This is a genomic window from Allobosea sp. NPDC055332 (genome assembly GCF_053645455.1).
Genome location: NZ_JBSHMO010000005.1, coordinates 1 through 53103, shown reverse-complemented (window position 1 = coordinate 53103; position 53103 = coordinate 1). Strand labels below are relative to the sequence as shown.

The window sequence follows — 53103 nt, the reverse complement described above, 5'->3', positions numbered from 1 at the left end:
TGCCTGGATGCCCTGCGCCTCGGTCAGCGAGAGCGCCAGACTCTGCAGGTAGTTGTTGCGCAGGACGAGCAGGCCGACCTCGTCGGTCATCTGCGCCAACAGGGCATTGCGCTTCTTCTCGGGCAGGCGCCCGTCGCGGACGGGGTCCGCGAGCGCGATCTTGATGTTGACCTCGACGTCGGAGGTGTTGACGCCGGCCGAGTTGTCGATCGCGTCGGTGTTGAGCCGCACGCCGTTGCGGGCCGCCTCGATGCGGCCGCGCTGGGTCGCGCCGAGATTGGCGCCCTCACCGATCACCTTGGCGCGCAGATCGGAGCCGGTGACGCGGATCGCGTCATTGGCGCGGTCGCCGACCTGCGCGTCGGTCTCGTCGCTGGCGCGGATATAGGTGCCGATGCCGCCAAACCAGAGCAGGTCGACCGGCGCCTTCAGGATTGCGGTCATCAGCTCGGCCGGAGTGACCTGGGCCTTGTCGAAAGCGAGGGCCTGCTGGGCCTCGGGCGAGAGCGGAATGCTCTTGGCCTGGCGCGAGAAGATGCCGCCACCCTTGGAGATCAGCGACTTGTCGTAGTCGGCCCAGGAGGAGCGCGGCAGGGCGAAGATGCGCTGGCGCTCGGCCAGGCTCTTGGCCGCATCCGGATCGGGATCGAGGAAGATGTCGCGATGGTCGAAGGCGGCGATGAGCTTGATCGCCGGCGAGAGCAGCATGCCGTTGCCGAAGACGTCGCCCGACATGTCGCCGACGCCGGCGACGGTGAAGGGCGTCGTCTGGATGTCGACGTCGATCTCGCGGAAATGGCGCTTCACCGCCTCCCAGGCGCCGCGCGCGGTGATACCCATGCCCTTGTGGTCGTAGCCCTGCGAGCCGCCGGAGGCGAAGGCGTCGCCGAGCCAGTGATGCTTCTCGGCCGAAAGCGCATTGGCAGTGTCGGAGAAGGTCGCGGTGCCCTTGTCGGCGGCGACGACGAGATAGGGATCGTCGCCGTCATGACGGACGGTGTCCGCGGGCGGCACGATTTTCTCGCCATCGAGATTGTCGGTGAGCTCGAGCAAGGTGCGCACGAAGATTCGGTAGCTCTCGGTGCCCTCGGCGAGCCAGGCTTGGCGGTCGCTCGCCGGCGGCAATTGCTTGGGCACGAAGCCGCCCTTGGCGCCGACCGGGACAATGACCGCGTTCTTGACCTGCTGGGCCTTGACCAGGCCGAGCACCTCGGTGCGGAAGTCCTGCGGCCGGTCGGACCAGCGCAGGCCACCGCGTGCGACCTTGCCGAAGCGCATATGGACGCCCTCGACCCGCGGCGAATAGACGAAGATCTCGTAGAGCGGGCGCGGCAACGGCATGCCGTCGACCTGGCCGGAGGCAAACTTGAACGAGATCGTGCTGCGCGGATGTCCGTCCGGGCCGATCTGGAAGAAGTTGGTGCGCAGCGCTGCGTCGATCAGATTGACGAAGCGGCGCAGGATGCGGTCCTCGTCGAGGCTGGTGACGTCGGCGAGCGCGGCTTCGATGCGCTCGCGCTCCGCCTTCACCTGCTCAGCCCGCTTCTTCTCGGAGAGGCGGGGATCGAATTTGGCGATGAAGAGCTTCACCAGCCCGGTGGCGATGCCGGAATGGCGGGTCAGTGCGTCGGCGATGTAGTCCTGCGCATAGGGGGCGCCGACCTGGCGCAGATAGCGTCCGAGCGCCCGCAGCAGCGCAGCCTCACGCCAGGCGAGGCCGGCGGCGAGCACGAGTTGGTCGAAGCGGTCGGATTCGGTGAGGCCGCGGAACTGCGCCATCAGCGCCGCCTCGATCGTCGGATCGAGGTTCTCGATGTCGATCTCGCCGCCGCTGGCGCGCTCCAGCGTCATGTCGTGCAGCCAGACGCGGGTGTCGGCGCTGCCGCCGCCGTTCTGTTGCGGCGTGATGTTGAAGGTGCGCTCGTTGACGACGCGGAAGCCCATGTTCTCCAGCATCGGCACGCGCTCGGAGAGCGAGATCGCGGCGCCGCGCGAGAACAGCTTGAGGTTGGCCCGGGTCGGCCCGTCGCCCTCGCGGCGGTAAAGGTTGACCGCGCGCGGGCGCTCGTCAGACAGCTTCTGCAGCATGTCGACGTCGATCAGCGCGTCCTCTGCGGAATAGCGCTCGCGATAGGCGGCGCCGAAGGCTTCGGCATAGCGCTCGGCGAGGGAGCGTGCGGCGGGGCCGGCCTTCTGCGCATCGAGCGCGTCCTTCAGCCCGTCGCTCCAGGTGCGGACGATCGCGGCGATGCCGGCTTCCAGCGTGTTGCGGTCGACCTTGGGCGTGCGGCCCTCGTCGCGGCCGATGATGTAGTGCGTGCGGGAGAGCGGGCCTTCCGGATAGGCCGGATAGGCGGCCGAGAGGCGGCCCTGGTAGACACGGGCCAGGAACTCCCCGACGCGGCGGCGCACCGTGGTGTCGTAGCGGTCCTTCGGGATGAAGACGAGCGCCGACACGAAGCGGTCGAACTCGTCGGCGCGGGCGAGCGCGCGGATGCGCGGCCGCTCGGTCAACTGCATGATGTCGAGGGCGAAGCGCTCCAGCGTCTCGACGTCGATCTGGAAGAGCTCGTCGCGCGGGAAGGCGTCGAGCACGTTGTAGAGGGCGCGGCCGGAATAGCTCGACGGGTCGAAGCCGGTGCTCTTGAGCACGCGCGCGACCTTGAGGCGCAGATAGGGAATGGCGCGGGCGCTGCCGGTATAGGCGTTCGAGGTGAGCAGGCCGACGATGCGCAGTTCACCGTCGAGCCGGCCGTCGGCGGTGAAGAGCTTCACGCCGACATAGTCGAGATGGACGCGGCGGTGGACGCGGCTCTTGACGTTGGCCTTGGTGATGATCAGCGCCTGCGGCTTGGCCAGGAAAGCGCGAATCTCGGGCGTCATCACCACGAGCTCGCGGTTCTTGCGCAGCACCCGGACATCCGGGTCGCGCAGGATGCCGAGGCCGGAGGAATCGACCGGGTCGGCGGCGGTGTCGCCGCCGGCGAAGCGATAGGCGCGTACGCCGAGCAAGGTGAAATTGTCGCTGGCGATCCATTCGAGGAAATTGAGCGCCTCGGCGACCTCGTCCTCCGGCAGCGGCGGCGGGTTGGCACGGTAGGACTGGATCACCTCGGTGATGCGCCCGCGCATTGCGGCCCAGTCGTCGACGGCGAGGCCGACATCGACATAGACGCGGGCGAGGCCAGCCGCGAGGCGGTCGCGCGCTTCGGCCGTGTCGATCCGGTCGAGATGGATGTGGATCAGGCTTTCGCGGCGCGTGCCTTCGACGGCGCGTCCGGACGCCTCGCCGGCGAGCGACTGGAAGGTGCCATCGTCCTTGCGCACCACGGCGAGGATGGGGTGGGCGACCAGGCGCGGCTCGTAGCCTTGCTCGGTCAGCTCGGCGAGGGTCGAATCGAGCAGGAACGGCTTGTTGTCGTTGACGACCTCGAGGATCGTGATCTGGCGTTCGCGCCCATCCTCCTTCACCGCTTCGTCGCGGAAGCGCAGATTGGGCTCACCGGGTTTGCGCGACCCGCTGAGATGGGCGTAGGCGGCGTCAGCGGCGCGGGCGAGTAGCTCCGGCGGCAGGGCGACGAGGTCCTCGGCGACGGTGCGGCCATAGAGCAGCTTGGGGAATTCCGCGGGCATCGCCGAACCGAGCTCGTGGGCAGCGGCCTCGATCGCGGTGACTGCTGCAGCCGTGGCATTCGCTTCGCGCTTGGCCATAGTCTTCTTCCCCCTGCTATTTTGCCGAGCGATGACATAGCTCACCGGCCGCTGCAACTTTCGTCGGATGCCGGCAGCCAGATTGCACCAATATGGCGCGGAGACGGCAAGTCGTGTCCGATCCGCGCGGATATCAGCGCGAGGAGTGCAGAGATGACGAAGAAGCATGACAAAGCGATGGTGGGTGAGCAGCCTGCGAAGCAGGACGCGCCGCCGGCCGTGATGGCACTCGCGCTGCCGCAGGCTGAACTTTCGCAGGAGATGCAGGCCTATTTCGCCAAATGCGAGGAGAAGCTCGGCTATGTCCCGAACGTGCTCACCGCCTATGCGCATGACGATGCCAAGCTCCAGGCCTTCGCCGCCTTCTACAACGATCTGATGCTGGCGCCGTCCGGCCTCTCGAAGCTGGAGCGCGAGATGATCGCGGTCGCGGTCTCCAGCGTGAACCGCTGCTATTACTGCCTGACGGCGCATGGCCAGGCGGTGCGCCAGCTCTCCGGCGATGCCGTGCTCGGCGAGATGATGGTGATGAACTATCGCGCCGCGCAGCTCTCGCCGCGCCACCGCGCCATGCTCGATTTCTCGGTGAAGCTGACGGAAGAGCCGCACAAGATCGAGGAGGAGGACCGGGAAGGCCTGCGCAAGGTCGGATTCGGCGAGCGCGACATCTGGGACATCGGGGCCGTGGCGGCCTTCTACAACATGTCGAACCGGATCGCTTCGGCCGTCGATATGCGGCCCAATGCCGAGTATCACGGCGCTTCGCGATAGAGATCCGGACAAAGAAAACGGCCGGCGGAAACCGCCAGCCGTGAGTTGGCCTCGACTCGTTGGCCCGGCCCGCCGCAGCGCCGGAGGGGCTGGGGGGCTGACGTGTCCGGAACCGGGCAAGCCGGGCCGCCGAGGCAACGAATCGGAGTTGAACGCCGCAACGGGGCGCTCGCTTGGCGCAAGCGCGGCAAAATCATGGCAATCGTGCCGAGGTTGGCGATGGCGGCGGGATCGTCATCAATCTGTCTTGCTGCGCCCTTGCCAGCGCCGGGGGGCGGGCGCATCATCCCTTGCCGGATAATCGCCGGTAAACGAACAGGAGGCGCGATGAGCGAAAGCGAAACTCCGCCAGGTCAGCGAGCGGGCGCGGTCGTCGCCTTTCCGGCTGCCGCGCCCTCCTCGGTGACCTTCGACCGGCGCGAGCTGAACGAGCTGTTCAATCTCTATGGCCGCATGGTCGCGGCCGGCGAGTGGCGCGATTACGCCATCGATTTCCTACGCGACAAGGCGCAGTTCTCGGTGTTTCGGCGCACGGCCGAGGTGCCGCTCTACCGGATCGTCAAGGACCCGTCGCTGGCGCGGCGCCAGGGCGCTTATTCGGTGGTGACCGCGACCGGGCTGATCCTGAAGCGCGGTGCCGAGCTCGGGCGGGTGCTCAAGGTGCTCGACAAGCGGCTGAGCGTGGTGAACTGACGTCGCTCGACGGGCGCTGCCCAAACGAAAAGCCCCGGCCGTGAGGCCGGGGCTTCGTGTTTCTCAGGCTGTCGCCCGAATCACTCCTGCTTGGAGCCGAAGAGCGAGAGCAGCATCTGGAACATGTTGACGAAGTTCAGGTAGAGCGACAGGGCGCCGTTCACCGAGAGTTTCGCGGCCGACTCGGAGTCCATGTCCGAGTACAGGTACATTTCCTTCAGGCGCTGCGTATCCCAGGCGGTCAGGCCGGCGAAGACCAGCACGCCGATCACCGAGATGGCGAAGGACAGAGCGCTCGAGGCCAGGAAGATGTTCACGACCGAAGCGATCACCAGGCCGATCAGGCCCATGATCAGGAACGAGCCGATGCCCGACAGCGACTTCTTCGTGGTGTAGCCGAACAGGCTGAGGCCAGCGAAGGAGGCCGCGGTGATGAAGAACACCTTGGCGATCGATTCACCGGTGAAGACCACGAAGATCGACGACAGTGAGATGCCCATCACCGCCGCGAAGGCGAAGAACATGGCGCGCGCGGTCGAGGAGCTCATGCTCTCGGCTTTGAACGAGAAGAAGAAGATGAAGGCCAGCGGAGCCAGCATCACCACCCACTTCAGCGGGGAAAGGTAGAGCGCCTGGCCGAGCGGCGTCAGCGCGGTGACCTTGCCCGAAGGCGAGTAGCCGGCGATCGCCAGCATCGAGATGCCGATCGCCATCAGGCCGGTGATGGCCAGGCCGATGCTCATGTTGTTGTAGACGCCGAGCATGAACGAGCGCAGGCCCTGGTCCACCTCGACGGCGCTGGTCTGCTGGGCGCGGCCGGCGCCCCAGACCTGAGCGTTGCGGTCGAAATCGCTCATGGAGAGAGTTCCCCTTGAAACTGTGCCGGGCGGACATCGCCCTTGCGAGGCCCACCGTCGCGCACCATCGTGGCGACAGTGCGAAATATGAGGGGGATCACGCGGCCTTACAAGAGGCAAGCATGGTTAGCGTCGCTGCCGGCATAGAAATTCGCCGGCCAGTCGATGCAACATTACCGTCTGTCCATGTTTATGCCGCGCTGCGATGAGTCAGAACTCATAAATTCCTCAGATGAGAAGCAGGCGCTTTCGATAGTATCTGCAGGGTTCCGATCAATCCGAACACGACCGTGACCACGACAGCTGCAGTCGCTGCGATGACAGCGCCTGTCGGATCGGGAACGAAATCTATCTTCATCACTTGCGTGACGACACCCCAGCCCGCCACGGCACCTGCCAGCAGCCCGAACAGGGCTGAAACGACGCCGATGCCTGCGTATTCGAGGACGTACGACGAAAGTATGAAGCGACGGGTGGCGCCGAGCGTCTTCAGGATCATCGCGTCATAGAGCCGCGCCCGCTGCCCGGCCGCCAGAGCGCCTGCCAGGACCAGCAGGCTGGCGCTGATGGCGAGGCCGGAAGCGCCGCGAATCGCGCCGGCGAGCTGGCCGACGATGGTGTTGACCGCCTCCAGCGCGTCCTTGACCCGGACCGCTGTCACTGCCGGAAAGGCGATGGCGAGCTGGCGCATCAGGGCAGGATCGCCGGTCGCGGGCGTCGCGCCGTTGTCGGTCACGGTGGCAAGGTTGGTGTGCGGCGCACCGGCGAAGGTGTTCGGCGAGAACACCATGACGAAGTTGATCCCGAGCGAACGCCATTCGATGTCGCGGAAATTGGCGATGCGCGCGGTGATGTTGCGGCCGAGCACGTTGACGGTGAGCCTGTCGCCGAGCTTGAGGCCGAGACCCTCGATGGCGCGGGCGTCGAAGGAGACCAGCGGTTCGCCGCGATAGTTCTCCGGCCACCACTCGCCCGAGGCGAGCCTGGAGGCCTCGGGCATGGCGGCGGAATAGGTGATGCCGCGATCACCCTCCAGTACCCAGGCCATCTGCTCGCTCGCCTTGATCTGCTCGGCGGGGACGTCGTTCACGCTGACGATGCGCCCGCGCATCATCGGCACGCGCTCGACATGCGCGCCAGGGCGCTGCTCGGCGAGGAAGCGGTCGAACTCCGCTGCCTGGGCATTGGGAATGTCGAGGAAGAAGAAGCTCGGAGCCTTCTGCGGCAGCGACTGGGTCAATTGCCGCCGCAGGCTGACGTCGATGAAGGCGAGCGTCGAGAGCAGTGCGACGCCAAGGCCGAGCGACAGCACCAGCGAAGGCGTTAACGCGCCGGGTCGATAGATATTGGCGAGCGCCAGGCGCAGCGCCGGCTGGCGTGGGCGCCCGGCGCGACGGGCCAGCGCCATCAGACCCCAGGCGATCAGGCGCAGCAGCAGGAAGACAGCGCCGGCGGCGCCGATATAGATCAGCGCGATGCGCCGGTCATAGGCGAAGACGAGCGCGACGCCGACGAGGCCGGCGAGCGCGGCGAGGAAAATCGCCCGGTAGGTCCAGCGTGGCTGGCGCCGATCGGGCTCGATCTGATCGCGGAACAGGGCCGAGACCGGCACGTCATGGGCGCGGCCAAGCGGGATGATGGCGAAGACCAGCGCGGTCAGCAGGCCGTAGAGTGCGGCCGTGGCGAGCTCGGCAGGGGCGAGCGTCGGCTCGAAAGGCAGCGGCACGATGTCGGCGAGCGCATAGCCCAGCGCGAAGGGCGCGGCGGCGCCGAGCGCCAGCCCGATTGCGATGCCGAAGGCGGCGACGAGCATGACCTCGGTCAGGTGGATGGCGACGACGCGGCCGCCGGTGGCGCCGATTGCCTTCAGCGTGGCGAAGTCGAGCCGCTTGGCCTCGACGAAGCGACGCACCGCATTGGCGACGCCGACGCCGCCGACCAGCAAAGCGGTCAGGCCGACCAGGGTGAGGAATTGGGTGAAGCGCTCGATATTGCGCTGGAAGTTGGGCGCGGCATTGGCGCGCGAGCGGATCTCCCAGCCGGCATTGGGCTGTTCGCGGGCGGCGCTGGCCAGGAGTGCGTCGAGCGCGGCGTCGGTGCTGGCGCCGTCCGGCAGGATGACGCGGGCGGTCCAGCGCACCAGGCTGCCGGGCTGGAGCAGGCCGGAAGCCCGTAATGCCTCCTGCGAGAGGATCAGGCGCGGGCCGAAGCCGACCCCGGCAGCAATCTTGTCGGGCTCTGAGGCGAGACTGGCGCGGAGTTGCACCCGGGCCGAGCCGATCAGCACGGTGTCGCCGGGCTTGAGGTCGAGCCGGCCGAACAGGACGGGATCGGCGATGCCGCCATAGGCGCCGTCGCGCAGCGCGAGGAGATCGGCGGCCGGCTGGGCCGGATCGGTGCGCAATTCGCCGATGCTGGGATAGGAGCCGTCGACCGCCTTGACCTCGACGAGGGCGGCGCCCTTCTCGCCGGCATTGGCCATGCTGCGCAGGGTCGCGATGGTCGAGACGCTGCCATGTCGGGCGAGGAAGGCGCGTTCCTCCGCGGTCGGCTCGCGATGGATCAGGCTGAAGGCGGCGTCGCCGCCGAGAATCCGCCGCCCCTCGCGGCCGAGGCCTTCGCTCAGGCCACGCGACGAAGAGGAGACCGCGGCGATCGCCATGACGCCAAGTGCCAGGCAAGCGATGAAGACACCGAAGCCACGCAGGCCACCGCGCAGATCGCGCCAGGCGAGACGCAAGGCCAGCTTCAGGCCGACGGGGCGGCGTGTCGGAGCGGAGGGGGAAGCGGATGGTTTGACGGGCGCGTGCATCTCAGATCGCCAGCGCCTCGGTCCCAGCCTCGGTCTCGATGCGGCCGGCGCGCAGCCGCACGGTGCGATCGCAGCTCGCGGCGAGCGAGAGATCGTGAGTGACGAGGACGAGAGTGGCACCGCGCTCGCGCCGGAGCGCGAAGATCAGGTCGACGATCGAGCGGCCGGTGCTCTCGTCGAGATTACCGGTCGGCTCGTCGGCGACGAGAATCGCTGGATCGGGCGCGACCGCACGGGCGATGGCGACGCGCTGCTGCTCGCCGCCGGAGAGCTGGGCCGGGTAGTGGTCCATGCGTTCGCCGAGCCCGACATTGCGCAATTCGGCCGCGGCGCGCTCGAAGGCATCGTCGACGCCGGCGAGCTCCAGCGGCAGCGCGACGTTCTCGCGCGCCGTCATGGTCGGCACGAGGTGGAAAGACTGGAAGACGATGCCGATATGCCGGCCGCGGAAGAGGGCGAGCGCATCCTCGCCGAGCACGCCGAGATCCTGGCCGGCGACCTTCACCAGACCGGAATCGGGTCGCTCCAGTCCGGCCATGGTCATCAGCAGGGTCGACTTGCCGGAGCCGGACGGGCCGACGAGGCCGGTGGCCTGGCCTTGCGGGATGGTCAGCGAGACGCCCTTGAGGATATGGACGCGGGCGGCGCCACGCCCCAGACTGAGCTCGACATTGTCGAGTTCGATAACCGCCGGGGTTCCTTCGCTCACCGCCATGTTTCCGCTTTCATCCCATCCGATGCCGTCGCTTCGACTGCCATTCCAAGCCGAAGGGACCAGAACCGCCATGCGTCGCGCCGCCAACCGATATGGGCGCTTACTGCCGCGAATCCAGCTGTCGCCGCGCATTTGGGCGGCGATGCTGCTCGTCTTCGCCAGCCTGGGTTCCTTTTCTATGAACAGCTCCGCCATCGCCCAGACCAAACCGCTCAAGCTGGTCGCGCTCGGCGACAGCCTGACCGCTGGCTACAACCTGCCGGGAAATGCGGCATTTCCGACGGTGCTGGAGAAGATGCTGCGCGACAAGGGGATTTCGGTCGAGATCGCCAATGCCGGCGTCTCCGGCGATACCTCGCAGGGCGGGCTGGAGCGGCTCGACTGGTCGGTGCCGGATGGGACCGACGGCGTCATCGTCGAGCTCGGCGCCAATGACGCCCTGCGCGGCGTCGATCCGGCGCTGACCGAGAAGTCGCTTGACGCGATCGTGACCGGGCTGAAGGCGCGCGGCATCCCGGTCCTGCTCGCCGGCATGTATGCGCCGCGCAGCAACGGCCCGGACTATGTCGCACGTTTCGACGCGATCTATCCGAAGCTTGCCGAGAAACATGGGCTCATCCTCTATCCCTTCTTTCTGGACGGGATCGCCGGGGACCGGGTATTGAACCAGCCCGACATGCTGCATCCGAAGGCTGAGGGCGTGCGCGTTATCGCGCAGCGCATCCTGCCGACGGTGGAGCGATTCCTTTCCTCCCTGCGCCCGCGCTCCTGAGCGGGGCGCATCCTGCCATCACCTCAGTCATGCGCGGCGCGTTTCGGTGCGTCCGCCATCGGAGCCTTTCGCCATGGACTACCGCCGTCTCGGCCGCACCGACCTCAAGGTCTCGGCGATCTGCCTGGGTACGATGACCTTCGGCCAGCAGAACACGGAAGCCGAGGGCCATGAGCAGATGGACTATGCGCTCGACCAGGGCGTGACCTTCTTCGACACGGCCGAGCTCTATTCGATTCCGCCCAAGGCCGAGACGCAAGGGTCGACTGAGCGGATCATCGGGACCTGGTTCAAGGCCCGCGGCAATCGCGACAAGGTGATCCTCGCCTCCAAGGTCGTCGGCCGCTCGGCCAATGACTGGTTCCGCGACGACAAGGGCCCGACCCGCGTCAATCGCAGGCAGATCGAGGAGGCCGTCGACAAGAGCCTGAAGCGGCTGCAGACCGATTATATCGATCTCTACCAGATCCATTTCCCCGACCGGCCGATGCAGTGGGGCTCGAACCCGTCGCGCTTCCACCAGGCAGCGTTCGAGCAGGCGCAGGACGAGACGCCGTTCGCCGAGCAGCTCGACGCCTTCGCGGCGATCGTCAAGGCCGGCAAGATCCGCCATCTCGGCCTCTCCAATGAGAGCGCCTGGGGCACGATGAATTTCCTCGCCGAGACCAAGGGGACTGATCGGCCGCGCGTGCAGTCGATCCAGAACGCCTACAACCTGCTGAACCGGACCTTCGAGACGGCGCTGGCGGAGATCGCCATGCGTGAGCAGGTCGGGTTGCTCGCCTACTCGCCGCTGGCCCAGGGCTATCTCTCCGGCAAATATCTCGACGGCGCGCGGCCGGCGGGAGCGCGCACCACGCTGTTCGATCGGGCCCAGCGCTACCAGACGCCAGGCTCGGAACTGGCGATCAAGGCCTATATCGCGCTCGCCCAAGAGGCTGGTCTCGATCCCGTGCAGATGGCGCTGGCTTTCGTGACTTCGCGCTGCTTCCTCACCTCGAACATCATCGGGGCGACCAGCATGGACCAGCTCCGGACGGCGATCGGCTCGGCTTCGGTCGCGATCTCGCCCGAGCTCGGGGCGAAGATCGACGCCATCCATCAGCGAGTCGGCAACCCCTGCCCATGAGCAGGAAGCAGAGCCGGCTTGTGAACAGCGGCGGACGGTGCGAGGCTGCCGTCTCGCCAGAGTCACAAATACTTGGCACTGATTCGCCATGCCCCGGCTATTCACTGCCCTGGAAATTCCCGCTGAGGTCGCCTCGAGCCTGACGCTGCATCGCGGCGGGTTGATCGGCGCCCGCTGGATCGAACCCGCCGACTACCACGTCACCTTGCGTTTCCTCGGCGATGTCGACCGGCGCACGGCCCATGATGTCGACAGCTTCCTGCACGATGTCGGCGGCGAGCCGCTGACGATCACGCTCGACCAGCTCGGCAGCTTCGGTGGCGATCGGCCGCGCGCGGTTTTTGCGCGCGTCCAGCCCTCGCAGAAGCTCAACGAGCTGCAGGCCGAGCTGGAACGCTTGATGCGGCGGCTCGGGCTGCCGGCTGAATCACGCAAGTTCACGCCGCATGTGACGCTGGCGCGATTGCGCGATGCCTCGCCGGCCGATGTCGCGCATTATCTCGCCTTGCATCCGATCGTGCGGCCAATCAGCTTCACGGCGCGGCGCTTCGCGCTGATGTCCTCCCGTGATTCGATCGGCGGCGGCCCCTATGTACTGGAGGCAGCCTATCCGCTCGGGTTGTCCTACCCGAATCGGCCCAGCGGCGCGATTTCGCAGCGCAGGTGAAGGAAGCGACGACATGGGACATGAGCGTCCGAAGCGCCTGAGCCCGGAGGCCCGCAAGGAAGCGCTGTCGGTTCTGACGGGCTGGACACTGGTCGAGGGGCGCGAGGCTATGAGCAAGCGCTTCGTCTTCCGCGATTTCAACGAGGCCTTTGGCTGGATGAGCCGGGTGGCGCTCCTGGCCGAGAAGCTCGATCATCACCCGGAATGGTCGAATGTCTACAAGACGGTCGAGGTGACGCTGTCGACGCATGACGCAGGCGGCCTGACCGAGCTCGACGTCAGGCTGGCGCGTGCCATGGACGCGATGGCGAGCTAGCCTGGCGCTGCGAGCCGCCGGACCCAGCTGGCCGGCAGGCGCTTGGCGATGGCCTTTAGCGTCGGTCGCAGATGCGGCAGCGCAAAGTCGCAGGCAAGCTGTCCGCGCCAGCTCAGCGGCACGGTGAAATCGCACACCGGCACGGCCCCGTCGGCGTGCTCGCGCTTGTACGGGTCGGCCGGCGCCAGAAGATCGAAGATCGAATTGCCGCGCGCCCTGGCTCCGGCGAAGGCATGGTGGACCAGCACGCGACCCAGGCCCTCTCGTTCGAAAGCGGGATCGCTGGCGATGACGTGGCCGAAGCTGCGGCCCTTGCAGTCGAAGGACAGGTCGATCCCGATCGGGCGGCCGTCGCAGGCGATGACGGACAAGCGCAGGCCCGTCTCGTCCTTCGGGTCGGCGGCGAGGGCGGCGAAGAAGCGAGCGAAGCGCGGATCCACGACGGCGGGCGCGATGATGCCATGCTGCACGAGCGCGTCGCGTTTCATGGCAATGGCCTGGTCGGCCAGCGCACGCGCCTCCTCGCCCGGCACGTGGCTGATGAAGCCGACCTCGCCACGCTCGGCGAGGCGGCGTAGACGACGACGGTAGCTGGAACGGTCACGCGGAGGATAGGCCAGGCTCGGTCCATCCGGCGCGACCCGCAAGGCGAGATCAGCGAACAGGGCTTCTTGACTCACCACCGGAGTGGACACAGCGAGCCTGTTGCAATGCGCGAGCGCGCCGTCTGTCCTGACAAGGCGCAATTCGACAAGATCGATGCCGAGCCGGCGCAGTGCCTCCCAGCCACGCTCGAGCCAGTATTCGCGCCGCGGACCGGGCTCGACCAGGACGTCACCGAACTGCGCGACCGGCGTACCCATCAAACGCGCCAGCTCGAGGCCGAGGCGGCGCCGGCGCTCCAGGGGCCAGAGCATGACCAGGCGGCCGGCCTCGCGGCCGACAACGAGGCAAAGGCGATCATCGGCAACGAGATAATGGTCGCACCAGTGCCGCAGGAAGGCGTGGCGCTGGAAGAGCTGGTGCGGCAGGCCGGCGCGGGCAAACAGCCCATCCCATTCCGGCTTGAGGGCCAGAAAGGCGTCGCGGCCGGTGAGAATCTCGACGGCAAAGCCGGTCGCTGCCCTGCCATCGGGCGAGGGCGATCCTTCGGCGACCGCCTGCACGGGCTTGGCGCGCATCCTCAACCCTGGCCGCGAAGATGGTCGATCAGGCGCCGTCCGCCTGCCAGGCGGAACTTCGCGAGATAGGGCACGAGCAGAAGTGGATGACGCGCCGCAAAGGGGGCGTCGTGCTCGACCATATGGCGGATGGCGAGGACGGGCAGCGGCGCCCGCAAGGGCCGGAAGTCGCGATTCCACAACCCCGGCGCCTCCGAACCTTCGTACATCAGCCCGACCATCCGGCTGCGCGCGAGCGAATAGAATTTGTGCCGCTTCTGCACCCGCTGCAGCATCGCGATGCCACGCTCATCGGCGCAGTTCGGGAAGCCGACGATGACGGTGCGGAAATGCGCCATGCCGGGCTTGGACACAATGGCGTCGAGCGCGCCGAAACTGCCGCGGATCAGAGCGAAGGCGCGCTCCTCCTCCTCCGGGTTCGCCGAGCAGATTGCGAGCCTTGCCGTGTCGATGCGTGCGGCCTGGCGGGTGAAGGGGCAGACGGCGCCGGTGCGGCCGAGATCGGGGTGCTCGCGCATCAGATAGGCCTCGACCCAGCCCAGCAGTGTGGCGAGCGCCGCGTTGGCTGCGGGGTCAGCGGCGATATCGGCGCGCGCCTGCGCAAAGCTCAGCAGCGCATCGCGCGCTTGTGCCGTTCTCGCCACCCTGTCCAGCATGAAACGCCCCACGCTCGCTGCAACCGGGGATAGCAGGCGCGCCTTAGGGAATGGTTGACGAGGTCTTGTCGCAGGTAGCGGCGGCGTTAGGGTTTAGGAAAGCTTATCATCGGCAGTCCAACCGCAGGCCGCGAGCGCTGCCTGCATATGGGGCGGTGGCGGGGCGCTCACTCTCACCGGCTCGCGCTTCGGATTGAGCGGGATCGCAATCCCCTGCGCATGCAGATGAAGGCCGGTGCTGGCATCACGTGGCGCCGAGCCGTAGATTTCATCGCCCAGGATCGGCCCGAAGCTCGAGGCACAATGCACGCGCAATTGATGCGTGCGTCCGGTGAGTGGTTCGAGCGCGAGCCAGGCGATGACAGCGCCATCGCGCCGGCCGCGGCCGAGCACACGATAGCGTGTCTGCGAGGGCAGACCTTCCGGGTCCGGTTTCATCCACCAGCCGCGCTCGGGTGAGCGCTTCGCCAGGGCTAAGTCGATCAACCCCTCGTCATCGGCCGGCCCGCCCTCGACCACGGCCCAATAGGTCTTGTCGATGCGGCCATCGCGAAAGAGCTGGTTGAGCTGCGCCATGGCACGCGGATGGCGGCCCAGCACGAGGCAGCCGGAGGTGTCCTTGTCGAGCCGGTGCGCGGCCTCCGGCCGCCGCGGCAGACCGAAGCGCAGAGCATCGAGATGGTCGGTCAGCACCGGGATGATGCGGCCTTTCGCCGCCGGGCCACGATGGACGGGAAGCCCCGCCGGCTTGTCGATCACGAGCATCATCGCGTCGCGATGCAGCAGCGCGAAGGGCAGATCGTCCTGCGAAAGGGCTGGTCGCTCGGGGCTCGTCATGGCATTGCGCTAAACCAAGACTTCACCGCCATGCAACCCGAAGCTCGCCGCTCGCAGCGGCAGGACGCGCGATGAGCGAGACCGAACCGAAGAAACGCGGCTTCTTCTCGAAGCTTTTCGGACTGGATCAGCCGGAGCAGGCGCAGCCGCCGGAGCCCGCACCTGCGCCCGCGCCGGAACCGCTGGCCGAGCCCGTTGCCGAGGTCGCTCTCGAGGTCGAGCCCGAGACGCCGCTCGCGCCCGAGATCCTGCTGGGTGAGGATGCCCCCCTGCCGATCACGGTGCCGGAGCCTGTGACGGAACCGGTGCAGCCCAGGCGCAGCTGGTGGCGCCGGCTGCGCGACGGGCTCTCGCGCACCTCGTCGGCGCTCACCACCGGCATCAGCGACCTCTTCACCAAGCGCAAGCTCGACGCGGCGACGCTGGAGGATCTGGAGGACATCCTGATCCAGGCCGATCTCGGCCTTGCGACCTCGGCCAGGATCGCCAAGGCGGTCGGCGACGGGCGCTATGACAAGCAGATCGAGCCCGAAGAGGTGAAGGCGATCCTGGCGCGCGAAGTCGAGGCGATCCTGACCCCGGTCGCCACGCCGCTTGCGATCGACGCCACGAAAAAACCGTTCGTGGTCCTGATGGTCGGGGTCAATGGCTCGGGCAAGACGACGACGATCGGCAAGCTCGCGGCCAAGTTCCGGGCCGAGGGCAAGTCGGTGATGTTGGCAGCGGGCGATACCTTCCGTGCCGCGGCGATCGAGCAGCTCAAAGTCTGGGGTGAACGGACGGGTGCTGAGGTCGTCGCCGGCCAGCAGGGGGCCGATGCGGCCGGGCTGGCCTTCGAGGCGCTGCAGAAGGCGAAAGCCGCGGGCACTGACGTGCTGCTGATCGACACGGCCGGGCGGCTGCAGAACAAGACGGGGCTGATGGACGAACTGGCCAAGGTGGTGCGGGTGATCCGCAAGCTGGATCCGCAGACGCCGCATGCGGCGCTGCTCGTGCTCGACGCCACCGTCGGCCAGAATGCGGTCAGCCAGGTCGAAGCCTTCCGCGAGACGGCCGGCGTCACCGGCCTGGTAATGACCAAGCTCGACGGCACGGCGCGCGGTGGCATTCTCGTGGCCCTGGCTGCCCAGTTTGGCCTGCCCGTACATTTCATAGGCGTCGGTGAGAGCGTCGACGATCTCGAACCGTTCTCGGCACGGGATTTCGCCCGCGCCGTTGCAGGACTGGGAGAAGCGGCATGAACGGCGCGGCGGGCAATCCGACCGAGACCAAGCCGATCAATCCGCTGGTCAAGCTCGCGCTCGAGTTCGGGCCGCTGGCGATCTTCTTCTTCGTCAATTCCTATGGCGATCGCTGGTTCGGCGTCGCCGAGGACCGGCGCATCTTCGTCGCCACCGGCGTCTTCATCACGGCCTCGCTGATCGCGCTGGTGCTGTCGAAGCTCGTGATGAACCATCTGCCGCGTATGGCGATCGTCAACGCCGTGGTGGTGACGGTCTTCGGCGGGCTGACGCTGGCGCTCGACGATGCCTTCTTCATCAAGGTCAAGCCGACGATCGTGAACACGCTGTTCGGCTGCATCCTGCTCGGCGGGCTCTATTTCGGCCGCTCGCTGCTGGCGCTGGTGCTCGACAGCGTGCTGCAGCTCGACGAGGAGGGCTGGCGCCGGCTGACGCTGCGCTGGGGCCTGTTCTTCTTCGTGCTCGCGGCCCTGAACGAGGTGGTCTGGCGCACCCAGACGCAGGATTTCTGGGTCGCCTTCAAGGTCTGGGGCGTGATGCCGCTGACCATGATCTTCGCGCTCGCCCAGACGCCACTGATCCTCAAGCACGAGATCAAGCGGCCGGAAGTGACGGAGTAGCCGTCTCAGGCCAGCCCGCCGCCATCGACGCCGATGGTCTGGCCGTTGACATAGGACGCCGCCGGGCTTGCCAGCCAGAGCACGAGCTCGGCGACCTCCTCCGGCCGGCCGATGCGCTTCGCCGGATAGGCGGTTGCGAGCTGCTCGTTCGTTACCTTCCAGTCGCGCCGCACACGCTCCAGCATCGCGGTCTCGATCGGACCGGGCGCGATCGCGTTAATGCGGACGTCGAGCCCGTATTCCTGCGCTGCCGCTTTGGTCATGTGGATCACCGCCGCTTTGGAAGCGCCGTAGCCGACGATGTTCGGGAAGGCGTGGCGGCCGCCGATCGAGGCCATGTTGACGATCGCGCCCTTGCTTGCGACCAGATGCGGCAGCGCGTGCTTCATGGCGAGGAAGACGCCGCGCAGATTGGTGGCGATCAGATCGTCGAAGCCATCCGTCGCGGTCTCGGCGATCGGCGCAGGTGGCTTGTCGGCGCCGGCATTGTTGAAGGCGATGTCGAGCCGGCCATAGCGGGCGATCACCGCATCGACAAAGGCTTTCACCTGCGCCTCATCGCGGACATCGGCCCGGAGATAGAAGGCGTCGCCGCCTTTGGCGCGAATGCCGGCCTCCACCTCTCGGCCAAGCGCTTCGCGCCGGCCGCAGAAGGCGACCCTGGCACCTTGCGCGGCAAAGAGCTCGGCGGTGACACGGCCGATGCCGGAGGTGGCGCCGGTGATCAGCACCACCTTGCCGGCAAAGGCGCCGGACGGAGCCGGCTGGGCACGGGCGGTGGCGATCAGGCCGATGCCGAGGCTGGCGGCCATGGCGGTGCGGATGAAGGTGCGGCGATCGTTGCTTGCATTGGTCATGGCGGTCTCCCTGCTGAGGCTGTTGAGCCGGTGCGGGAACCCTAACCAAGGGCGATCCTTACGATAATCCGCTGTATTCTGAACGAATCTTTCAGTATTGCTACACAATGCAACGCGGCGATCTCGACGGGCTCGTGGCCCTTCTGACCGTGGCGGAGAAGCGCTCCTTCACCGCGGCGGCGGCAGCGCTCGGCGTCACGCCCTCGGCCGTCAGCCAGAGTGTGCGGGCACTCGAACAGCGGGCCGGCGTCGCGTTGCTGGCGCGCACCACCCGTGACGTTGCTCCCACCGAGGCGGGTCGACGCTTCCTGGAGCGGGCGCGGCCGGCAGTCGACGATATCCTCGGCGCGTTCCGGGAGGCGGCGAGCCTGGGTGACCGACCGAGCGGCCTGCTCCGGCTCAACATCCCGCGCGTGGCGCTGCCGAGCCTGATCGAGCCGATCCTGGCCGAGTTCTGCACGCGCTATCCGGAGGTTCAGGTCGAGATCCATGTCGACGACCGGCTCGCCAACATCGTCGCCGAGGGCTTTGACGCGGGCATCCGCATTGGCGAATTGGTCGAGGCCGATATGGTTGCGGTGCCGCTGAGCACGCCGTTCAAGCTCGCGGTGGTCGGCTCACCCGACTATTTCGAGAGGTATGGCCGGCCGCAGCGCCCGGAGGAGCTGAAGCGGCACGCCTGCATCAATTTTCGCCAGAGCGACCGCAGCCTCTACCGCTGGGAGTTCGAGGAGGGCGGGCGTGAGTTTGCGCTCGCCGTCGACGGGCCGATCATTGCCAACGAAGCCAATGTGATGATCTCGGCCGCGGTGATGGGGCTTGGCCTCGCCTATATGCTCGATCCCGTCGCCGAGCCGCTCTGCCGGCGCGGCTTGCTCGAGCGCGTGCTCGAGCCGTTCTGCCCGCAGACACCGGGCTTCTTCCTGTATTTTCCCTCACGCCACCAGGTCCTGCCGAAGCTGCGAGCCTTCATCGACTTCGCCAGGACGAGATGCGATAGGAAGCTGGCTATTTCGGCGCCAGCCGGATCGCGCCGTCCAGGCGGATCGCGGTGCCGTTCAGCATGTCGTTCTCGACGATGCTCTTGACCAGCGCCGCATATTCCGAGGCCCGGCCGAGGCGCGAGGGATGCGGCACCGAGACGGCGAGCGAGGCGCGGGCTTCGTCCGGCAGGCCGGCGAACATCGGCGTTTCGAACAGGCCGGGCATGATCGTGACGATGCGGATGCCGACCCCCGCGAGATCGCGCGCGATCGGCAAGGTCAGGCCGACGACGCCGGCCTTGGAGGCGGCATAGGCGGCTTGGCCGATCTGGCCGTCCTCGGCGGCGACCGACGCCGTGCAGACGAAGACGCCGCGGCCGCCATCCTCGGTGATCGGATCGAGCGCCGCGAGCGCCACCGCCGATTTGGCGATCAGGCGGAAGGTGCCGGTCAGGTTGATCGCGACCGCCTTCTCGAAGGTGGCGAGGTCATGGGCGACGAGCTCGCCGGTGTCGCGCTTCTTCGAGACGACGCGGCGGCCGGGCGCGATGCCGGCGCAGTTGACGACGATGCGGGCGACACCATGGACGGCGCGGGCCTTTTCCAGAGCCGCGTCGACCGAGGCCTCGCTGGTGACGTCGCAGGCGCAGAACAGCCCGCCGATCTCCTGGGCGACTTGTTCGCCGCGCTCGGCATTGAGGTCGAACAGAGCGACCTTGGCGCCATGGCTGGCGAGCATGCGTGCCGCGCCCTCGCCGAGGCCGGAGGCGCCGCCGGTGACGATGGCGGCGATGGAGGAGTCGAGCTTCATGGCGTCCCTCGCGTCTTCTGATAGTGCTGCATGGGGTTTAGAGGCGCGATGCCCGGCATCCAAGAGGGTTCGACGTGCGATTCTGAGTCGATCCCTTGTGCAGCCCTTCATGCGGGGCCACATTTTTGCGTCGATGGCGGGCTAGAGATCTGGCGCGCCAAGGGAGAGAGGAATGAGCGACAGCTTCGGTTTCGGACAGCGTTTCACCCCCGATGAGATGGCGTCGATCCGCAGGAGCCTGCGTGACGAGGCGCGCTTTGGGGCCGAGTTCATCGCCCGGCTGAAGCGGGTGGCGAAGCGCATCCCCTTTGCGGAGGACCTGCTCGCGGCCTGGGTTTGCACGCGCGATCCCTCGACGCCGCGGCGTGTCAAGCTGACGCTGCTGGCGGCGCTCGGCTATTTCGTGCTGCCGCTCGACGCGATCCCGGACGTGATGCCGCTGCTCGGCTTCACCGACGATGCCGCGGTGATCGCCGCTGCGCTCGCCGCCGTCGCCGGCTCGATCACGCCACAGCACCGCCAGAAGGCCAAGGAGATGCTGACCGATCTCTGATCGGTCAGGGCACCAGCACGACCTTGCCCTGGACCTTGCGCCCGGCGATCAGCGCGAGGGCTTCCGCCGCCCGCTCCAGGGGATAAGCGCCATGGACATGGGCCCGGATCTTCCCGGCTGCGGCCCAGGCGAGCAGGCGCTCCATATTGGCGCGATGGCCGGCCGAATCGCGCCGGACGAAATCGCCCCAGAACACGCCGCGCAGGTCGCAGCCCTTCAGCAGCAGGAGGTTGAGGGGGATCCTAGGGATCTCGCCGCCGGCGAAGCCGACGACGAGATAACGCCCGCCCCAGCCCATCGCGCGCAGCGCCGGCTCGGCGAGTTCGCCACCGACCGTGTCGTAGAGCGCGTCGAGGCCATTGGGAGAAAGACGCCGCAGGCCGGCGCGAAGGTCGGCGGCGGCATAATCCAGCCCCTCCTGTGCGCCATGCTCGCGGGCGAGCGCGAGCTTCTCCGGCGAGGAAGCGCAGGCGATCACGCGCGCGCCGAGCAGGGCGCCGATCTCGACGGCGGCCAAACCAGCACCGCCGGCGGCGCCGAGGATAGCGAGTGTTTCACCCGGCCGGATGTCGCCGCGCTGGATCAGCCCGTGCAACGCCGTGCCATAGGTGACGAAGAGGCCGGCGGCCTGATGATCGTCGAGCCTGTCGGGAATCCGGATCGCTGCCTCGGTAGGAACGATGACGATCTCGCGGGCTGCGCCATGGCCGAGCCAGGCGGCGACGCGCTCGCCGACCCGCCATTGCGTGACCCCCTGGCCGACGGCGCTGACCACGCCGGCGCATTCGGCCGAGGGCGAGAAGGGCAGCGGCGGCTTCACCTGGTAGCGGCCCTGGATCACCAGGGTGTCGAAGAAGTTGAGCGCCGCGGCTTTGACCCGGATCGCGATCTCGCCCGGCCCGGGCTTGGGCTCGGCCAGGTCGCGGATCACCAGATTCTCCGCTGGCCCGAGGGCTTCGCACAGCAGCGCCTTCATCGATCCTCCATCCCTCGTTCGCTCGGTTCCTTCGCAGCTGCACAAGGCTGGCACAGGCGTAAGCCGAACGGAACCGGGTTGGCACTCTCTCTAAACTATTGAAGGAGAAGGCGTCATCGGCTCGGCGCGCCCGCAGCAGCCATTCGCAATTTCGCCAGGATCGTGACATTCTATCCGTCGCGCTGCGATATTCCGGATCGCCGATCCCGCGCATTCTCCATTCGGCGTTAAGGTTTTTGTTGGTTACTGGCGATCCATGATTCGCATTCCGGCTCTCTCTTCCGCCCGTCATTCGCTCCAGGCCGCTGCCCTGCTCGGCCTGGCGGCTCTGACCTTTGCGGCCGTTCCGGCGCAGGCCCAGCGCGCTCCAGCTGCCAAGCCGGCGCCGGCGAAGCCCGCCGCTGCCGGTGGGCAGGGCCAGGCGCTCCTGCTCGAAACCGCCGGCAAATGGCAGGCCTTCTCCTCGCAGCAGGGCCGCTCCAAGATCTGCTACGCCCTGTCCAAGGCCGAAACCCGCGTTCCGGCCAATCTCAAGGATGTCGAGGGCCTGCTGTTCATCTCCAGCCGGCCGGGCGAGGGCGTGCGCAACGAGATCAGCCTCGTCATGAATTTCGACCTCAAGGAAGATGTCGAGCATCAGGCGATCATCGGCAATGACCGCTTCGCGCTGGTCGCCAAGGGCCAGAATGTCTGGCTGAAGAACCCGGCCGAGGAAGGCCGCATGCTCGATGCGTTGCGCAAGGGCTCAGGGCTCGAGATCAAGGGCACCTCGAAGCGCGGCAACGCGACCAGCGACAAGTATTCGCTCGCTGGCATCTCGCAGATCGTCAAGCGGGCCGAGGACGCCTGCAAATAGGCTGATTTCGCGATAGGCCGCTCTCGTGCTATGAGGCGGCCAATTCCGGGCGAGATCGCCCGTTGCGAGCCGAGTTCCGATGAATCTCTCTGTTGCTGAAGCCGCCTCTCCGGCGGCCGAACCTGTTATGCGGCGGCCTTCTCTGGCCGGGCGCACGCGCGCCGGCCTTGCCGAGGCGCTGGCCGAGATCGGCGTTCCCGAGAAGGAGCGGCGCATGCGCGTCGGCCAGCTCTGGAACTGGATCTACCATTACGGCGTCCGCGACTTCCAGGAAATGACGACGATCGGCAAGGGCCTGCGCGCTCAGCTCGCCGAGCATTTCACGCTCGACCTGCCGGAGGTCACCGCCGAGCAGGTCTCCAGCGACGGCACCCGCAAATGGCTGCTGCGCATGGCGCCAACCGGTCCGCGCGACCGCGGCGCCGAGATCGAATGCGTCTACATTCCCGAGGTCGATCGCGGCACGCTCTGCGTCTCCAGCCAGGTCGGCTGCACGCTGACCTGTACCTTCTGCCACACCGGCACGCAGCGGCTCGTGCGCAACCTCACCACCGAGGAGATCGTCACGCAGTTGATGGTGGCGCGTGACCGGCTCGGCGACTTCCCGAACCGCAGCGCGCCTGATGGCGCCTTCGTTCCCAATGATGGCGGGCGCTTCGTCTCGAACATCGTCTTCATGGGCATGGGCGAGCCGCTCTATAACTTCGACGGCGTCCGCGATGCGATCGGCGTGATTACCGACGATCAGGGACTGTCGCTCGGCCGCCGGCGCATCACCGTCTCGACCTCGGGCGTGGTGCCGCAGATCGGTCCTCTCGGCGACGAGATGGGCACGATGCTGGCGATCTCGCTGCATGCGGTGCGCGACGATCTGCGCAACGAATTGGTGCCGCTCAACAAGAAGTACCCGATCAAGGATCTGCTCGACGCCTGCCGGAACTATCCCGGCCTGTCGAACGCCAAGCGGATCACCTTCGAGTACGTGATGCTGAAGGGCGTCAACGACAGCGATGCCGAGGCGCGCGAGCTGGTGCGCCTGCTCAAGGGCATCCCGGCCAAGATCAACCTGATCCCGTTCAACCCCTGGCCCGGCACGCGCTATGAATGCTCGGACTGGGAGCGGATCGAGCGCTTCTCCGAGATCGTGTTCAAGGCCGGCTATGCCTCGCCGGTGCGCACGCCGCGCGGACGCGACATCCTTGCCGCCTGCGGCCAGCTCAAGAGCGAGACCGAGAAGCTCTCCGCTCGCGCCCGGCTGATGCTGGAGCAGGGCGAAGTCGACGCCGCGACGGCCGCGCACTGACATGCTGCGCTGGCTGCTGCTGATCCCGTTCGCGCTGCTGTTTGCGATCGGCTCGGGCCTGGTCGCGTTGCTGATCGCCGGCGTCGCCTCGCCAGATCTCGGCCTGCTGATCGGCGGCGGCTTCGATCGCTTGTTGTCGGCGCTGTTCGCCCAGGCCGAACGCGGCTTCGATCCCGGCCCGACCGCCGAGGCGGCGTTCGCGCTGCTCGGCCGGCTCGGCTTCGCCATCCTGATCTTGCCGGTGGTGCTGGTCGCGGTTGCGTCAGAGCTCTTCCGTCTGCGCAGTGGTTTGATCCAGAGCGGCCTCACCGGCCTGCTGGCGGCGCTGCTACCGCTCGCCATGCTCGGCATGGCCAGGACGCCGAGTGCCGGCGAAATGCAGGTCGTGTCGGCGCTTTTCCTGGTCGGGGCCGCGACCGGCTTCGTCTACTGGCTGATTGCCGGGCGCGGGGCGGGCGGCGAAAACGCCGAGCGCCCCGATCTGCCGCAGCAGGGCTGACTTAGAGCCCGAGCGCCTTGCGCAGCTCCGTGCGGGCCGCGGCATATTCGGTGCGGAAGTCCGGCTGCTCCATGATCCTGATGGCGATGACGCTGCCCGCGATGCGGCCGGCCTCGATGTCGGCGCGGAAATGGATGCCGCCGACGATGCGGTTCTCGCCATAGGCCCAGGCGCGGGCCATGATCTCCGCTCGCTTCTCCGGCACCATGTTCGACAGCACGATGCCCATCAGCGTGCCGACCGTGGTATGGCCGGACGGGTAGGCGCCCGAATTCGACAGCTTCACCACCGGCTTCACCAGCGGGCTGTACTGGTGCGGGCGCGGGCGCTTCCAGCTGTCCTTGGCGGGGTCGACGACGGCGCCTTCGGTCGCGACGACGCGGTCGAAGAAGGCCGAGAAGGCCGGCAACGCCTCCGGCTTGAAGGCCGGGCCCATCACATCCGAGAAGCGCCAGACATCCTCGACCACATCGGCCTGCGCCTGCGCTTCCATCTGCGGAGTGCGGGTGACCTGGATGGTCAGCACCTCGGCGAGTTCGGCCCTGGTCTGCGCGGAATCATTGGCTGGCGGCGGCTTCAGCACGGTCAGGAGGTCGATGGTCTCGGCGGTAGCGAAGGGCTTGCCCTCGCCGGCCCAGGCCGGGGCGACGAGAAGCAGCGCTGCGGCCAGCAGGGCGGAGGCGGTGATGCGCATGGTGGCGATCCCTAGGGGCGGGGCCGGCACCCAGCGCCTGCCTTGTGACAGGCTGATGAACCCTCAATCGCCGATCGCCACGCCCTCGCGCCGGCCGTCAGCGCCGCCGAGATAGCCTTCCGGCGTCTTGACGATCGCCTGGATACCCGAGGTCATCTCGATCAGCCTGATCTCATGGCCTTTGGCTTCCAATGCGGCCTTCCACGGTTCGGCTTCCGTGCCCTTTTCCAGCTCTGTCGGGCCGTTGCGATTGCCGAAATTGGCGAGGTCGACGGCGCGCTGCGGGTCCATCTTCCAATCGAGCAGGGCGACCAGCGTCTTGGCGACATAGCCGATGATCTGGCTGCCACCGGGCGAGCCGGTGACGGCGTAGAGTCGGCCGAAGGCGTCGAAGACGATGGTCGGCGCCATCGATGAGCGCGGGCGCTTGCCGGGCTCGACCCGATTGGCGACCGGCTTGCCGTCCTCCGATGGCGCAAACGAGAAGTCGGTCAACTCGTTGTTGAGCAGGAAGCCGCCCTTGGTCATCAGGCGTGAGCCGAAGCCGTCCTCGATCGTCGTGGTCATCGAGACGGCGTTGCCCTGGCTGTCGATCACCGAGATATGGCTGGTGCCGTTCTCGATGCCATCCGAGGGCGCGAGCAGGAGGGCGCGCTTGTTCGGGGGGGTGCCGGCGCTGGCCTTGCCCATGGCCTTGTCCGGGCCGATCAGCCTGGCCCGTTCGCGAACATAATCCTCGTCGACCAGGCCAAGGGTCGGCACGCTGACGAAGGCGGGGTCGCCGAGATAGAGCGCCCGGTCGGCGAAGGCGAGCTTGTTGGCTTCAGTGAACCAATGCGCTGCCTCGGCTCCGGGGCCGAGGCGGGCAATGTCCTTGGTTTCGAGCATGCCGAGGATTTGCTGGACGGCGACGGCGCCTGAGCTCGGCGGGCCCATGCCGCAGAGCGTATAGGCGCGATAGCGGCCACAGACCGGCGCGCGCTCCTCGACCTTGTAGGCAGCGAGGTCGGCGAGCGTGATGTCGCCGGGATTGTCCTTGTGGCCGGTCACAGTCGCGACGATGTCCTGCGCGATCTCGCCCTCATAGAAGGCGTCGGCGCCGCGCCCGGCGATGGCGCGCAGAGTGGCAGCGAAGGCCGGGTTCTTCAGGACGGCGCCGACCGGTTTCGGCTTGCCGTCAGCCTCGTAGAAATAGGCGGCGGCGCGGGCGTCCTTGCCGAGGTTCTTCTCCAGCGCGAGCAGGCCGTTGAGGCGCGGCGAGATCGCAAAGCCATCCTCGGCCAGCTTGATCGCCGGGGCGAAGACCTCGGCCCAGGGCAGCTTGCCCCAGCGCTTGTGGGCCTCTTCGAGCAGCCGGACCGTGCCGGGCACGCCGACCGAGCGGCCGCCGACCACGGCGTCGACGAATTTCATCGGCTTGCCGTCGGCGCCGAGGAAGCGCTCGGGTTTGGCCGCCTTCGGCGCGGTCTCGCGGCCGTCGAGCGTGGTCAGCTGGCGGCCGGCCTCGTCCCAGTAGACGAAGAAGGCGCCGCCGCCGATGCCGGAACTCTGCGGCTCGACCAGGTTGAGCACGAGCTGGATCGCGATCGCGGCGTCGGTCGCGCTGCCGCCAGCGCGCAGGATCTCGCGGCCGGCGGCGGCGGCGAGCGGGTTGGCCGCGGCTGCCATGTAGCGCTGCGCCGTACCGAGCGTCTTGGCGATGCGTCCGGTTGCGGCCTCGGGAGCCGGCGCCACGGTCTGAGCCGGGGCTGCGGTCGCGGCAGCAAGCCAAAGGCTGAGAATCAGGACCGAGCGGGTACCGAATGCGGACGATGTCAGCGGCATGATCCACTCCTCTTCATTGGCTGCGAGACTAGCGTGCTTGCCGGCTTGCGCGCCATGCTTGTGGCGTTGGTTTGATCTGTCTCGCGGCGCGGCTATGGTCGAAGCCTGATTTGTTCTGCCAAGTTTGTCCTGCCAAGCCGAAGGGGTTCGTCATGGTGCTCGCGCAGTCTCCGGCCTTTCGCCGGCCCCTCGTCATGCTGCTGGTCGGGCTGTGCGGCCTCGTGTTGGCGGGCTGCGGCTACAACAATGTGCCGACGCTGGAGGAGAAGGCCAAGGGGGCCTGGGGTGAGGTGCAGAACCAGTACCAACGCCGCGCCGACCTGATCCCCAATCTGGTCGAGACCGTGAAGGGCTATGCCCAGCAGGAGCGTGAGGTCCTGACCCAGGTGATCGAGGCGCGGGCCAAGGCGACGCAGGTCAAGGTCGACGCCTCTACCATCACCGATCCCGCCAAGTTCAAGGAATACCAGGACGCGCAGAACCAGCTCAGCGGCGCGCTCGGGCGCCTGCTGGTGACGGTCGAGCGCTATCCCGAGCTCAAGTCGAACCAGAACTTCCTGGCTTTGCAGTCGCAGCTGGAAGGCACCGAGAACCGGGTTGCGGTTGCCCGGCGCGACTACATCCAGGCGGTGCAGGCCTTCAACACAGAGATCCGGACCTTTCCAGGCGTGATCTGGGCGCGCTTGTTCTGGGGTGCCAAGCCGATGGAGAGCTTCTCGGCGACGGCGGGAGCGGAGCGGCCGCCGGCAGTGAAGTTCTGATTGCAACTCTTCGATGGACTCTGCCGTTCGTGGACAAGCGCAGGGAACCCCTCTCCTGGATGGGAGAGGGGCAGGGGTGAGGGACTGCGGTTCCCGGATGAGGAGCACTGGCGTGGCTGTGCCTTCTGCGGAAACGGCAGGCCCTCATCCGGCGCTCTGCGCCACCTTCTCCCATCCGGGAGAAGGAAAGAGGCCTGCTCGCCCAGTCGTTGCGGCATGGCTTTCGCTGATCCTCTGCCTCTTCTTCCCTGCCTTCGCCGCAGCCGCCGAGCCGAACTATCCCGCCCTCACCGGCCGCATCGTCGACAATGCGAGCCTGCTCAATGCCGAGGCCTCCGCCCGCATCGAGCAGAAGCTGAAAGCGCATGAGGAGAAGACCAGCGACCAGGTCGTGGTGGCGACGCTGCCCTCGCTGCAGGGCTATCCGATCGAGGATTTCGCCAATGGCCTGTTCCGGGCCTGGAAGCTCGGTGACAAGGCCAAGAACAACGGCGTGCTGCTCATCGTCGCGCCGAATGAGCGCAAGGTGCGCATCGAGGTCGGCTACGGGCTCGAAGGTGCGCTGACCGACGCGCTCTCCAAGGTGATCATCACCACGGCGGTCGCGCCCAAGTTCAAGAACGGCGATCTCGCGGGGGGCATCGAGGGCGGCGTCGACGCGATCCTGTCGATCCTGACCGGCGATGCCGAGGAGTGGCAGCGGCGTGCCCAGATCCGCAGCGACGAATCATCCTGGGTCGAGACCGCCGCGGTGATTTTCGTCATGATCATGGTGTTCATCCTGATCGTGAGCTTCATGCGGGAGCTCGGCCGCTCCTCCGGCGGGGCGCGCCGGCATAGGACGCGGGACGGGCGCTGGATCGTGCTGCCGCCCTCCGGCGGCTCGGGCTGGAGTGGCGGCTCCTCCTCTGGTGGCTGGAGTTCGGGCTGGGGTTCAGGGTCGAGCTCGGGCGGGTTCTCGGGCAGCGGTGGCTCGTCCGGCGGCGGTGGGGCTTCGGGGGATTGGTGAGATGCTGAATTCCGATGATCGCGACGCCATCGCTGAAGCGGTGCGCGAGGCCGAGCGGCAGACCTCCGGCGAGATCGTCGTCGTCGTCGATCGCGCCGCCGGCAGCTATGTCGCGGTGCCGCTGGTGCTGGCCTTGGCGCTTTCGCTGGTCGTGCCCTGGCCGTTGCTGCTCATCACGAAGCTGAGCGCGGCGAGCATCTTTCTCGCTCAGTTGATCGCGGCGGCGCTGCTGCTGGCGACCCTGCTCTGGTATGGCCGGGGCGGGCGTTTCGTGCCGGGCTTCGTCAAGCGGCGGCAGGCGCATGAGACGGCATTGCGCGAATTCACCGCGCGCGGGCTGACGCTGACGCGCGGCCGCACCGGCGTGCTGCTCTATATCGCCGTGCAGGAGCGCTATGCCGAGGTTGTTGCCGATGCCGGCATCTCGGCCAAGGTCGACGGCGAGGCCTGGCAAAGAATCGTCGAACCTCTTCTTGCCGCAGCGGCGCAAGACGCCCTGCGCGAAGGCTTGATCGCGGCCGTGCGTGATGTTGGCGCCGTGCTCGCCGCCCATGCACCGCCAGCTGTCGACGATGTCGACGAGCTGCCCAACAAGGTGGTGATCCTTTAGAGGCCGGCTACTTTGATCGTTTACTTGGCCGGGCCGCGGGCGGCGCCGAGGATCGCGCTCTGGCGGGCGTAGGGATCGCCCTGGACCAGCACGACATAGGAATCGGCCTTCGGGTTGCGCACGGTATCCAGCGGCACTGTCAGCGTCGCAGCTGCCCCATTCCATTCGCCGATGCGATTGATGCCGCGCACGACATTGGCATAGGTCACGGTCTTGCCGCTGTTCTCGCCGCGCTCGATCGGTACCGTGGCCGTGCGGCTGACCTGCAGCAGCAGGACCACAGCCGGCTTCTCGCCGGTGAACGTGGCGGTGCCCAAGCTGACACGCAGCGCGCCATCTGCCTCGGCAAGGTCAATCTTGACCGGGAAACCGTCCTTGCCCTGGTCCTTGACGAGCTTGTCGATGCCGCCCTTGTCGGAGCCGACGATATGGGCGGTGCCGTTGACCACAGCCTGGGGCGTGTAGATCTGACCGTCGCCGCGCGCCTTGGCGTAAAGCTTCTGGCGCTTGCTGAAGACCTCCTGGCCGAGCGTGTCCTTCCAGCCGAGATAGTCCCAATAGGTAACCGGCAAGGTCAGCGTGATCAGGCGGGGGTCCTTGGCGAGCTCGGTGAAGAGCGCATCCGCGGCCGGACAGGACGAGCAGCCCTGGCTGGTGAAGAGCTCGACCACTGCCTGCGGCCGGTACGCAGGCTGCTGGGCATGCGCCGGCAGCCCTGCGAGGAGCAGGAAAGCAGTGGCGGCAGCGATGTTGCTGATGTGGCGGACCATCATTCGAACTCGACGCCTGTATAGAAGCAGGCGGTTACCAAAAGCGCCACTATCGGATCAATTGGAAATCACGTTGCCTTGAAAACCGGCGGTTGCGGCGCCTGCTCGCGAAAACGTGCCAGGGCCTCGGCGCTGATCAGGTTCGGGCGCCAGCGCCGGTGCATCCAGAGCCATTGCTCGGGATGTTCGCGGACCCAGCCCTCGACGACCGCGGTCATCATCGCCATGGCGCCGGTGACATCGATCTCGCCATTGGCGTCGCGCGGCAGATCGAGCGGTGGCGTCAGTTCGATGCGGAAACGCCGGTTCGGCAGGCGGATGACGCGCACGCCATGCACCGGGCATTCGAAGCGGCGGGCGAACTTGCCGAGGATTGGGTTGGTCAGCGCCGGCCGCCCGAGGAAAGGCACGACCACGCCGCGGGTGAAATGCTGGTCGATCAGCATGCCGAGATGGCCGCCATTCTCGAGCACGCCCTGCATGGCGAAGGCGGCGCCCTGCTTGGCGGCGGCGAGCCCGCCCATGGCGCCGGAGCGGATCTCGTGGACGACGGCGGCGATCGCCGGATCGTTGGGGGCGCGGAAGACCGCGGTGGTGTCGAGATCGTAGGTGGCGGCGCAAATCGCCGGCAGTTCCCAGTTGGCGAGATGGGTCGAGAAGATCAGGCCCGGCCTGTCGTCGTCCTTCAGCGCGATGAAGTGCTCGATGCCGACGACCTCGATCCGGCCATTGGGGTCGGGGTTGTGATAGTCATAGTCGAACAGCGTCTTGAGATGGGCGTATTCGGCGACGGTGCGGCCGAGATTCTCCCAGCCACCACGGACGAGGCGCCTGGCCTCCGCATCCGCGATCCCGGGGAAGGCGGCGCGGACATTGGTGTAGGCGACGCGGTTGACCGGGATCAGCGGGCTGACGCTGCGCAGGAGCCAGCCGCCGAGATCGGAGGCCCGCTCCGGCCCGAGCGCGCGCAGGAAGGCGAAGACCGCGCGGATCAGCCCGATCATCAGCGCGGCGCCGATGCGCGTCGCGAATTGCTTCAGCTGCCTCAAGGTCCCAGCCCGGTCCGCCGGCGCAGCGTCCGGGAAGGAGCTCGCCATCGCGGCGCGACTTGCGGGATTGCGACCGGCGCGTCAAGTCGCGCCGGCTCAGAGCAAGTGGCTCAGAGCGTGACGATGACCTTGCCGAAGACCTTGCGGCCCTCGATCCGCGCGAGGCCCTGCTCGAACTGCGCGAGCGGGAAGACCGAATCGATCACCGGCTTCATGCCGGCTGCCATCTTCTCCAGCGACTGCGCGATATTCTCGATCCGGCAGCCGAAAGAGCCGGTGATCCGATACTGCTGCTGGAATAGCTGCATCAGATTCATTGTCGTCGAGGCGCCTGAGGTGGCGCCGCAGGTGACGAGCCGGCCGCCGCGCTTCAGGCAGAGCAGCGAGCCGTTCCAGGTGTCGGCGCCGACATGCTCGAAGACGACGTCGACGCCCTTGCGCTTGGTCAGGCGCCGGACCTCGCCCTCGAAGCGCTCGGTCTTGTAGTTGACGACGAAATCGGCGCCGAGCGCCTTGGCCTTCTCGCCCTTCTCGTCGTCGCCAACGGTGGTGTAGACGGTGCAACCGATCGCCTTGGCCATCAGGATCGCCGCCGTGCCGATGCCGGAGCCGCCGGCATGGACCAGCACCGACTCGCCGGGCTCGAGCTTGGCATTGTCGAACAGCATGTGCTGGACCGTGCCGAAGCCGATAGGCGCGCAGGCGGCCTCCTCGAAGGAGACGCCGTTCGGCGCCTTGATGACGAGGCGCTCGGGCCGGTTGATCAATTCGCGGGCGAAGCCGTCGATATGGAAGCCCATGATCCCGGCTACATTCTCGCAGAGATTGTCACGGCCCTCGCGGCAGGCCTTGCAATGGCCGCAGGTCTCGGCGCCGTACATGGTCACCGTATCGCCCTCGCGGAAGCGCGAGACGCCCTCGCCGATCGCGACGACCTCGCCGGCTGCCTCGACGCCGGCCGCCTGCGGCATCTTGCGCTTGGCGAAGGCCATGCCGCGGAAGCCCCAGAGGTCGAGATAGTTCAGGCCGACGGCGCGCACGCGAATCTGGACCTCGCCCGGAGCGGGGGGGGGCGGCGGCTCGATCTGTTCGAGGCGGAGGTCGCGGTCGCCATGGAGCTGGAGCGAGAGCATCGGTCTTCGTCTTTCAGAGCTGGTCCGGCCATTGCCGGGAGGCATGCAGGACCGCGAGGATTTCGACGCGCCCGTCGCGGACGCGGTAGGGAAGGATATAGCTGGTGCCGGCTACCACGAGTTCGCGGGTTTCTTCTACCCGCCCGGCCCTGCCGCTATGCGGATAATCGACGAGTTGAGCTGCTGCGGATCGGAGCCTGCGAACAAGCGCGAGCGCTGCCGTCGGGCTGAGATCAGCGACATAAAGGGCGATATCGCGGAGGTCTGCCTTGGCTCGTGTAGTCCAGACCAGCTTCATTTGGCGGAGTCGATACGAGCCTGTATCTCGGCCTCGATCGCATCGAGCTCATCCTCCGTGGCGAATTCGCCGCGATCGGCCTGGGCGATGCCCTCCTTGATGCGGGCAATCTGCCAGGCATTGAGCTCGACATAGTTCTCGATCGCCTTGGCGGCGAGCCAGTTGCGCGAGCGGTCGGTGTCGGCTGCCAGCGCATCGAGCTTGGCGAGCGTCTCATCGTCGAGGCGGATGGTGAAGGCGGCCGTCATGACGGTTCACTCCGGTTCACAGTGAATATAGGCGGTTCGCAGCGCAGCGCCAAGCGCTGTGCGTTTACCATGTTTCACGTGAAGCGTTGGAGCGCGCTCTTAGCGATGCACGCCGAGATGGGCGGTCAGGCCGCCATCGATCGGCAGGACCGTGCCGGTGATGTAGGCCGCCGGTGGGCTCAACAGGAAGGCGGCAAGGCCCGCGACCTCCTCGGGTTTCGCAAAGCGGCCTGCCGGGATCTGGCCTTCCATCTTGTCACGATAGGCGGCGTAGGGCGCCATCATGTCGGTGTCGACGAAGCCCGGCGCGATCACGTTGACGGTGACGCCGCGCTTGCCGGTTTCGACCGCGAGCGTCTTGGCATAGGAGATCAGCGCGCCCTTGGACGCCGCATAGGCGGCGTTGCCGGGGTTGCCGCGCAGGGCCGCGACCGAGCCGATCGCGACGATGCGGCCGGCCTTGGCACGGATCATGCCGCGCATCAGGCTTTTGGCGAGACGGGTGAAGGCCCAGAAATTGACCTGCATCGCTGCTTCGGCCTTGTCCTGCACCAGCATGGCGGCGAGCGTGTCATAGGGCTGGCCGGCGTTGTGGACGAGGCCGAACCAGGCCTCGCCCTCGCATTGCTCGCAGAAGGCGTCGAGCGCCGTCTTGTCGGAGAGGTCGAGCGGCAAAGCGCGCACGCTGCGGCCGGGCGCGGCCTCGGCGATCTCGGCAGCGAGCGCCTGCGCCTGCTCGCCGGAAGAGCGATAGGTGAAGTCGACATCGTGGCCAGCAGCCACGAGTGCCCGCACGATCGCGGCGCCGACGCCCTTGGCGCCGCCGGTGACGAGAACCTTGGTCATGCTGCTGCTGGTCCGGCGGTCAGGACGAGGCAGGTATTCTGGCCGCCGAAGCCGAAGGAGTTCGACAGGACAGTGCGGACCTCGGCGTCACGGGCCTGGTTGGGGACGACGTCGAGACCGATCGCCGGATCGGGCGTGTTGTAATTGATCGTCGGCGGGATGCGGCCATTGGCGATCGTCATCAGCGAGATCACTGCTTCTACCGCGCCGGCTGCGGTCAGCGTATGGCCGAGCATCGACTTGTTCGAGGAGATCGGCAGGCTCGCCATGCGCTCGCCGAAGACGGCGGAGCAGCTCATCGCCTCCATCTTGTCGTTCTCGGGGGTCGAGGTGCCGTGCGCGTTGATGTAGTCGACATCGTCCGGCGTCAGGCCGGCGTCGGCGAGGGCGTCCTGCATGGCGAGGATCGCCGGCTTGCCGTCCGGGCTGGAGCGGGTACGGTGGAAGCCGTCACCGCGCTCGCCGCAGCCGGCGACGATGCCGAGGATGGTGGCGCCGCGCGCCAGGGCATGGTCGTAATCCTCCAGCACCAGCGCGCCGGCGCCCTCGCCCATGACGAAACCGTCGCGGTTCTTCGAGAACGGCTTGGCGGCGCCTTCCGGCGGATCGTTCTGGGTCGAGAGGGCCGAGAGCAGCGAGAAGCGGATCAGCGCCTCGGCATGGACCGAGCCATCGGTGCCGATGCAGAGCGCGGATTCCGTCTCGCCGCGGCGGATCGCCTCGACACCCATCTGGATAGCGGTCGCGCCCGACGAACAGGCGGTCGACAGCGAGATCGGCGAGCCCTTGGTGCCGAACTTCTCGGCGATGTGCTCGGCAACGCCGCCGAACAGGAAGAGCTCGTGCATCCCCTGGTGCTTGTGACGGGCGGCGACGCGCAGCAGGGCATCATAATCGGTTTCGTCCGCGGCGGCCTGCGCCAGCTCCTGCTTCTGCGGCCACTCCATCTCGACCGGCGGAACGGCCATGAAGAGTTCGCCCGGGAAATTGCCGGCCTCGCCGAGTCCGCTCTGCGCGACCGCCTCTTCGGCGGCGAGCGTGGCGAGCTTCTCGGAGAGCTGCGGCGCGGCGAAGGAGCCGTCGAACAGGAAATCGACGGTTGCGGCGATGGTGGTGCGCAGGCCGTCGGTCGGGAAGCGCTCGATCCGGTGGATGCCGGAGCGCCCCGCGGTCAGGGCCTCCCAGTTGGCGTCCTTGCCCTGGCCGAGCGAGGTGACGATGCCGAGGCCGGTGACGGCGACGATCGGCCGGCCCTGGCTGTCGCGATGGCTTGCGCTCATGACGCCTCTCCTCAAGCCTTGACCAGACGGGCGGCGCCTTCGCCGCGCCAATGCGCTGCGCCGGTGACGATCGCCTCATTCGCCGCGCCGGTCGAGAGCGCGGACGCGGCGAGCGCGACCGAGACCGGGAAAGCGGCTTCGACAGAATGGCCGACGAGGTCGCCGGTGGCGACCCGGCGCGCCTTGGGAGCGGCCTTCGCGATCGCGGCGGCCTCTTCCTCGGTTATCCCTGCACAGCCGGTCGCGGCCGAGATCGCGAGCACGTCGGATGCCAACGGACCGAAACCGGCGAGCAGTTCGTCGAGCGCCTTGGCGACAGATCCGGGCTGGCGGCGGCTGCGATGCGCGGCCGCGTGGCTGAGGCGGGCATGCGCCCCGGCGCCGCGCGCCGCGGCGCGCTCGGCCGATTCGAGCACGAGGAAAGCGCCGGCGCTGCCGGTGATCATGCCGGGGGCGTCGCTGCGGGCGAAGACCGAAGCGAAATCGGCAGAGCGCAGGAAGCCGCCGAGTTCGAACAGCAGCAGCATATCGCGGCGCTCGGCATTATAGGCGCCGCCGACGAGGATGATGTCGGCCTGACCGGCTGCGATCCGGGCCTGGGCGGTGCGGATGGCGTCGACACCGGCCTGCTCCTCGCCCATCAGCGTGCGCGAGGCGCCGGTGATGCCGTGGACGATGCCGATATTGCCGGCGAGCAGGTTGGAGAGTTGGGCCAGGAACAAGGTTGGTCTGAGATCGCCCATCAGCCGCTCATTGAGGAACGCACCCGGCTGGTTGGCGTTGCGCAGGCCGGCCAGCACGGCGGCGTCGACGGCATGGTCACGCTCGCCGCCGCCGGCGGCGACGATCACCTGGAGCTGGCTCTTGGCCTCGGCATCGTCCTTCAGCCCGGCATCGTCGAGGGCAAGGCCGGCGGCATAGACGCCGAGGCGCTGCCAGGGCTCCATCTGGCGCTGGTCGGACTTCTTCGGGATCTGCCGGTCGAGCTCGAGTGGCTTCAGCGGGTGCAGCGGATAGGGCGCGAAGCTCTGGGTATCGACGACGAGTGCGGCATTCGTAGCGAGCGCCTGCGCATGTGTCTCGATACCTTCGCCCAGGCTGGAGGCGAGGCCGATGCCGGTGATGACGACGTCGCGGGCCATGTCAGGCTGCCTCCGGGGAGAGGCCGATGGCAGCGATGCGGCTCTGCATCAGGGTGCGCATATCGGCGGGGAAAGGCATCAGGCGGAAGCGCAGTTCGGCATCGCAGATCGGCTTGCCGCCGATCGTGATCTTCGCTTTGGTCGCGGCGTAGCCGGAGCCCTCGATCACCAGTTCGGCACTGATTTCGAGTTCGGCATTCGGCTCGACGAAGGTGCGGAAGCGCGCCTTGTCGACCGTCATCAGGAAAGGCATCTGCGTCAGGCCGTTCAGCCCGAGCAGCAGATAGCCGGAGGCCTGCGCCATGGTCTCGGTGAGCAGCACGCCGGGAACGAGTGGATGGCCGGGGAAATGGCCCTCGAAGACCGGGCTATTAGACGGAACGGTCGAGCGCGTCAGGATCCGCTTGTTCGCCGGATCGAAGCTCTCGACCTTGTCGATCATGTCGAAATATTCGAGGCGCATGCGGTTCCAACCCGTCTCGCCGCGATCGGGGTCTGGCCCCGCTTGCGGCGTTTCAACGTCCAGCAGCGGCCCCGGCGGGCCGGGGAAGCGTTCAGGCAGCCTTGGCGGCGACGAGGTCGTCGATGCGCTTGCACAGGTTCTCGAGCACGAAATACTGCTCGGCCGGCGCCTTGCCCTCGTTGACCTCCTGGGTCCACTGCTCGAGCGGCAGCTTGATGCCAAAGGCCTTGTCGATCGCGAAGGCGATGTCGAGGAAGGCGAGGGAGTCGATGCCGAGATCGTCGATCGCGTGGCTCTGGGGCGTGATCTTCTCGCGAGGAATGTCGCAAGTTTCCGAAATGATGCCGGCGACCGTCTCGAACGTGGCGGACATGCGGGTACTCCCGTCGTGGATGATGATGGCGGACGGCGTCCGGGCGCGTTCGCCCCGCGCCTGCCCCAAGCCCCCCGCCGAGGATGGCTGTGACCGCCCCCTTACACCTGAGTGCAGAATAGGACAACCGTCACGACCAAATAGAGACGCCCGGCTGTAGGGCCGGGCGTCGAGTATCGTCTTCGCAAGCCTTAGGCTGCGATGCCGCGCAGCACGTAGTGCAGGATGCCGGCGTTCTTGAAGTAGTCGAGCTCGTCCAGCGTATCGATGCGGCAGAGGATCGGAACCTTTTTCACCTTGCCGTCGGCATAGGTGATTTCGGCTTCGAGCGTCTGGCGCGGCTTGACGGTGGCGAGGCCCTTGATCGTCACGCTCTCGTCGCCCTTGAGGCCGAGCGAAGCCCAGCTGGTGCCTTCCTGCAGGGTGAACGGCACCACGCCCATGCCGACCAGGTTCGAGCGGTGGATGCGCTCGAAGCTCTGGGCGATCACGGCCTTGACGCCGAGCAGGTTGGTGCCCTTGGCGGCCCAGTCGCGCGAGGAACCGTTGCCGTATTCGACGCCTGCGAAGATCACCAGCGGCACCTTCTCGGCCTGGTAGCGCATCGAGGCGTCGTAGATCGGCAGCTCTTCCTTGCTGGGATAGTGGATGGTGTAGCCGCCCTCGCGCCCGTTCGGACCCATCATGTGGTTGCGGATGCGGATATTGGCGAAGGTGCCGCGCATCATCACCTCGTGATTGCCGCGACGCGTGCCGTACTGGTTGAAGTCGGCGACGGCAACGCCATGCTCAGTGAGATAGGCGCCGGCCGGCGAAGCGGCCTTGATCGAACCGGCCGGGGAGATGTGGTCGGTGGTGATCTTGTCGCCGAACAGGCCGAGGATGCGGGCGCCGATGACATCGGTGACCGCAGCCGGCTGCTTGCCCATGCCGCGGAAATAGGGCGGGTTCTGGACATAGGTCGACTTGTCGTCCCAGGCATAGGTCTGGCCGGTCGGCGCCTTGACCTTCTGCCAGTTGGCGTCGCCCTTGAAGACGTCGGCATATTTCGCCTTGAAGATCGCCTTGGTGACGTTCTTGGCGATGAAGGCTTGGATCTCCTTGTTGGAGGGCCAGATGTCCTTGAGATAGACCGGCTTGCCGTCCTTGCCCATGCCGAGCGGTTCGGTGGTCAGGTCGATCTGCACGGAGCCGGCCAGCGCATAGGCGACGACCAGCGGCGGCGAGGCGAGATAGTTCGCCTGCACGTCCGGCGAGACGCGGCCTTCGAAGTTGCGGTTGCCCGAGATCACGGCGCCGGCGATCAGGCCCTGATCGTTGATCGCCTTCGAGATCGGCGCCGGCAGCGGGCCGGAATTGCCGATGCAGGTGGTGCAGCCGAAGCCGACCAGGTTGAAGCCGAGCTTGTCGAGATCCTTTTGCAAGCCGGCCTTGGCGAGATACTCGGCCACGACCTGCGAGCCCGGGGCCAGCGAGGTCTTGACCCAGGGCTTGACCTTGAGGCCCTTCGCCACGGCATTGCGGGCGAGCAGGCCGGCCGCCATCAGCACCGAGGGGTTCGAGGTGTTGGTGCAGGAGGTGATGGCGGCAATGACGACGTCGCCATGGCCGAGATCGAACTTCTCACCCTCGACCTTGACGCGGCGGGAGAGCTCGCCGCCCTTCTTGTAGTCGGTGTCCATCGCGGCGGCGAAACCGCTCTTGATCGCGCCGAGATCGGCGCGGCCTTCCGGACGCTTCGGGCCGGCCATCGAGGCCTGTACCGTGGTCAGGTCGAGCTCGAGCGTGTCGGTGAAGACCGGGTCTGGCGTCGAGCGGGTCGCGAACAGCCCCTGCGCCTTCGAATACTTCTCGACCAGGGCAACGCGGGCCGCTTTGCGGCTCGTCGTCTCCAGATAGTTCAGCGTCTCGGCGTCGACCGGGAAGAAGCCGCAGGTCGCGCCGTATTCCGGGCCCATATTGGCGATGGTGGCGCGGTCGGCCAGCGTCAGGCTGTAGAGACCGGGGCCGAAGAACTCGACGAACTTGCCGACGACGCCCTTCTTGCGCAGCATCTGCGTGACGGTGAGCACCAGGTCGGTCGCGGTGATGCCTTCCTTGAGCTTGCCGGTGAGCTTGAAGCCGATCACCTCGGGCAGCAGCATCGACTGCGGCTGGCCGAGCATGGCGGCCTCGGCCTCGATGCCGCCGACGCCCCAGCCGAGCACGGCAAGGCCGTTGACCATGGTGGTGTGCGAGTCGGTGCCGACCACGGTGTCGGGATAGGCGACCTCGACGGTCTCGGTCTTCTTGCCCTTCTTGACCTTCTCCTTCGCCGTCCAGACGGTCTGGGCGAGGTATTCCAGGTTAACCTGGTGGCAGATGCCAGTGCCGGGCGGCACGACGCGGAAATTGTCGAAGGCGCCCTGGCCCCATTTCAGGAAGCGATAGCGCTCGCCATTGCGCTGGTATTCGAGGTCGACGTTCTGCTTGAAGGCCTTGGGCGAGCCGAACTCGTCGACGATGACCGAGTGGTCGATGACCAGGTCGACCGGCACCAGCGGGTTGATCTTCTTGGCGTCGCCGCCGAGGGCGACGACGCCGTCACGCATCGCGGCGAGGTCGACCACTGCCGGCACGCCGGTGAAGTCCTGCATCAGCACGCGGGCGGGGCGGAAACCGATCTCCTTGCCGGCCTTGCCCTTGTCGCTGAGCCAGCCGACGAAGGCCTCGATGTCGGCCTTGGTGACCGAGCGGCCGTCCTCGAAGCGCAGTAGGTTCTCGAGCAGCACCTTCATCGAGAAGGGGAGCTTGGAAATGCCGGCGAGGCCGTTCTTCTCGGCAGCCTTGAGGGAGTAATAGACATATTTCTTCGTGCCGACGGTCAGCGTCTTGCGGCACTTGAATGAATCGAGCGAGGCCATGAGGGCTTACATCCTGATAAGGGGGTTGCGGTCACGAGCCGGACCTCTCCTTGCGGATCGATACGGTCGAAGGCCTGTTGCGCATGACGCGCACGCCGCCCCGGGAGTGCCCGAGCCCCGCGCCGGATCGGCGTGCGGCGTAGCCACGGGTTCTATAGATCAATTCCAAGAAGCCCGCTACAGGCTCGATATGCGTCGCACGAGGGGCTAGTGACGCTTCGGAAGACAGGCTCGGCGTGACGCAAATTCGATTCCAGACCTTTGCCTTGACGGCCGAAGGACTTGCCTGCCGCCGCGGCGGTCGCGCGATCTTCGACGGCGTCGGCTTTCGCCTGGAAAACGGCGAGGCGATCGCGCTCACCGGCCGCAATGGCGCCGGCAAGTCGAGCCTGATCGCCATGCTGTGCGGGCGCCTGCGGCCGGAGGCGGGCGCGATCCGTTTTGATGGCCTCGAGGACATGCCGCTAGCGGAAGCGGCCCACCTGGTCGGGCACCGCGACGGGCTCAAGACCGCGCTGACGGCCGCCGAGAACCTGCATTTCGCGCAGGAGCTGCTCGGCACGCCAGGCCTCGACCCGGCCAAAGCGCTCGCCACGGTCGGCCTGCCGCATGTCGGGCCGGTGCCGGTTGGCTATCTCTCGGCCGGCCAACGCCGGCGGGTGGCGCTGGCGCGGCTCCTGGTCTCGTCGCGGCCGATCTGGCTGCTCGACGAACCGATGGCGGCACTCGATACCGGCTCGCAGACGATGCTGTCGCAATTGATGCAGGGGCATCTGGCGGCGGGCGGCGCGATCCTGGCCGCGACCCACGGGCCGCTCGGCCTCGACGGGGCGCGCGAACTCAGGATCGGGCCGTGAGCGGCGCTTTCCTTGCCATCCTGAAGCGCGATCTCGCGCTGGCGGTCCGGGCTGGCGGCGGCGGCGAGCTTGCGCTCGTCTTCTTCCTGACTGTCGTCGTGCTGATCCCGTTCGCGCTCGGGCCCGACCTCAACCTGCTGTCGCGGATCGGCCCGGCCATCCTCTGGCTGGGGGCGCTGCTGGCGACGCTGATCGGGCTCGACCGGCTGTTCCAGGCCGATGAGGAGGACGGCTCGCTCGACCTGATCCGTGGCGCGGCGCTGCCGCTGGAACTCGCCGTGTTGGCCAAGGCGTCGGCGCACTGGTTGACCACAGGCCTGCCGTTGACCTTGGCTGCGCCGCTGCTCGGGCTGCTTGTCGCATTGCCAGCCGAAAGCGTCTTGCCGCTGGCCGCGAGCCTGGCGCTGGGTACGCCCGCCCTGAGCTTCATCGGCGCGGCGGCCGCGGCGCTGACTGCGAATCTCCGCCGCGGCGGGCTGATCCTGCCGGTCCTGGTCGCGCCGCTCTGCGTGCCGGTGCTGATCTTCGGTGTCTCGGCCTCAAGCGCAGCGCGGGGGCCGATGTCGTTGCAGAGCCCGCTGCTGATCCTGGCAGCGCTGTCGCTGATGGCGGCTGTCGTTGGGTGTATCGCGGCGGCGGCGGCATTGCGCCAGCCTGACTGACGTTCAGCTCCCGGACAGCTCGCGGCTGTCGAGCTCGAGCGCGAAGCCGGATTGGGATGCCAGATGAGCAACGACGGCAGCGATATCCTCGAGCGCGACATTGTCGTCGACGAACCGGAGCTGGACCTCTTCGGCGACACCGAAGACATTGACGACACGCGATTCACCGGCCTTCGAACGCAGAGTCGTTTCGATAGCGCGTCGCATGGGATCGGAAAGCGTGATGAGCATGACAATCCCTCCTGTGCCAAACAGGTATCCGCAATCTGCGTGAGGCGCAAGCAAAAATACTAGTAATTTCAGATAGTTAGTAAGATGTGCTAGAGGCGCCGGAATGGCATGACGCTAAGGTAGCGCCGACGCTGCTGCTGCTTGTAAATGAGCTCTTTGTGCTCATATAGTCACTTACTCATTTTTAGCGCGGGGGGCGCGATGTCGGACCTGGAACGCGGCGAACGCCTGCAGATCATGTTGAGCGCAGACGAGCTTCGCGCCGTCGAGAACTGGCGTTTCGACAAGCGCATGCCGAGCCGGGCCGCCGCGGTCCGCGAACTGCTCAGGCGCGGGCTTGCGGCCGACGGCTTCCTCACGGCAGGCGAGGGCGTGACCTCCGGCCGTTTCGGCGTTGTCGACAAAGCCGGGGCCGCGGCTTCCGAAAGCGAGAAGGACAAATAGCGGCCTCATCGTCGCAGGCTCAGCTCATCGATTGTGAGCCGGCCCGGCGATTGCTACATGCTCTCTGGTCGAAAGAAGAGCAGAGCCGGCCACCACCTTCATGGCGAGCCTCACCGAACTGGCCAATCCGGCGCGCTTCATGCGCCTGTCGAGCGTGTTGCTGCCCTGGCTTTCGGGCGCGGCAGCGCTGCTGCTCGCCATCGGCTTCTATCTCGTCTGGTTCGTCGCCCCGTCCGATTACCAGCAGGGCGAAACCATCAAGATCATGTACATCCATGTGCCGGCCGCCTGGCTGGCGCTGATGTTCTATTCGATGATGGCGCTGTCGGCGCTCGGCGTTCTGGTCTGGCGCCATCCGCTTGCCGACGTCGCCCAGCAGGCGGCCGCGCCGATCGGTGCCTGCTTCGCGCTGATCTGCCTGCTGACCGGCTCGTTCTGGGGCAAGCCGATGTGGGGCACCTACTGGGTCTGGGATGCGCGCCTGACCTCGATGCTGGTGCTGTTCCTGCTCTATCTCGGCCTGATCGCACTGCGCCGCGCCATCGACGAGCCCTCCCGTGCCGGGCGCGCCGTCGCGATCCTGACGCTGGTCGGCTGTGTCAACATCCCGATCATCAAGTTCTCGGTCGACTGGTGGAGCACCTTACACCAGCCGGCCTCGGTGCTGCGCCTGGGTGGACCGACCATCCATGCCTCGATGCTCTGGCCGCTGGTGATCACCGCGGTCGGCTTCACGCTGCTGGCGCTGGCGCTGCACTGCGCCGCCATGCAGGCCGAGATCCTGCGCCGACGAGTCCGGACGCTGACGATCTTCGAAGCCGAGCGGCTCGACCGCCTCTCGCTGCAGGCGGCGCAATGATGGGCGCGCTCGGGCCCCATGCCGGCTTCATCCTCGCGGCTTATCTGGCGGCGGCGGTGATCCTGGGCGGGCTCGCCACGGCGATCCTGCTCGACCGGCGCGCGCAGCGGCGCGCTCTCGCAGCGCTGGAAGACCGCGGCGCCGGTCGCCGTGGCAGGAATACGCCATGAGCGAGGCTTCCGTATCGCCGTCGCGGCGCTCGCCCTGGCTCTACGCCATTCCGCTGCTGGTCTTTGCGGCGCTGGCGGCGGTGTTCGCCAAGGGATTGTTCTCCGGCGATGCCAGCAAGGTGCCCTCGGCGCTGATCGGCAAGCCGGCGCCGGCGATCACATTACCTTCACTGGACGGATTGCTGCGCGACGGCCAGCCCGTGCCGAGCTTCGGCATGGCCGACCTCGCCAAGGGCAAGGCGACGATCGTCAATGTCTTCGCGAGCTGGTGCGCGCCGTGCCGGGTCGAGCATCCCTTCCTCGTCGCCATGGCCGACTCGGCCGCGGTGAAGCAGGGCAAGGTCCGGCTCGTCGGCTTCAACTACAAGGACGAGGCCGAGAATGCCCGCCGCTTTCTCGGCGCGCTCGGCAATCCCTACTCGGCGGTTGGAGTCGATCGTGCCGGCCGCGCCGCGATCGACTGGGGCGTCTACGGTGTGCCCGAGACCTTCCTGATCGGGCCGGACGGGCGCATTCTCGACAAGCATGTCGGCCCGCTCGACGGGCAGGCGGCCTCACGCATGCTGGCGAAGGCGGCGGCGCTGGTGAAGTGACGGCCTGAGGTCAGGCCGCCTTCTTGCCGCCGACCAGGCTCTCGAACATGCCGCGACCATCGGTGCCGCCGACGAGGCCGTCGATCAGGTTCTCCGGGTGCGGCATCAGGCCAAGAACGTTGCGGCCGGGCGAATAGATGCCGGCAATACCACCCAGCGAACCGTTCGGATTGGCTTCCGCCGTAACGTTCCCATCCGTATCGCAATAGCGGAAGGCGACGAGGCCTTCGCCTTCGAGCCGGGCGAGCGTCTCGGGATCGCAGATATAGTTGCCCTCGCCATGGGCGATGCAGACATCGATCGTCTGGCCCTTGGCATAGGCCGAGGTGAAGGCGGTGTCGTTGCGCTCGACCTTGAGGTGCTGGCGCTTGCAGACGAATTTCAGATCGGCGTTGCGGGCGAGTACGCCCGGCAGCAGGCCGGCTTCGCAGGCGATCTGGAAGCCGTTGCAGATGCCGAGAACGAGGCCGCCGCGGGCCGCATGCGCCCGCGTCGCGTCCATGATGTGGGCGCGGCCGGCGATGGCGCCGCAGCGCAGATAGTCGCCATAGGAGAAGCCGCCGGGCAGGACGACGAGGTCGGTGCCGGCCGGCAGCTCGTAGTCACCATGCCAGACATGGTCGACCCGGGCGCCCGCCTGACGCAGCGCCTTGGCGACGTCGCCGTCGCGGTTCGAGCCGGGGAAAGTGATGACGGCGGCCTTCATGGATTCGACCTTTTTGACTGGCGGTAGGTCTCGGCACTCATCGTCATGGTTATCACCGTGACGGCTTCGTCGCTGTGTCCTTGCTCCTCGCGCCGGCTCTCCTCCCTCATCCCAAGGGAAGAGTAAAGAGCGATGCCGCTCGCATTGTGGGCGCGAACGCCCAGCCGGGCACTGTGGGCGCCGAGATCGTCGAAGATCACCTGCAGCGCATGGCCGAGCAATTGCCGGCCATGGCCGCGCCGCTGCTCTGCGACAGCGATGCGACGCACCAGGATGGAGTCGGCCTCGGCCGCGACATCCTGCAGCATCACGAAGCCTGCGACGGCGCCATCGGATCGGCGCGCCACAAAATAGCGATGCGTCGGGTCGGCCATGCCGGCGAGATGCTCATCACGGCTCCAACGGCCGACGGTCGCGTCGTAGCCGGGCCCGCGCTCGCAGGCCATGATCGCGTCGATATCGGCCGGCGTCGCCGGTACGACCACCGACGTGTGCCGGCTCATGCCAGCAGCTCGACCCGGTAGTTCTCGATCACGGTGTTGGCGAGCAGCTTCTCGCAGGCGGCCTTGAGCGCGGCCTCGGCGGCAGCCTTGTCGGCACCGTCGAGCTCGATGTCGAAGACCTTGCCCTGGCGGACGGAGCCGACGCCGTCGATGCCAAGCGATTTCAGCGCACCCTCGATCGCCTTGCCCTGCGGGTCGAGCACGCCGGTCTTCAGGGTGACGGTGACGCGGGCTTTCATCGTGATCTCCGGGCGGGATTGTGCGGGTGCCTTAGCGGCGAATCGATGCGGGCTCAACTCTTTGTCGCGTCCGCTACAGAGGCGGTGGTGACGCGGCTGTCCAGCAGGCCTTGCAGATAGTCGAGCACGGGGCCTGCCAAATCGCCGCCCATCTTCGCATGTGTGACCAGCGGGATGCCGTGGGGACCGGGTGCGGTGAGCGCGGTCGGTACAGCGGCGAGGTGGTTGCGGACCAGGTCGAGATGCCCCAGCATCGCTGCCGCGAAGACGTCCATCCGTGCGCCTCGGGCGAGCAGGAATTCGGCGATCTCCCGCCGCCCGGTATGGGCAGCCGCGCCGAGCCCGCTCTCCCAGTCGCCGCCGCCCCAGTCCCAGACTGCGTTCACCAGGGTCGGATGTTCGGCGACGAGCGCCGTGACCCGCTCGAGATTGCCGTGCGCGGCGCGGACGAAATCCTGGACCAGTTGTGGGTCGAGCTGTGGCTTGTCGCCCATCGGGGTCTCCTAACTTACCGGTCGATCGGCAATGTCAGCGGCTCGCCCAGGTGGCGCGGGCGAAATCCTGGGCGGCCTGCGAATCATCCGTCACCGCGATCGCCATGGTCAGCGTGTCGTCCTTGGGGGCGTAGAGGATCGCGGTCGAGGCGAGGCGACCGCCTTGCTTGGCGCGGATCTCGACCAGGATGCCGTCGGTGCCTTCCTGCTTGAAGCGGGAGACGGTGGTGATGCTCGCCGGCTTTGCCGCCTGCTTCGCCTTCGGGCGTTTCGAGAATTCGCGCGCCAGCCGCGCCGGGCTGAGCGCGAGCGTCTTTGCCATGTCGGCGGCCTCGCGACCCTCGAAGCTCAGCAGCGCGGTGACGCCGGGCCGCTGGCAATCCTCCGGCGTGCAGTAGACCATCGCCTTGGGGTTGATGCCGTCATTCACCACCCAGTTGCGGATCGGCAGCGGCTCCCAGCCGCGCCCGGCCGCGAGCTGGACCAAGCCCGGGCCGAAATGGTCGGCGCAGCCGGCGATCAGCAAAACGCCGAGCGGGAGCGCGCCCAAACGCAAACGGGAGCGCAAGCGCCCCCGTCCGGTCTTCAGATCGAAAGCCGTCGCGCTCACTGCACGAGGCGCGGCCCGGTCGGGCCCGGCTTTTCGTTCTCGCCGAGAATACCAAGGCGGCGCGCCACCTCGGTATAGGCCTCGATCAGGCCACCCAGGTCGCGGCGGAAGCGGTCCTTGTCCATCTTGTCCTTGGAGCGGATGTCCCAGAGACGGCAGGAATCGGGGCTGATCTCGTCGGCGACGACGATGCGCATCATGTCGCCTTCCCAGAGGCGGCCGCACTCCATCTTGAAGTCGACCAGGCGGATGCCGGCGCCGAGGAAGAGGCCGGAGAGGAAGTCGTTGACGCGGATGGCGAGCGCCATGATGTCATCGATCTCCTGCGGCGTCGCCCAGCCGAAGGCGGTGATGTGCTCTTCCGAGACCATCGGGTCGTTCAGCGCGTCGTTCTTGTAGTAGAACTCGATGATCGAGCGCGGCAGCTGCGTGCCTTCCTCGATGCCGAGCTTGGTCGAGAGCGAGCCGGCCGCGACATTGCGGACGACAACCTCGAGCGGAATGATCTCGACCTCGCGAATCAGCTGCTCGCGCATGTTGAGCCGGCGGATGAAATGCGTGGGAACGCCGATATCGTTGAGATTGCTGAAGATGTGCTCGGAGATGCGATTGTTGAGCACGCCCTTGCCGTCGATCACTTCGTGCTTCTTGGCGTTGAAGGCGGTTGCGTCGTCCTTGAAATGCTGGATCAGCGTTCCGGGCTCCGGTCCTTCATAGAGGACCTTCGCCTTGCCTTCGTAAATGCGACGGCGGCGGTTCATCGGGATATACCGTGGCTTGAGGAAATCCAAAGGGGTCGGCCTCTCTCTGGTCGCGGTCGCCCGCGGCGGGATCATGGCCCTGTTCAGCACGCTCTCGCGCAATCCCGTTGCTCTGTCGAGTTCGATCTTGGCGCGCCGGTCCGGCTGGTTCATGCGGGCCTCGCTCGGTCGGGAGCTCGCCACGCTCGCGCTATATGGGCCTTTCGCGCCGCAAACGCAACAAAGCGCCCGAGGCGGGGCCGTGGAACCCGTTCGAAGGGGTTGAGGTCACTCTCCCAGCGGAGCCTCTAGCCCGCACGGCCATCACGTTGCTATATGGCGAAGCTGATATCGCGCCGCAGCAAGATTGCCGCTCCGAAGAGGATAAATGCCAGATGACCACCTTCGACCAGCGCAAGGACGCCTACGAGAACAAGTTCGCGCATGACGAGGAGCTGCGCTTCAAGGCGACGGCCCGGCGCAACAAGCTGCTCGGCCTGTGGGCGGCGGAGAAGCTCGGCAAGAGCGGGGCCGATGCCGAGGCCTATGCCAAATCGGTCGTGCTGGCCGATTTCGAGGAGGCCGGCGACGACGACGTGCTGCGCAAGGTCAAGGCGGATTTCGCCGCGGGTGGCGTCACGATCGCGGATGACGAGATTCGCCGGACGATGACCGAGCTCTTGATCACGGCTGCCGACGAAATCCAGGCTGGCCGCTGAAGAATACTCGGGCGCAAGGCGGCCTTCGCCGCATTGCGCCCTTGAGCATGGCGCATGCCGCATCGTTTGCCTTTCACCGCCGGTTCGGTTCAGGCTCGATGGACCCGCCAGTGGTGAAGAGCGGGCAACCGGATGAATGCGCCCATGACCGCCGCCAAGCCGACCGTGCTGTCCTCGCTCGCCGACCGCCTCGCCAAGGGCGAGACGCTGCTCTCCGCCTGGTGCGGGCTGCCCGATCCGAGCGTCGCCGCGATCCTGGCGCAGGAAGGCTTCGACGCGGTCACGCTCGACATGCAGCACGGGCCGATCACGCTCGCCGAGGTGATCCGGGCGATTCCGCTGATCAATGCCGCCGGAAAGCCGGCGATTGCGCGCATCCCCGTGGGCGAATTCCAGAACGTCTCGAAGCTGTTCGATTCCGGCGCCTCCGGCGTAATCGCGCCGATGATCAACACGATCGAGGATGCGCACCGGCTCGCGGCCTATGCCAAGTACCCGCCGCTGGGCGAACGCAGCTGGGGCAGCTATGGCGGCCTCGGCGCCTCCGGCCTCGATCAGAACGACTATCTCAACCAGGCCAACAGCTTTTCGCTGACCTTCGCGATGATCGAGACGCGCGAGGCGATGGCGATCGTCGACGACATCCTCGCCATCGAGGGGATCGACGCGCTCTTCGTCGGTCCGTCCGATCTCTCGATCGCGTTGTCGAGGGGCGCCTCCGTCAACGCCTCCGCCAAGGAGGTCGACGATGCGCTGCGCCATATCGTGGCGCGGGCGAACGCCGTGAAGAAGCCGGTCGCGTTCTATGCCGCAACCGCCGAGCGGGCCAAGCAGGGCGTCGAGATGGGCGCGCGCCTCGTCACGGTGATGAGCGACACCGGCCTGTTGCGGGCAGCGAGCCAGGCGGCACTCAAGGTGATCAAGGGCTGAAGCCCATAAGAAATCCGGCGGATTGCTTCGCAATGCCGGATTCGTAAGTCGCTGGAAAAATCCTGCTCTGCGGGATTTTCCAGCGAACGGAATACCGAATCCTTCGGAAGGATTCAGTATCAGGCGTTGATGCCTTCGCGCGACTTCAGCACTGCGTAATAGGCCCAGAGCAGGCGCGCTGCGACGCCGCGCCAAGGCCGCCACGCCTCCGCCAGAACGGCCAGCTCGGCGGGCTTCGGCCGCGCCGGCAGGCCGAAGGCGACCTTCGCCGCCTCCTGCACGGCGAGGTCGCCGGCGGCGAAGCCGTCACGATGACCGAGGCAGAACAGCAGATAGACATCCGCCGTCCAGGGGCCAATGCCGGAGACCGCGGTCATATGGGTGTGGACGAATTCCGGCGTCGCCGTCTCCAGCGAAACCAGATCGAGCCGGCTCTCGATGATCGCCGCAGCGACGGCGCGCAGCGTCTTCTGCTTCGGCCGCGACAGTCCCGAGAGCCGCATCTCCTCATCGCTGGCGGCGAGGACGCGTTCCGGTGTCAGGGGGCTGAGCACGCTCTCGACCCGGGTCCAGACGGCGCGGGCGCTCGCCACCGAGAGCTGCTGCGAGACGATGATCGAGGCTAGACTCAGGAACCCACTCTCGCGCCGACGTAGTGGCGGGATGCCGGTGCGGGAGATGATCCGCTCCCAGGCGGGATCGAGCGCGGCGAGGGCCGCCATGCCCTCTTCGAGATCGGCGGTACGGGAAATCGTCGTCATGCTGGTCCGGTCTATCGCCGATCACACTTCCCGGTCCTGTCAGGAGGACCGGGCTTGGCGGGGCGCGCAGGGGACCATAGACAGGAGGCGATGGCGTCGTCTCCACCCGTTTTCCGTTTCGCACCAAGCCCGAACGGGCAGCTGCATCTCGGCCATGCCTATTCGGCGCTGGAGAATGAGCGGCTGGCGGCACGCTTCGGCGGCGAACTGCTGCTGCGAATCGAGGATATCGACCTGACCCGCTGCCGGCCCGAATTCGAGCAAGGCATCCATGAGGACCTCGCCTGGCTGGGGATGTCCTTTTCGCCGGAGGTGCGGCGGCAATCCCTGCATTTCGAGGATTATCGTCGGGCATTGGACCGGCTTGACGCCATTGGGCTGGTCTATCCCTGCTTCTGTTCGCGTCAGCAGGGGAAGGAGGCGGTTCGCCGCCGCGAAGCCGAATCCGGAATGCCCTGGCCCCGCGATCCCGATGGTGCGCCGCTCTATCCGGGAACCTGCCGCACCCTAAGCGAGAGAGAGATGTGCGGACGCCGGGAGGCGGACGAGCCGCATGTGCTGCGCCTCGCCATGGATCGGGCCCTGGCCCGAATGGCTGGCAAAACACTGTCCTATCGCCTCTTCGACGAGAGTGGAGAGGAGCACGACATCGTCGTCGAACCGGCGCGATGGGGCGACGTCGTACTGGCGCGCAAGGACGTGCCGACGAGCTACCATCTTTCGGTCGTGGTCGACGATGCGATGCAGGGCGTCAGCCATGTCGTGCGCGGGCAGGATCTCGAAGCCGCGACCGATATCCATGTGCTGCTGCAGCGCCTGCTCGGCCTGCCGACGCCGCGCTATCATTTCCACCGACTGCTCAGCGACGAGACCGGGCAGAAGCTGGCGAAGAGCCGGCGGTCGCCGGGGCTCGCCGATCTGCGGGCGCAAGGGGTTACGCCGGAGGCGATCCGGGCGCAGCTCGGTTTCACGTGAATCGCTTCCGGCCCGCAGATCTTGATTGGGTGAGCGGGAATCCTACTAGCCGACGCCGAGAAAGGTCAGCCAGCCGATCGTGGTGAAGAGCGAGAGACCGGTCGAAAGCGCGATCGCGCTGGAGGCGTCGGAGACGCCCTGCTTGTAGCGCTCGGCGAAGAGATAGGCGTTGATGCCGCAGGGGCAGGCGGCGAAGAGCACGGCGACGCCGGCCCAGGCCACTGGCATCGCGAACACCTTCGTCGCCAGCAGGAAGACGATGAGCGGGTGCAGCACTAGCTTGAGGAAGCTCAGAATCGCGGGTAGGCCGATGCCGGAGGCCAGACCATAGCGCCGGAGCGCGATGCCGAGACTGATCAGCGCGCAGGGAACGGCTGCGCCGGCGATCAGGTCGATGATCGACCAGAGCGGCGCCGGGACCATGCCGACGAAGGGCCGCGCGGCGCTGCCGAGCAGGATGCCGATAATGATCGGATGGGTGAAGAGCCGCTTGAGCAACAGAATCGGCGAAGTCCCCTTGCCTTCGGCGAGCAGCGTGGCAGCCGTCATCGTCACTGGCAGGTGCACCGCCAGCAGCAGGCCGAGCGGAACTGCGCCGGCCTCGCCATAGGCCTTCAGGATCATCGGTACGCCGACGAAGACGGTGTTCGACTGCGCCGCCGCGAAGCCCGAGACGACGAGCTCGGGGCCTTTGCGGGCGAACAGACGCTGCGCCACGAGCTGGGCCAGCACCCAGACGACGGCGAGGCCGGTGAAATAGGAGATCCAGTAGCCCCAGGGCTGGTCCGGCGGGATCGCTGCCGTCGCCAGTGTCTTGAACAGCAGGCAGGGAACAGCGAGCACGAAGACGAAGTCGGAAAGGCCTTCGCCGGTGGTCTCGCGCAGCACCTTGGTCCAGCGCGCGCCATAGCCGATGGCGATCAGACCGAAGACGGGCAGAACGATGAGGAGGGAGGAGAGCATTGGCCCGTGGGCAGAAGTTGAATGTCAGCGCAACTGCGCGGTCTGGCCTCCGGCCCGTTCGATCAGGCCCTGGATCTCGTCGCGCTGGCGCTTGAACTCGGCGAGGGTCCTGCCGTCGAGCTCGCGGCCGCGCGGCACCTTGATCTTCATCGGGTTGACGAAGTTGCCGTTGACCATGACCTCATAGTGCAGATGCGGTCCGGTCGAGAGGCCGGTGTTGCCGAGGAACCCGATCACCTGGCCCTGGCGCACCTTGACGCCCGGCGCGATGCCCTTGGCGAAGGCCGACTGGTGCGAATAGGTGGTGACATAGCCGTTGGCGTGCTGGATCTCGATCCGGCGGCCATAGCCTGAATCCCATTCCGCCTTGATGATCGTGCCGTTGCCGGCGGCGAGGATCGGCGTACCGATCTTGTTGGCCCAGTCGACGCCCGTGTGCATCTTCGAATAGCGCATGATCGGGTGGTAGCGCATGCCGAAGCCCGAGCGCATCTCGGCATCGCTGATCGGCTTGCGCAGCAGGAATTTCTTCAAGGAGCGGCCATCGCTGTCGAAATAGTCGATCAGGCCGTCCTCGGGCGCCTGATAGCGGAAGACCTGCCGGGTCTCGCCGCCGATGGTGAGCGTGGCGGAGAGAATCTCGGCGCGCTCGCCCTCGTCCTCATCGGTGAAGATGACCTCGAGATTGTCGCCGCCGCGCACGCGCTGCTGGAAATCCAGATCGTAGGAGAAGATGCGGACGAGCTCGTCGATCAGCGGGCGCGGCAGGTCGTGGCGCAGCCCGGTCTCGTAGAGACTCTCGTAGAGGCGCGCGCCCGTGCCGCCCTCGCTGTCGTCGTCCTCCTCCTCGTCCTCGGCGTTGGCCTGCGACTTCTGCTGCGGGCCGATCGTTTCGGCCTTCGGCAAGGTGACCGGGACGAAAGCGCCCTTGTCATTGACCGCGACAGCCGCCGTGGGCCGGCCGTTCTCGAGCAAGGTGACGCGGACGATCTGGCGGGGGTCGCCCGGGCGCGGACCCGGTGCGAACAGCGCCTGCAGCACCTGGCCTTCCGGCAGGGCAGCGACCTTCACGCGGCCGTCGAACGCCCTGATCATCGAGACGATCTGGTCGCGACTGGCGCCGACATTGCGCACCACCGTCTCGAAGTTCTCGCCGCGCCGGGTGATCAGCAGCTTCTCCTCGACCTGCGGTTCGCGCGTGGCGGCGATCGGGGTCTTCGGCGCGTTGGTGACGTTCTCCGGGACGACGCGGACCTCGATACCCGAGAACGAGGTGTCGGTCGCGGGCGCGTAGGAGAGCAGGCTGCCGCCGGCGCCGGCCTGGCTGCCCTGAGCGAGGGTGCGGCTCAGCATCAATTGCGGCGGAATCGGCAAAGCGGCCCGGCGGTCGGCGGCGGCGAGGTTGGCGCGCTCCTCCTCCATCTGGTTGACCACGTCGGCGTCGGTCAGGTTGGCCTTGCCCGGCGTAACCGGCAGGTCGGCGAGGTCGCGCTTGGTGATCGAGACGTCCGCATCCGGCATTTCGGTGACCGGCTCGGCATAGCGCTCGCTGCCGGGCGCGCCTTCGGCGAAGAGTCGCAACGGATTGAAGGGCGGGATGTTGGTGGCGTAAACGCCGCTGGTCAGCGACAGATTGGTCGAGAGCCGGACAAAGGGCCGGACCCGGATGACCTCGCGGTCACCGATGCGCTGGGACATGGGCGCACGCAAAGTGTGCCGGGCCGAGGCGATCGGCTGCTCGGCGACGAGCTTGTCGCCCTTGCGCGCGCCGCCGCCGACCGAGGTGGTCTGGTGCAGGGTGATCGGCTCGGGGCGTTCGACGAAGCTGGTGTCGCCGCGCACGGCGACCAGGATGGCGCCGCCGAGCAGGGCCGCACCGCAGGAGCCGACGAGCAGACAGGCCGCGAGCCAGCGCAGCGAGACGCCGCGGCGATCCATGCCGGCCGGTGTGGCACCTGCGGGCGTGATTGGCGGCTCGATTCCAAGATCGACGAGGAGCGCCGTCGCTTCCGGCGTCAGCGGCTCATGCGGCGCTCTCAGATCCGGAGGGGCGTTCATCGGGCGTCTGGCGAGTCCATGAAAAGCACCCGACGGGCGCCGGGCGCGATGCCGTGATTGAGCATGGCCCCTATAGAGAAGAGAGCATGCCTTCGTCACGCGCCGGAATCAATCTCGGGACCGGTCCCGACGGAACGCCGCCGCGTGGACGTCGCGGCTGTGGGCAATAATTACGGCTGTTTGCGGGCGGGAGCGTTGCGGGAGGGGCGAGCGAGGGCGGCCGGACGGGCCGGAATTCCGGCGAAGATCGCGAGCCGGATAAAAAAATGAGGCCCTGTCGAAAAACTTTCAAGAAGCGTGTTGACATGGGAAGCGGGGTCCCCCTATAAACCGCCCATCGAGACGGCGCCGCCGCTGGCGGGGCCGCTCT

58 protein-coding genes (1 of these 58 only partly in view) are annotated in these 53103 nt (G+C 67.1%); 25 read left to right on the top strand and 33 right to left on the bottom strand.

Going from position 1 to position 53103, the window contains the following annotated elements; translation table 11 throughout:
* On the bottom strand, nucleotides 1-3711 hold the 5' portion of the coding sequence (locus ACWIGM_RS25695; protein ID WP_454028818.1) for an NAD-glutamate dehydrogenase. The gene continues 1128 nt to the left of window position 1, outside the view; only the first 3711 of its 4839 coding nucleotides appear in the window; it begins with the start codon at nucleotides 3709-3711; its stop codon lies off the left edge, out of view.
* Between the two features lie 177 nt (nucleotides 3712-3888).
* Here ACWIGM_RS25695 and ACWIGM_RS25690 point away from each other — a divergent pair, with 177 nt between their 5' ends.
* Both ACWIGM_RS25690 and ACWIGM_RS25685 read left to right on the top strand, forming a co-directional pair.
* Complete coding sequence (locus ACWIGM_RS25690) at nucleotides 3889-4482, top strand: peroxidase-related enzyme (protein ID WP_454029400.1); 594 nt, start codon at nucleotides 3889-3891, stop codon at nucleotides 4480-4482.
* Nucleotides 4483-4809: 327 nt separating this feature from the next.
* The gene (locus ACWIGM_RS25685) at nucleotides 4810-5175 is read left to right on the top strand and encodes a DUF2794 domain-containing protein (protein WP_092163128.1); all 366 of its coding nucleotides are present in this window, start codon (nucleotides 4810-4812) and stop codon (nucleotides 5173-5175) included.
* Between the two features lie 80 nt (nucleotides 5176-5255).
* On the opposite strand, the gene ACWIGM_RS25680 is transcribed toward ACWIGM_RS25685, so the two are convergent.
* From ACWIGM_RS25680 to ACWIGM_RS25670, 3 genes are all read right to left on the bottom strand, one after another.
* Nucleotides 5256-6032 (bottom strand): Bax inhibitor-1/YccA family protein, encoded by a 777-nt coding sequence (locus tag ACWIGM_RS25680; protein WP_454028817.1) that lies wholly within the window; start codon nucleotides 6030-6032, stop codon nucleotides 5256-5258.
* Nucleotides 6033-6249: 217 nt separating this feature from the next.
* A complete protein-coding gene (locus ACWIGM_RS25675; RefSeq protein WP_454028816.1) occupies nucleotides 6250-8844 on the bottom strand; it encodes an ABC transporter permease in 2595 nt (864 codons plus the stop codon).
* A gap of 1 nt (nucleotide 8845) precedes the next feature.
* Nucleotides 8846-9559 carry an ABC transporter ATP-binding protein gene (locus ACWIGM_RS25670; protein WP_454028815.1) on the bottom strand — a complete coding sequence of 238 codons (714 nt, stop codon included), beginning with the start codon at nucleotides 9557-9559 and terminating at the stop codon, nucleotides 8846-8848.
* A 178-nt stretch (nucleotides 9560-9737) separates the two neighbouring features.
* Between ACWIGM_RS25670 and ACWIGM_RS25665 the strand changes: the two genes are divergently transcribed.
* From ACWIGM_RS25665 to ACWIGM_RS25650, 4 genes are all read left to right on the top strand, one after another.
* On the top strand, nucleotides 9738-10331 hold the full coding sequence (locus tag ACWIGM_RS25665) for an arylesterase (protein ID WP_454028814.1): 594 nt from the start codon (nucleotides 9738-9740) through the stop codon (nucleotides 10329-10331).
* A gap of 73 nt (nucleotides 10332-10404) precedes the next feature.
* Nucleotides 10405-11460 (top strand): aldo/keto reductase, encoded by a 1056-nt coding sequence (locus tag ACWIGM_RS25660; protein WP_454028813.1) that lies wholly within the window; start codon nucleotides 10405-10407, stop codon nucleotides 11458-11460.
* A gap of 88 nt (nucleotides 11461-11548) precedes the next feature.
* Nucleotides 11549-12127 carry an RNA 2',3'-cyclic phosphodiesterase gene (gene thpR, locus ACWIGM_RS25655; RefSeq protein ID WP_454028812.1) on the top strand — a complete coding sequence of 193 codons (579 nt, stop codon included), beginning with the start codon at nucleotides 11549-11551 and terminating at the stop codon, nucleotides 12125-12127.
* Nucleotides 12128-12140: 13 nt separating this feature from the next.
* Nucleotides 12141-12443: a 4a-hydroxytetrahydrobiopterin dehydratase gene (locus ACWIGM_RS25650; RefSeq protein ID WP_454028811.1), complete on the top strand. Its 303-nt coding sequence runs from the start codon at nucleotides 12141-12143 to the stop codon at nucleotides 12441-12443.
* Here the strand turns inward: ACWIGM_RS25650 and ACWIGM_RS25645 are convergent.
* The 3 genes from ACWIGM_RS25645 to ACWIGM_RS25635 form a co-directional block, all read right to left on the bottom strand.
* On the bottom strand, nucleotides 12440-13624 hold the full coding sequence (locus ACWIGM_RS25645; protein ID WP_454028810.1) for a GNAT family N-acetyltransferase: 1185 nt from the start codon (nucleotides 13622-13624) through the stop codon (nucleotides 12440-12442). The two genes, ACWIGM_RS25650 and ACWIGM_RS25645, sit on opposite strands and share 4 nt — an antisense overlap.
* 2 nt (nucleotides 13625-13626) lie before the next feature.
* On the bottom strand, nucleotides 13627-14280 hold the full coding sequence (locus ACWIGM_RS25640; RefSeq protein WP_454028809.1) for a DUF6875 domain-containing protein: 654 nt from the start codon (nucleotides 14278-14280) through the stop codon (nucleotides 13627-13629).
* A gap of 93 nt (nucleotides 14281-14373) precedes the next feature.
* Entirely contained in the window at nucleotides 14374-15117 is a 744-nt protein-coding gene (locus ACWIGM_RS25635; protein WP_454028808.1) for an RluA family pseudouridine synthase, read from the bottom strand.
* 71 nt (nucleotides 15118-15188) lie between these two features.
* Between ACWIGM_RS25635 and ftsY the strand changes: the two genes are divergently transcribed.
* Together ftsY and ACWIGM_RS25625 are read left to right on the top strand one after the other, a co-directional pair.
* Nucleotides 15189-16358 (top strand): signal recognition particle-docking protein FtsY, encoded by a 1170-nt coding sequence (gene ftsY / locus ACWIGM_RS25630; protein WP_454028807.1) that lies wholly within the window; start codon nucleotides 15189-15191, stop codon nucleotides 16356-16358.
* Nucleotides 16355-16978, top strand: a complete 624-nt coding sequence (locus tag ACWIGM_RS25625) for a septation protein A (protein WP_454028806.1) — start codon at nucleotides 16355-16357, stop codon at nucleotides 16976-16978. The genes ftsY and ACWIGM_RS25625 overlap by 4 nt, the downstream gene beginning before the upstream one ends.
* 5 nt (nucleotides 16979-16983) lie before the next feature.
* On the opposite strand, the gene ACWIGM_RS25620 is transcribed toward ACWIGM_RS25625, so the two are convergent.
* The gene (locus ACWIGM_RS25620) at nucleotides 16984-17835 is read right to left on the bottom strand and encodes an SDR family NAD(P)-dependent oxidoreductase (RefSeq protein ID WP_454028805.1); all 852 of its coding nucleotides are present in this window, start codon (nucleotides 17833-17835) and stop codon (nucleotides 16984-16986) included.
* A gap of 134 nt (nucleotides 17836-17969) precedes the next feature.
* On the opposite strand from ACWIGM_RS25620, the gene ACWIGM_RS25615 reads away from it, so the two are divergent.
* The gene (locus ACWIGM_RS25615) at nucleotides 17970-18923 is read left to right on the top strand and encodes a LysR family transcriptional regulator (RefSeq protein ID WP_454028804.1); all 954 of its coding nucleotides are present in this window, start codon (nucleotides 17970-17972) and stop codon (nucleotides 18921-18923) included.
* On the opposite strand, the gene ACWIGM_RS25610 is transcribed toward ACWIGM_RS25615, so the two are convergent.
* Nucleotides 18844-19629 carry an SDR family NAD(P)-dependent oxidoreductase gene (locus ACWIGM_RS25610; protein WP_454028803.1) on the bottom strand — a complete coding sequence of 262 codons (786 nt, stop codon included), beginning with the start codon at nucleotides 19627-19629 and terminating at the stop codon, nucleotides 18844-18846. The genes ACWIGM_RS25615 and ACWIGM_RS25610 overlap by 80 nt on opposite strands.
* Nucleotides 19630-19801: 172 nt before the next feature.
* On the opposite strand from ACWIGM_RS25610, the gene ACWIGM_RS25605 reads away from it, so the two are divergent.
* Complete coding sequence (locus tag ACWIGM_RS25605) at nucleotides 19802-20182, top strand: YkvA family protein (protein ID WP_454028802.1); 381 nt, start codon at nucleotides 19802-19804, stop codon at nucleotides 20180-20182.
* Nucleotides 20183-20186: 4 nt separating this feature from the next.
* Here ACWIGM_RS25605 and ACWIGM_RS25600 read toward each other — a convergent pair whose 3' ends face one another.
* Entirely contained in the window at nucleotides 20187-21158 is a 972-nt protein-coding gene (locus ACWIGM_RS25600) for an NADPH:quinone oxidoreductase family protein (protein WP_454028801.1), read from the bottom strand.
* Nucleotides 21159-21414: 256 nt separating this feature from the next.
* Between ACWIGM_RS25600 and ACWIGM_RS25595 the strand changes: the two genes are divergently transcribed.
* The 3 genes from ACWIGM_RS25595 to ACWIGM_RS25585 all read left to right on the top strand — a co-directional run bounded on the left by ACWIGM_RS25595 (nucleotide 21415) and on the right by ACWIGM_RS25585 (nucleotide 23816).
* Entirely contained in the window at nucleotides 21415-22014 is a 600-nt protein-coding gene (locus tag ACWIGM_RS25595; protein WP_454028800.1) for an invasion associated locus B family protein, read from the top strand.
* A gap of 79 nt (nucleotides 22015-22093) precedes the next feature.
* Nucleotides 22094-23317, top strand: coding sequence for a dual-specificity RNA methyltransferase RlmN (gene rlmN, locus ACWIGM_RS25590; RefSeq protein ID WP_454028799.1), 1224 nt, complete (start codon nucleotides 22094-22096; stop codon nucleotides 23315-23317).
* Nucleotide 23318: 1 nt separating this feature from the next.
* Nucleotides 23319-23816, top strand: a complete 498-nt coding sequence (locus ACWIGM_RS25585; protein WP_454028798.1) for a hypothetical protein — start codon at nucleotides 23319-23321, stop codon at nucleotides 23814-23816.
* Between the two features lies 1 nt (nucleotide 23817).
* Here the strand turns inward: ACWIGM_RS25585 and ACWIGM_RS25580 are convergent, their stop codons facing one another.
* Nucleotides 23818-24510 (bottom strand): acid phosphatase, encoded by a 693-nt coding sequence (locus tag ACWIGM_RS25580; protein WP_454028797.1) that lies wholly within the window; start codon nucleotides 24508-24510, stop codon nucleotides 23818-23820.
* Between the two features lie 63 nt (nucleotides 24511-24573).
* Nucleotides 24574-26334: a gamma-glutamyltransferase gene (gene ggt, locus ACWIGM_RS25575; RefSeq protein WP_454028796.1), complete on the bottom strand. Its 1761-nt coding sequence runs from the start codon at nucleotides 26332-26334 to the stop codon at nucleotides 24574-24576.
* Between the two features lie 194 nt (nucleotides 26335-26528).
* On the opposite strand from ggt, the gene ACWIGM_RS25570 reads away from it, so the two are divergent.
* The 3 genes from ACWIGM_RS25570 (at nucleotide 26529) to ACWIGM_RS25560 (ending at nucleotide 28714) form a co-directional block, all read left to right on the top strand.
* Complete coding sequence (locus ACWIGM_RS25570) at nucleotides 26529-27095, top strand: LemA family protein (protein ID WP_454029399.1); 567 nt, start codon at nucleotides 26529-26531, stop codon at nucleotides 27093-27095.
* A 112-nt stretch (nucleotides 27096-27207) separates the two neighbouring features.
* Entirely contained in the window at nucleotides 27208-28104 is an 897-nt protein-coding gene (locus tag ACWIGM_RS25565; RefSeq protein WP_454028795.1) for a TPM domain-containing protein, read from the top strand.
* Nucleotide 28105: 1 nt separating this feature from the next.
* The gene (locus tag ACWIGM_RS25560) at nucleotides 28106-28714 is read left to right on the top strand and encodes a TPM domain-containing protein (RefSeq protein ID WP_454028794.1); all 609 of its coding nucleotides are present in this window, start codon (nucleotides 28106-28108) and stop codon (nucleotides 28712-28714) included.
* A 20-nt stretch (nucleotides 28715-28734) separates the two neighbouring features.
* Here the strand turns inward: ACWIGM_RS25560 and ACWIGM_RS25555 are convergent, their stop codons facing one another.
* From ACWIGM_RS25555 to acnA, 11 genes are all read right to left on the bottom strand, one after another.
* Nucleotides 28735-29484, bottom strand: a complete 750-nt coding sequence (locus ACWIGM_RS25555; protein ID WP_454028793.1) for a DUF1223 domain-containing protein — start codon at nucleotides 29482-29484, stop codon at nucleotides 28735-28737.
* A 68-nt stretch (nucleotides 29485-29552) separates the two neighbouring features.
* Nucleotides 29553-30533, bottom strand: a complete 981-nt coding sequence (locus tag ACWIGM_RS25550) for a lipid A biosynthesis lauroyl acyltransferase (RefSeq protein WP_454028792.1) — start codon at nucleotides 30531-30533, stop codon at nucleotides 29553-29555.
* Nucleotides 30534-30643: 110 nt separating this feature from the next.
* A complete protein-coding gene (locus ACWIGM_RS25545; protein ID WP_454028791.1) occupies nucleotides 30644-31666 on the bottom strand; it encodes a zinc-binding dehydrogenase in 1023 nt (340 codons plus the stop codon).
* A 13-nt stretch (nucleotides 31667-31679) separates the two neighbouring features.
* Entirely contained in the window at nucleotides 31680-31964 is a 285-nt protein-coding gene (locus ACWIGM_RS25540) for a type II toxin-antitoxin system RelE/ParE family toxin (RefSeq protein WP_454028790.1), read from the bottom strand.
* Nucleotides 31961-32212: a CopG family ribbon-helix-helix protein gene (locus ACWIGM_RS25535; protein ID WP_454028789.1), complete on the bottom strand. Its 252-nt coding sequence runs from the start codon at nucleotides 32210-32212 to the stop codon at nucleotides 31961-31963. The genes ACWIGM_RS25540 and ACWIGM_RS25535 overlap by 4 nt, the downstream gene beginning before the upstream one ends.
* Nucleotides 32213-32311: 99 nt before the next feature.
* Complete coding sequence (locus ACWIGM_RS25530) at nucleotides 32312-33058, bottom strand: SDR family NAD(P)-dependent oxidoreductase (RefSeq protein WP_454028788.1); 747 nt, start codon at nucleotides 33056-33058, stop codon at nucleotides 32312-32314.
* A complete protein-coding gene (locus tag ACWIGM_RS25525; RefSeq protein ID WP_454028787.1) occupies nucleotides 33055-34338 on the bottom strand; it encodes a beta-ketoacyl-ACP synthase in 1284 nt (427 codons plus the stop codon). The genes ACWIGM_RS25530 and ACWIGM_RS25525 overlap by 4 nt, the downstream gene beginning before the upstream one ends.
* Before the next feature lie 11 nt (nucleotides 34339-34349).
* Nucleotides 34350-35480 carry a beta-ketoacyl-ACP synthase gene (locus tag ACWIGM_RS25520; protein ID WP_454028786.1) on the bottom strand — a complete coding sequence of 377 codons (1131 nt, stop codon included), beginning with the start codon at nucleotides 35478-35480 and terminating at the stop codon, nucleotides 34350-34352.
* 1 nt (nucleotide 35481) lies between these two features.
* Nucleotides 35482-35943: a 3-hydroxyacyl-ACP dehydratase FabZ family protein gene (locus tag ACWIGM_RS25515; protein WP_454028785.1), complete on the bottom strand. Its 462-nt coding sequence runs from the start codon at nucleotides 35941-35943 to the stop codon at nucleotides 35482-35484.
* Nucleotides 35944-36034: 91 nt separating this feature from the next.
* Nucleotides 36035-36316, bottom strand: a complete 282-nt coding sequence (locus tag ACWIGM_RS25510; RefSeq protein WP_066473700.1) for an acyl carrier protein — start codon at nucleotides 36314-36316, stop codon at nucleotides 36035-36037.
* A 191-nt stretch (nucleotides 36317-36507) separates the two neighbouring features.
* On the bottom strand, nucleotides 36508-39219 hold the full coding sequence (gene acnA / locus ACWIGM_RS25505; RefSeq protein ID WP_454028784.1) for an aconitate hydratase AcnA: 2712 nt from the start codon (nucleotides 39217-39219) through the stop codon (nucleotides 36508-36510).
* A 236-nt stretch (nucleotides 39220-39455) separates the two neighbouring features.
* Between acnA and ccmA the strand changes: the two genes are divergently transcribed.
* The gene (gene ccmA, locus ACWIGM_RS25500) at nucleotides 39456-40076 is read left to right on the top strand and encodes a heme ABC exporter ATP-binding protein CcmA (RefSeq protein ID WP_454028783.1); all 621 of its coding nucleotides are present in this window, start codon (nucleotides 39456-39458) and stop codon (nucleotides 40074-40076) included.
* Complete coding sequence (ccmB, locus tag ACWIGM_RS25495; RefSeq protein WP_454028782.1) at nucleotides 40073-40738, top strand: heme exporter protein CcmB; 666 nt, start codon at nucleotides 40073-40075, stop codon at nucleotides 40736-40738. Before ccmA ends, ccmB begins: the two co-directional genes overlap by 4 nt.
* 3 nt (nucleotides 40739-40741) lie before the next feature.
* Here the strand turns inward: ccmB and ACWIGM_RS25490 are convergent, their stop codons facing one another.
* Entirely contained in the window at nucleotides 40742-40969 is a 228-nt protein-coding gene (locus tag ACWIGM_RS25490; RefSeq protein ID WP_454028781.1) for a hypothetical protein, read from the bottom strand.
* A 201-nt stretch (nucleotides 40970-41170) separates the two neighbouring features.
* Between ACWIGM_RS25490 and ACWIGM_RS25485 the strand changes: the two genes are divergently transcribed.
* The 4 genes from ACWIGM_RS25485 (at nucleotide 41171) to ACWIGM_RS25470 (ending at nucleotide 43035) form a co-directional block, all read left to right on the top strand.
* Nucleotides 41171-41413 carry a hypothetical protein gene (locus tag ACWIGM_RS25485; protein WP_454028780.1) on the top strand — a complete coding sequence of 81 codons (243 nt, stop codon included), beginning with the start codon at nucleotides 41171-41173 and terminating at the stop codon, nucleotides 41411-41413.
* A 100-nt stretch (nucleotides 41414-41513) separates the two neighbouring features.
* Nucleotides 41514-42272, top strand: a complete 759-nt coding sequence (locus ACWIGM_RS25480; RefSeq protein ID WP_454028779.1) for a heme ABC transporter permease — start codon at nucleotides 41514-41516, stop codon at nucleotides 42270-42272.
* Nucleotides 42272-42442: a heme exporter protein CcmD gene (gene ccmD, locus ACWIGM_RS25475; RefSeq protein WP_454028778.1), complete on the top strand. Its 171-nt coding sequence runs from the start codon at nucleotides 42272-42274 to the stop codon at nucleotides 42440-42442. Before ACWIGM_RS25480 ends, ccmD begins: the two co-directional genes overlap by 1 nt.
* A complete protein-coding gene (locus tag ACWIGM_RS25470; protein WP_454028777.1) occupies nucleotides 42439-43035 on the top strand; it encodes a DsbE family thiol:disulfide interchange protein in 597 nt (198 codons plus the stop codon). Before ccmD ends, ACWIGM_RS25470 begins: the two co-directional genes overlap by 4 nt.
* A 10-nt stretch (nucleotides 43036-43045) precedes the next feature.
* Here ACWIGM_RS25470 and purQ read toward each other — a convergent pair whose 3' ends face one another.
* The 6 genes from purQ to purC are packed head-to-tail and all read right to left on the bottom strand — an operon-like array spanning nucleotide 43046 to nucleotide 46378.
* Nucleotides 43046-43741, bottom strand: coding sequence for a phosphoribosylformylglycinamidine synthase subunit PurQ (gene purQ, locus ACWIGM_RS25465; RefSeq protein WP_454028776.1), 696 nt, complete (start codon nucleotides 43739-43741; stop codon nucleotides 43046-43048).
* Nucleotides 43738-44244 carry a GNAT family N-acetyltransferase gene (locus tag ACWIGM_RS25460; RefSeq protein WP_454028775.1) on the bottom strand — a complete coding sequence of 169 codons (507 nt, stop codon included), beginning with the start codon at nucleotides 44242-44244 and terminating at the stop codon, nucleotides 43738-43740. The genes purQ and ACWIGM_RS25460 overlap by 4 nt, the downstream gene beginning before the upstream one ends.
* Nucleotides 44241-44483, bottom strand: coding sequence for a phosphoribosylformylglycinamidine synthase subunit PurS (purS, locus tag ACWIGM_RS25455; protein WP_454028774.1), 243 nt, complete (start codon nucleotides 44481-44483; stop codon nucleotides 44241-44243). Before purS ends, ACWIGM_RS25460 begins: the two co-directional genes overlap by 4 nt.
* A 53-nt stretch (nucleotides 44484-44536) precedes the next feature.
* A complete protein-coding gene (locus ACWIGM_RS25450; RefSeq protein ID WP_454028773.1) occupies nucleotides 44537-44977 on the bottom strand; it encodes an ankyrin repeat domain-containing protein in 441 nt (146 codons plus the stop codon).
* A 34-nt stretch (nucleotides 44978-45011) separates the two neighbouring features.
* Nucleotides 45012-45545, bottom strand: coding sequence for a hypothetical protein (locus ACWIGM_RS25445; protein ID WP_454028772.1), 534 nt, complete (start codon nucleotides 45543-45545; stop codon nucleotides 45012-45014).
* Between the two features lie 38 nt (nucleotides 45546-45583).
* Nucleotides 45584-46378 (bottom strand): phosphoribosylaminoimidazolesuccinocarboxamide synthase, encoded by a 795-nt coding sequence (purC, locus tag ACWIGM_RS25440; RefSeq protein WP_291675428.1) that lies wholly within the window; start codon nucleotides 46376-46378, stop codon nucleotides 45584-45586.
* 344 nt (nucleotides 46379-46722) lie between these two features.
* Here purC and ACWIGM_RS25435 point away from each other — a divergent pair, with 344 nt between their 5' ends.
* A complete protein-coding gene (locus ACWIGM_RS25435; RefSeq protein WP_454028771.1) occupies nucleotides 46723-47046 on the top strand; it encodes a DUF1476 domain-containing protein in 324 nt (107 codons plus the stop codon).
* Between the two features lie 144 nt (nucleotides 47047-47190).
* A complete protein-coding gene (locus tag ACWIGM_RS25430; protein WP_454028770.1) occupies nucleotides 47191-47976 on the top strand; it encodes an HpcH/HpaI aldolase family protein in 786 nt (261 codons plus the stop codon).
* Nucleotides 47977-48095: 119 nt separating this feature from the next.
* Here the strand turns inward: ACWIGM_RS25430 and ACWIGM_RS25425 are convergent, their stop codons facing one another.
* Nucleotides 48096-48737, bottom strand: coding sequence for a DNA-3-methyladenine glycosylase family protein (locus ACWIGM_RS25425; RefSeq protein ID WP_454028769.1), 642 nt, complete (start codon nucleotides 48735-48737; stop codon nucleotides 48096-48098).
* A 90-nt stretch (nucleotides 48738-48827) separates the two neighbouring features.
* Here ACWIGM_RS25425 and gluQRS point away from each other — a divergent pair, with 90 nt between their 5' ends.
* Nucleotides 48828-49712 carry a tRNA glutamyl-Q(34) synthetase GluQRS gene (gluQRS, locus tag ACWIGM_RS25420; RefSeq protein WP_454028768.1) on the top strand — a complete coding sequence of 295 codons (885 nt, stop codon included), beginning with the start codon at nucleotides 48828-48830 and terminating at the stop codon, nucleotides 49710-49712.
* Nucleotides 49713-49757: 45 nt separating this feature from the next.
* Here the strand turns inward: gluQRS and ACWIGM_RS25415 are convergent, their stop codons facing one another.
* Together ACWIGM_RS25415 and ACWIGM_RS25410 are read right to left on the bottom strand one after the other, a co-directional pair.
* Nucleotides 49758-50675, bottom strand: coding sequence for an AEC family transporter (locus ACWIGM_RS25415; protein ID WP_454028767.1), 918 nt, complete (start codon nucleotides 50673-50675; stop codon nucleotides 49758-49760).
* 24 nt (nucleotides 50676-50699) lie between these two features.
* A complete protein-coding gene (locus ACWIGM_RS25410; RefSeq protein ID WP_454028766.1) occupies nucleotides 50700-52733 on the bottom strand; it encodes a M23 family metallopeptidase in 2034 nt (677 codons plus the stop codon).
* Nucleotides 52734-53103 lie beyond the last annotated feature (370 nt).

Bases quoted from the DNA above. Each gene is read 5' to 3' on its own strand.
- ACWIGM_RS25625 (WP_454028806.1), top strand. From the start codon at position 16,355: ATGAACGGCGCGGCGGGCAATCCGACCGAGACCAAGCCGATCAATCCG.
- ACWIGM_RS25460 (WP_454028775.1), bottom strand. From the start codon at position 44,244: ATGAGCCGGCACACGTCGGTGGTCGTACCGGCGACGCCGGCCGATATC.
- ACWIGM_RS25680 (WP_454028817.1), bottom strand. From the start codon at position 6,032: ATGAGCGATTTCGACCGCAACGCTCAGGTCTGGGGCGCCGGCCGCGCC.
- ACWIGM_RS25540 (WP_454028790.1), bottom strand. From the start codon at position 31,964: ATGAAGCTGGTCTGGACTACACGAGCCAAGGCAGACCTCCGCGATATC.
- ACWIGM_RS25620 (WP_454028805.1), bottom strand. From the start codon at position 17,835: ATGACCAATGCAAGCAACGATCGCCGCACCTTCATCCGCACCGCCATG.
- ACWIGM_RS25450 (WP_454028773.1), bottom strand. From the start codon at position 44,977: ATGGGCGACAAGCCACAGCTCGACCCACAACTGGTCCAGGATTTCGTC.
- ccmD (WP_454028778.1), top strand. From the start codon at position 42,272: ATGGGCGCGCTCGGGCCCCATGCCGGCTTCATCCTCGCGGCTTATCTG.
- thpR (WP_454028812.1), top strand. From the start codon at position 11,549: ATGCCCCGGCTATTCACTGCCCTGGAAATTCCCGCTGAGGTCGCCTCG.
- acnA (WP_454028784.1), bottom strand. From the start codon at position 39,219: ATGGCCTCGCTCGATTCATTCAAGTGCCGCAAGACGCTGACCGTCGGC.
- ACWIGM_RS25520 (WP_454028786.1), bottom strand. From the start codon at position 35,480: ATGGCCCGCGACGTCGTCATCACCGGCATCGGCCTCGCCTCCAGCCTG.
- ACWIGM_RS25605 (WP_454028802.1), top strand. From the start codon at position 19,802: ATGAGCGACAGCTTCGGTTTCGGACAGCGTTTCACCCCCGATGAGATG.
- ACWIGM_RS25555 (WP_454028793.1), bottom strand. From the start codon at position 29,484: ATGGTCCGCCACATCAGCAACATCGCTGCCGCCACTGCTTTCCTGCTC.
- ACWIGM_RS25485 (WP_454028780.1), top strand. From the start codon at position 41,171: ATGTCGGACCTGGAACGCGGCGAACGCCTGCAGATCATGTTGAGCGCA.
- ACWIGM_RS25490 (WP_454028781.1), bottom strand. From the start codon at position 40,969: ATGCTCATCACGCTTTCCGATCCCATGCGACGCGCTATCGAAACGACT.
- ACWIGM_RS25685 (WP_092163128.1), top strand. From the start codon at position 4,810: ATGAGCGAAAGCGAAACTCCGCCAGGTCAGCGAGCGGGCGCGGTCGTC.
- ACWIGM_RS25560 (WP_454028794.1), top strand. From the start codon at position 28,106: ATGCTGAATTCCGATGATCGCGACGCCATCGCTGAAGCGGTGCGCGAG.
- ACWIGM_RS25640 (WP_454028809.1), bottom strand. From the start codon at position 14,280: ATGCTGGACAGGGTGGCGAGAACGGCACAAGCGCGCGATGCGCTGCTG.
- ACWIGM_RS25545 (WP_454028791.1), bottom strand. From the start codon at position 31,666: ATGCTCTCGCTCCAGCTCCATGGCGACCGCGACCTCCGCCTCGAACAG.
- ACWIGM_RS25535 (WP_454028789.1), bottom strand. From the start codon at position 32,212: ATGACGGCCGCCTTCACCATCCGCCTCGACGATGAGACGCTCGCCAAG.
- ACWIGM_RS25595 (WP_454028800.1), top strand. From the start codon at position 21,415: ATGATTCGCATTCCGGCTCTCTCTTCCGCCCGTCATTCGCTCCAGGCC.
- ACWIGM_RS25425 (WP_454028769.1), bottom strand. From the start codon at position 48,737: ATGACGACGATTTCCCGTACCGCCGATCTCGAAGAGGGCATGGCGGCC.
- ACWIGM_RS25525 (WP_454028787.1), bottom strand. From the start codon at position 34,338: ATGAGCGCAAGCCATCGCGACAGCCAGGGCCGGCCGATCGTCGCCGTC.
- ACWIGM_RS25415 (WP_454028767.1), bottom strand. From the start codon at position 50,675: ATGCTCTCCTCCCTCCTCATCGTTCTGCCCGTCTTCGGTCTGATCGCC.
- ACWIGM_RS25480 (WP_454028779.1), top strand. From the start codon at position 41,514: ATGGCGAGCCTCACCGAACTGGCCAATCCGGCGCGCTTCATGCGCCTG.
- ACWIGM_RS25650 (WP_454028811.1), top strand. From the start codon at position 12,141: ATGGGACATGAGCGTCCGAAGCGCCTGAGCCCGGAGGCCCGCAAGGAA.
- ACWIGM_RS25675 (WP_454028816.1), bottom strand. From the start codon at position 8,844: ATGCACGCGCCCGTCAAACCATCCGCTTCCCCCTCCGCTCCGACACGC.
- ACWIGM_RS25470 (WP_454028777.1), top strand. From the start codon at position 42,439: ATGAGCGAGGCTTCCGTATCGCCGTCGCGGCGCTCGCCCTGGCTCTAC.
- ACWIGM_RS25510 (WP_066473700.1), bottom strand. From the start codon at position 36,316: ATGTCCGCCACGTTCGAGACGGTCGCCGGCATCATTTCGGAAACTTGC.
- ACWIGM_RS25645 (WP_454028810.1), bottom strand. From the start codon at position 13,624: ATGCGCGCCAAGCCCGTGCAGGCGGTCGCCGAAGGATCGCCCTCGCCC.
- ACWIGM_RS25530 (WP_454028788.1), bottom strand. From the start codon at position 33,058: ATGACCAAGGTTCTCGTCACCGGCGGCGCCAAGGGCGTCGGCGCCGCG.
- ACWIGM_RS25610 (WP_454028803.1), bottom strand. From the start codon at position 19,629: ATGAAGCTCGACTCCTCCATCGCCGCCATCGTCACCGGCGGCGCCTCC.
- ACWIGM_RS25570 (WP_454029399.1), top strand. From the start codon at position 26,529: ATGCTGCTGGTCGGGCTGTGCGGCCTCGTGTTGGCGGGCTGCGGCTAC.
- ACWIGM_RS25580 (WP_454028797.1), bottom strand. From the start codon at position 24,510: ATGCGCATCACCGCCTCCGCCCTGCTGGCCGCAGCGCTGCTTCTCGTC.
- ACWIGM_RS25585 (WP_454028798.1), top strand. From the start codon at position 23,319: ATGCTGCGCTGGCTGCTGCTGATCCCGTTCGCGCTGCTGTTTGCGATC.
- rlmN (WP_454028799.1), top strand. From the start codon at position 22,094: ATGAATCTCTCTGTTGCTGAAGCCGCCTCTCCGGCGGCCGAACCTGTT.
- ACWIGM_RS25660 (WP_454028813.1), top strand. From the start codon at position 10,405: ATGGACTACCGCCGTCTCGGCCGCACCGACCTCAAGGTCTCGGCGATC.
- ACWIGM_RS25690 (WP_454029400.1), top strand. From the start codon at position 3,889: ATGGTGGGTGAGCAGCCTGCGAAGCAGGACGCGCCGCCGGCCGTGATG.
- ACWIGM_RS25600 (WP_454028801.1), bottom strand. From the start codon at position 21,158: ATGAAGGCGCTGCTGTGCGAAGCCCTCGGGCCAGCGGAGAATCTGGTG.
- ftsY (WP_454028807.1), top strand. From the start codon at position 15,189: ATGAGCGAGACCGAACCGAAGAAACGCGGCTTCTTCTCGAAGCTTTTC.
- gluQRS (WP_454028768.1), top strand. From the start codon at position 48,828: ATGGCGTCGTCTCCACCCGTTTTCCGTTTCGCACCAAGCCCGAACGGG.
- ACWIGM_RS25635 (WP_454028808.1), bottom strand. From the start codon at position 15,117: ATGACGAGCCCCGAGCGACCAGCCCTTTCGCAGGACGATCTGCCCTTC.
- purS (WP_454028774.1), bottom strand. From the start codon at position 44,483: ATGAAAGCCCGCGTCACCGTCACCCTGAAGACCGGCGTGCTCGACCCG.
- ggt (WP_454028796.1), bottom strand. From the start codon at position 26,334: ATGCCGCTGACATCGTCCGCATTCGGTACCCGCTCGGTCCTGATTCTC.
- purQ (WP_454028776.1), bottom strand. From the start codon at position 43,741: ATGAAGGCCGCCGTCATCACTTTCCCCGGCTCGAACCGCGACGGCGAC.
- ACWIGM_RS25670 (WP_454028815.1), bottom strand. From the start codon at position 9,559: ATGGCGGTGAGCGAAGGAACCCCGGCGGTTATCGAACTCGACAATGTC.
- ACWIGM_RS25515 (WP_454028785.1), bottom strand. From the start codon at position 35,943: ATGCGCCTCGAATATTTCGACATGATCGACAAGGTCGAGAGCTTCGAT.
- ACWIGM_RS25665 (WP_454028814.1), top strand. From the start codon at position 9,738: ATGAACAGCTCCGCCATCGCCCAGACCAAACCGCTCAAGCTGGTCGCG.
- ACWIGM_RS25430 (WP_454028770.1), top strand. From the start codon at position 47,191: ATGACCGCCGCCAAGCCGACCGTGCTGTCCTCGCTCGCCGACCGCCTC.
- ACWIGM_RS25410 (WP_454028766.1), bottom strand. From the start codon at position 52,733: ATGAACGCCCCTCCGGATCTGAGAGCGCCGCATGAGCCGCTGACGCCG.
- ACWIGM_RS25435 (WP_454028771.1), top strand. From the start codon at position 46,723: ATGACCACCTTCGACCAGCGCAAGGACGCCTACGAGAACAAGTTCGCG.